Below are 42,342 nucleotides of genomic sequence, written 5' to 3'. Positions count from 1 at the left end.
CAAACCAAGTCATACCTGAGTATTGAAGAACTCTCAGAAAGGATCAACCCGGTAATAAGAGGGTGGATAAACTACTACGGACACTTTCGCAAATTTGAAATGTATACAGTACTGAGTCGGCTAAACAAAGCCTTAGTTCAGTGGGTAAGAAACAAGTACAAGAAAAGAAGAGGTCGTACAAAAGCGGGTAAATGGCTAGAAGCTCTTGCTCGCAGAGAGCCTCATCTATTTGTACACTGGACAATGGGGATATTCTATATGGCTGGATAATGGGAGCCGGATGAATCGAGAGGTTCAAGTCCGGTTCTGAGAGAGCCTGGGGGTGAAATCCCCCTGGGCTACTCACCGGTTGCGGTGTAATATGGAAGAGCAAAACAGACTGGTTGACCGTTGAACGGTTCTCCGAGGAGAACCCGTTGTTCGTTCCAGAGCGAGTATCTGTTCTTCGTTCTTGGGCAATCGACGACGAGGCGCATCAGAGGTAAGAGGAATGAGGCTTGAGGTAAGAAAATCAAGATCTCTTCGCTCTTCCGAGCTCTTGCCTCTGACCTCAGGCTCTTCCCAAGGACGGGTCCATGATCTGGGACGAAGGACTAAGGACGGCTCTTCACAGCGGCCAGCGTTATATTGTAAGTAGCTCTTTCCCCGCGAAGCGGCCCTTGCGTCCACTGATGCTCTTCAGTGCATTACGTCCCACCGAAGGTGGCATCACTTCCCCGGACGTTTCTCCGGGCATCACTTCCTGCGAAGCAGCCTCACTTCCCGACTCAGTCGGTCTTGCGACCAATGATGCTCTTCAGTGCATTACGTCCCACCGAAGGTGGCATCACTTCCCCGGACGTTTCTCCGGGCATCACTTCCTGCGAAGCAGCCTCACTTCCCGACTCAGTCGGTCTTGCGACCAATGATGCTCTTCAGTGCATTGCATCCCACCGAAGGTGGCATCACTTCCGCCGATGCTTTTCGGCGCATCACTTCCCCGGACGTTTCTCCGGGCATCACTTCCTGCGAAGCAGACTGGCTTCTGAAGAGCCGCTGCGCGCTTAAGAACGAGGGCTCGCTGCCGGTGATTGGTCCAATATATAGTTTTACAACAAAGAAGTAATTCTATCTTGCAGAATGTTGTGTGGAAACCCCGGAGTTTGCCGGAATTTCCGAAAATCATCAAACATCGTTATTCATTAGCGGCTTTCCCGCAGCTCTCACTGCGTCAACTAACAATGGCTTTTTGGAAATTCTTCTATGCATCATTCCTGTGAGACTCTCACTATATAATTCCCGTACCGACCCTTCGTAACTGCTTACTCTGTCATCCCGAACTTGTTTCGGGATCTGGGTTTTTGATGGGGCCTTAAATTCCTTATAATAATCTTTCCACAGAAATGAATTGAAATACTGTTCTATATACTGGTCACTTATGCTAAAATATGTTTGTTATAAAGGTCATTAATTGACAGGTGGTTAATATGACAGATCAACAGATGTTTTCCGTCCTTGCAAGATGGAATTACTGGGAAGATCGATCCCTTCCGGACCTTGTTTACAGAAGAGAGGTCGGTGAGATTGAAGAATTTCTTGACAGCAATTTCGTGCAGATCGTAAAAGGGCCTCGAAGATCCGGCAAATCATCTCTTCTTAAGCTTGTGTACAGAAAGCTCCTAGAATCTGTTGATAAACTCTCCTTTCTGTTCTTGAACCTTGAAGATGTCTCTCTCTCGATGGAAGAGAAAACACCTGTCCTTCTTGAAAAACTCTACAGGCTTTACAGGCAGAGAGTCAATCCCGTTGGAAAAACCTACATGTTTGTCGATGAAATCCAGCATATACGAGGCTGGGAGCAATGGATAGAGACTTACAGGGAGTCCGGAGAGGTCAAATTCATTGTTACCGGCTCATCTTCAAAGCTTTCCTCCAAGGAGTTTGGAACGCTGTTGACAGGAAGGCACATAGATCTGACTCTTTTGCCCTTTTCATTCGCGGACTTTGTGCGATCAAAGGGAATTGAAGTCTCCTCGCTTTCAATTGAACTCAAGAGTGATCTCATCAAGAATCTGCTGTTCAGTTATTTGGATTCTGGAGGCTTTCCTGAGATTCTCTTGAGCTTCCCGGAAGAAAACGGGACAAAGATTCTCGAGGCATATTTCGACGACATCATATACAGGGACATCGTAGAGCGTTGGAATATCAGAGACGCTCTGCTTACAAAGAGAATCGCGCTCTATGCTCTGAAGAACAGCGGAAATCTCTTGAGCTATAGAAAAATACAGAAGGCTCTCGAACAGACCTCGGGAAAGACTTCAACCAGCACAATTTCGGAGAACATGTCGCACCTATCGGAAGCATACATATTGTTTGAAGTAGAGCTTCATACGAATTCCGTCAAGAAGGCCCTAATCAACCCAAGAAAAGTATATTCCGTCGACACTGGCCTGAGAAAAGCCGTTGTCAAGCCGCTCACTGATGACTATGGAAGAGATGGAGAGAACATTGTCTTTCTAGAGCTCTTGAGGCGGGGCTATAAGGTGACTTTCTGGAAGACTGACAAAACCGAAGTTGATTTCGTCTCCTCTGGAAGAACTGGCGATCTGGTCATTAATGTCACAATGTCAAATCTTGATGATCCCGCTTTGAGAGAACGTGAACTCCGGGGATTACTCGAATTCGAGGGCGACAGATCCCGCAGGATACTTCTCAACAGCGACATTGAAGACACGCTGAAGATTCACGACAAGACCATTGAGCTGATTCCTCTCTGGAAATGGCTTCTTATTGAGGATTTCCTCCCAAGCAATAATCTACACTATTTCTGACAGGTTTTCGCAAACGCAAAGGGCTTCAACTGAACTCAACGATCTTCTGGGTTTTCAGACAGATTCATTTGGAAAGATGCCTTCTGTCCTCTCAAGCGCTCTCGATCATATCTATGGACTGGTTTATGCTTTGGGACGAAGGTACGAAGGAAGGCTCCTATTTCACCATAACGGTAAGTGCGGTTGTGGAATGATTTTGATCTTCACACCTCTATTCTCTCCGCTCTGGCCTCTTAAGTGATCTTTGACTTCCATTTATCGGAAGTATATCGGAAGTCTAGTATAATTGAACTGTGATGGGAGGAGAGATTCCTATGAAAACCAGATGGGTCCCCAGGTACTCAATTACCGATAAGATAGCGGCCGATCTTATGACCATAGAAAAGATAAGGATTCAATTGGAGAACGCGCAGATTCCTCTCAGCTCTCTTGCGCGAATAAGAGAGAGCGCGAGAATCAGATCAGCGCACTTTTCAACACAGATAGAGGGTAATCGCCTGACTCTTCAGGAAGCGCGCGAGGTGGTCAAGAATCAAAGAATTATCCAAGAAAGAGCAAGAGATTCAAGGGAAGTGAAGAATTATTGGGATGCACTTCTCAAAATCGAGGAGTGGGCTCAAGGACTGAGATCGTTCGATGAATACCTAATAAAGAAAACGCACTCGATTGTCGAGAAGGGTCTCAGAGCAAAGCCGTCTGCTTATCGAACTGAACAAAACGTAATAAGAGACTCCCTCACTAATGCGATCATCTACCTTCCTCCCGAAGCAAAGGACGTTCCAGAACTGATGGGGGGACTCGTTAACTGGGAACATGATGCCCGGAATAAGACACCGGTTCCACTTATCGCGGCGCTCGTTCACTACCAGTTCGTTACTATACATCCCTTCTACGACGGAAACGGAAGAACTGCAAGGCTCTTGTCCACCTTCATTCTTCAAAGGGGAGGCTATGGACTGAACGGAATCTTTTCTGTCGAGGAGTATCATGCTCGCAACCTTCAGCTCTACTACAACTCTCTTATGACACACCCCCATCACAATTATTATGAGGGAAGAGAGAACGCCGATCTTACCGGCTGGATTGGATACTTCGTAGAATTGCTTGCAAAGGTTTTCGAAGCAGCTGGAAAGCAAGTTCTCACTCAAGGAGCGATTCCTGCAGATCCAGTGCTCTTGAGAAGACTTGACCATAGGCAGAAGAATAAACTCTCTATGTTCGCTTCAAAAGATTCCTTGACAGTAAGAGAACTGGCAAACAACCTGGGACTTTCGGACAGGATGGTTAGAAATATAGTAAATAAGTGGGTCCAAGATGGCTTTCTCGAAGTACTCGATCCCTCAAACAAGAATCGAAGATATGGATTATCGGAAATTTATCGGCAGTTTATCGGAAATGAAAGTTGAGGTTGATTCGCGAAATGTGTCAGGGTTAAGAATCAATAAGAGAAGAGATCAATTTCGAAGATGAAACAGCGGTCATCAGAAGGAGAAATTGAAGAGATTGACTTCGATTAATTGTTTTTTTCCATCTCTCTTAACTTTTAATCATTTCCTAGGACGGTTCTTCGCATTGTACAGCGTTTTATACCAAAGCTGCTCTTTCCCCGCGAAGCGGAACTGGCCGCACGAAGTGCGACCGGCCTGCGCAGCAGCCTCACTTCCCGACTCAGTCGGCCTTGCGTCCCTGCACAATCTTCGCCGACATTCCGATTCGGAGGACGGTGGACTGTTGACCTGAGAAGGCCTCCTGGCGAAGGCAGCCTTGCGTCCGCCGAGGGCTTCCTTACAACCAAGAACAAGGCTCTTACCTCTGAAACGACGAACAATCACCTGGTATCTATTCCCTAAGGTTAACTGAATGTAAAAAATGGAGTCTGTCACGAAGGAAGGGATTAAGAACGACCTTTTCTTCCATACTGCCAGCCATTGTTAGTCTTCGTCCAAACCGTCAGTTCCCAGACCCCGTTTGATGAAGTCTTCCATTTCCTGTATATGTTCAGGCATTTTGCAGCCCTTCTTCCAGTCATCCAAGACCCTTTCGAAAAACTCATCTGGAGCATCTTCGGCCCAGTCTTTGAACTGAGATGTTGATTCTTTGCCGAACTGGTTTATTCCTTTCAGGATGCCCATGCAGTAATTCTTCGCCTCGCTGTCCAGTGAAAGGTCGAGATACTTGTTCAGTTCATTTGTGAATGGCTCTAAAGCCTCTTCAAACATTTCCCACGCTCTCTCTGACGGTTCCACGTACCCATACCTCATGCTGCCTGATTGTTCCCAAAGATCCTCAACTTCAATTCCTTCCAACGCATAGTACACTTGAGAAGCAACGTTCTCAACATCTATATCACGCAGGTATTCCAATGCAATTTCTTCAATACGTTTTGCAATGCTCCGATCTTCTTTGGCCAAGGCTTTTAGTATAAGAAGAGCGTCATGTCCGTTGATTTTGTCAAGAACTTTCTTTTTATTAGTTACTGCTCGATATTGCTTCTTGCTCTTATCCACCGTGGTTCCACCTCAACACCCGCGTCGTCATTCTCAGAAGATGCAGCTTAACTTGATTATACCTCTCTGACAGTTAATTCTGATGATTGTGATCTCCAATGGGATTATCATGAGTGCGGAGCGTTCAACTCAGAAAAGGTCGAATGAAATAGATTTGCTAATGTCTGATCGGACAGTTTTGAAAAGGAAATCAACGGACTATAGTGAGGCCAGAATTGAGGAAGAAGGACGAGGCAGGATAAAGAAGGGTATGAAATAAAGAAGTATCGGTTTCGAAACAACCAAACGCTGTCATCCCGGACTTGTTTCGGGATCTGGGTTTTTTTTAGAAACCGTGGTTGGGGGTCAGAGGTTTGGGGCTTGTAAGAGCAAGAGAAACTGGTTGACCGTTGACGGGCGACGTTGTTTTCATCAGAGTCGGGCCGCTCTGCTCGAAGGATGGGTCTGCGGTCACGGAGGACCAGGGAAACCTCAACAACAAGAGTCTATCTCCTGGTATCCTGATCCCTAGGTTGATTGAATGCAGAAAATGGAGTCACGAGGGCAAGGGACAATATGATGAGTGAGTTTTTTGTATTATTGGTTCACAAGCTAAATATTGGATCAGAAGGTTGCATGGCACTGATGCTTTTCGATATGGAGAGTGGAAACATAAGTATATAGTCCGCCGCAAGCTTCTGAACACATCGCTTTCAGTCTCTTGTCAATGCCCACAGCATCCCGCTCTGAAATTGTTAACCTGAAACTGCTCTCGAGAGAACCAGCGAGACTACTCACATTTCTCATATCGAGAAATTATGGAATTTTGCCATATTTGCCCGTATAGTGAGGAAAAACCGTACAATCGTCTTTACACATGAATAAACAGGAAAAATGCCTGCAAATTGTCTACTTTCATGTTTGTTGTTAAAAACCAACTTTCTATATAATGTAATCGATTACATTGAAATCGATTACATCTTTTCCAGGAGTTGCTTATATGAATATAAACATATCCAAAATAGCGAAGATGGCTAAAGTATCTACGGCGACTGTTTCCCGGGTAATAAACAATCCAGAGAAGGTATCTGCTAAAACCCGCGAGAGAGTTGAAAGTGTAATAAGCAAGCTGGGTTACGTGCCAAATCAGCAGGCACGAAGCCTCAGAAGCCAGCAGACGAAGATGATTGCGATTATTGTTCCGCACAGCGCCGATTATCTCTTCACCTATCCGTATTTTTCGATCTTCTTGAGAGAGACCTCGCTCGAATTGAGTCACCTCGGTTACCATCTTATACTGACAACCGACGAACCACATAACTCTGTGATAGATACTTACCGTGTATTCACAGACAAAAGATTGGTGGATGGATTTGTGGTACTCGACTTGAAAAACGAAGACGAAAGAGTGGACTTTCTTAAATTGCGGAACATACCTTTTGTGGCCGTCGGTAGAAACGAAAGAGACAAAGACATTTCATTCGTAGATACCGATAACGAAGGAGGTGCGTATATTGCAGGGAAGTACCTCGCCCGAAAAGGTTGCTCGCAGGTTCTCTTCATAAACGGCCCCGCCGATCAAAGCGTTTCTCTATGGAGGGAACGCGGCTTTCAAAAAGCGGCGCAGGAAATGAATTTCACCTTCCACGTCCGCAATGGAGATTTCGTTGAAAAGAGCGGCTTCGAGATAACGAAAAAACACCTTGGCCAATTCGACGGAATCTTCGCGGCTTCAGACCTCATGGCCATCGGCGCGTTGAAGGCCTTGAAAGAGGCGGGAGTTTCTCTGCCTGTCGTTGGATTTGACGATATTCCCATTTCATCGGACGTTTCACCTTCTCTGACAACGGTTCACCAGCCAATAGACGAGGTGGAAGAAGGGCCGCTATCAATCTTGTCAGACTCATATCCGAAGACCACACAGAAACGACGATTCTTCCGGTCGAGCTAATCGTCAGAGAATCCTCAGAGGTTGGGAAATGAAGGTTTTCAAGAACGGAAACCTTATGGTAGTTACCGATGACAGAGGTATCATCGACTGCGAGAGTGAAAAGGCGGCCGGACTTTATCTGGAGGATACCCGTTTCATATCCAGAATGATTTTAAAGTCCTCGCTCACGCTCAGAAGACTACACACAGATTTTTCATGGGACGGGATTGAAACCCATTATCTGGGGCGTTCAAAGCCGGGAATCCTGCATTATGATATCGCAGTCTCAGAAAGTCTCCGGGCAGAAGGGAACACTCTTCACGCAGAGCTCACGGTGAGGAGCTATTCGCTGGAAGAAGTTCGGATATCTTTTGAATATGATATTAATTGTGTTTTCGAAGATATCTTCTCAGTAAGGGGAGAGAACGACTCGTACAATGAGCTGGAAAGCTCGAGGATTCTTTCCTCTTCATCGAGGAGTTTTCAATATGAGAGCGACCTCGAAAGAGATACCGTTGAGAACTCTCTGTCCGCGCGCTCTCTGGAAATCCGGCCAGGCGAGGGTGCGAGCGTATCCGGGAAATTGAGACTCGGCAAATACGTGAAGAAGGACGTTGTTTTCAAGAAGATGTTGTCTGAAAGACCCGTGAAGGATATTGTGCCTGTCAAAAAGACTTCGCTGCTGGATGAAAGGGAACTGGGAGATCTCAAAATGCTCATGATTCCCACAATCTACGGTGACTTTCCAGGTGCAGGCCTACCCTGGTACGCCACTGTTTTTGGAAGGGATAGCCTTATCTTTGGCCTCCAGACTGTGGATCTCCTTCCCGAAATAACAAAAAACATACTTAAGGTGCATACTTACCTTCAAAGCAAAGAAGAAGACAGCCAGACCGAAGGGCAGCCCGGCAAGATCGTTCATGAAACCCGTCTGAATGAACTATCGCTAACCGGAAAGCTACCTTTCGAAAGATACTACGGATCGATCGATGCGACTCTTCTGTTCATTATGCTCTCCCACAGGTACTACTCGCAGACTAACGACTGGGACTTTATAAGATCTATCGAAAACAGCATCATGGAAGCTGCCGAATGGATTGATACTTACGCTGATCTCGATAACGACGGATACATCGAATTCGCGCCTTCAGGCAGCGGTCTTTCTATTCAGAGCTGGAAAGATTCCGCCGACTCCGTGAGCTTTTCAGACGGCAGGCTGGCAGAGCCTCCACTGGCGCTAGTAGAGGTACAGGGATATCTGTATGATACATTCAAATGTCTTGAAAAACTTATGGCTCTCTTTGAGGACGGAGAAAGGGCAACTCTGTATGCTTTGAAGGCGGCGGCCCTGAAAGAAAACTTCAACCGCGATTTCTGGCTGGAGAGCGAAAACTACTTCGCTACGGCGCTGGATAAAAACAAGAATCCGGTCGATTCAATAACATCTAACCCTGGACACTGCCTAATGACGGGCATAGTGGACGAAGAGAGAGCCGGGGCGCTGGTGAACCGTCTCTTTTCCGAAGAACTATACACAGGATGGGGGATAAGAACGCTCTCCAGCAAAATGAGGCGTTACAATCCCTTCTCGTACCACAACGGAAGCGTCTGGCCACACGACAACTCACTGATTATGCTTGGCTTAATTAAATACGGTTTTTACGAAAAGGCCAGACAGCTGGCAAGGGATCTGTTGAAAGCGAAGGATAAACATCATGACAATCGCCTCCCCGAGCTCTTTAGCGGTCTGTCAGTATCTGAAACATCTGGAAAGTTGATTGAATATCCGACAAGTTGCTCACCTCAACTGTGGTCTATAGGAACTGTTCTCGTAATATCCAAGGCGCTGGACGCCTGAAAAGGAGGGTTTAGTGTGAAAAGATTTTTGCTGGTAAGCGTTGTTTTGGTAGTTGGACTAATGGCATTGGGGGTCACGAACATCAGAATCAGCGGCTGGCCTGGAAACCCTGTTGAAGAGGCCGTCATAATGAAGAACGTCGAAGAATTCAACAACATGCAAACAGATATCGTGGTCGAATGGCAGCCCATACCAGGGGACTTCAGGCAAATGCTTGTCACCCAATACTCTGCTGGCACCGCTCCCGATATCTTCTATGTTGAAGCCTTCTGGTTCGAAGAACTGGCCAAGCAGAATGTGCTCCTTCCGCTAGATCTATATATCAAGAGAGACGTCAATTTCGACATCGACTGGTTCTACCCAAATCTCATCGAAGCCTTCAAGTACGAGGATAGGATCTACGGAATCCCGAAGGACTTTTCGACCCTTGCGCTTGTTTTCAACAAGAAGATATTCGATCAGTACGGCGTCGCCTACCCTACGGACGAAGACACCTGGTTCGATATGCTTGATAAGGCTCTTCAACTCAAGAGAAAAGGCTTTGAAACCCCTCTAGTTCTTGCGGCCGATCTCAACAGGGCACTGCCTTTTGTCTATGGAACAGGCGGAGACATCGTTGACGAGAATCTAAACGTAGCTCTGGGTAAACCGGATGCCAAGTTCGGCCTCAATTTCTATCTCGATCTGGTCAACAAGTATGGAGTCGCTCAGGAGCCGGCAAACCTGGGTGCAGGGTGGATTGGAGAAGCTTACGGAAAGGAAAGTGTGGCTATGGCGATGACCGGCCCCTGGACTATCGGATTCCTCGCTGGCGATTACCCCGAAGTTCTGAAGAACACCGGCATAGTCGAGATGCCGCATCTTATTGAGAAGTCGACGATGGTCTATACGGTCTCGTGGAGCATAAACAGAACTACTCCAAACAAGGATGCAGCCTGGGAAGTCTTAAAGTTCCTTGTGACGAAGGGACAGGAGCGGTTTGTCGCGGAAGCAGGAGTACTGGCCTCCAACATACAGAACGCTGAAAAGGATACCGATCCAACGAAACAGGCATTCTACAGAGGCGCGGAGTATGGTATTCCCTGGATGGTTAAGACACCAAGCGGAATTTTCTCCAGAGCTCACGACCAGCTCAACTCGCTGTTGAAGGATCTCTTCTATCAGAAAGTGAGCCTCTCAGAAGCTCTTGCGCTTATCGAAGAGAATTATCCCGTCTGGGTAGCCGAATAACCTGTCTCTTGCCGGGCGGATCACAATCCGCCCGGATCTCTTTTGGGGTGAAGATATGAAGCTGAATTTCAAAACGAGAGAAGCCATGGTTGGTTATCTCTTCGCAGCGCCTATAATAATCACCATCTTGATCTTCACGATCTACCCTGTATTCGCGGGCCTGTACTACAGCTTCACCAACTACCAGCCCTTGGAAGCCCAAAAATTCAATATGACCTTCGTCCCCGAAGAATCCGTTTCATTTCATCTGGGCGTTTTCCCCGATGAAGAAGGGCTTGTCAAGAATGAGCTACTCTCTCTTTTTGAACCGGTGACTTTCTTGACACTGGATGTTGGGGTGAAACTGAACGCAGAGCAAAAGGAAGCCGTAAGTAGCTTTCTTGAAGTGGACAGGATAGTAGAAGACTTTCTGGCGGGCAGGCTCAGCAGTTCGGTGTCCGTCAAAGACTTCATGAGGAAATACATGGCCTCAAAGAGTGAGCTCTTCGTGAGATATGTACCTGAATTCGTGGGATTCAAGAACTTCAGGGAGATGTTCAAGGACCAGTATTTCTGGATCTCGCTAAAGAACGCCTTTGTCTATTCCATCGTAGTCGTTCCCATCCAGACGTTGCTAGCTATGCTCCTGGCAGTGGCGGCTAACATGAAAATCATGGGGCAGAGATTCTTCAAGACGGTTTTCTTCCTGCCTGCAATTTCCTCTTCCGCGGCTATTTCCATGATCTTCTGGCTTATATACTCCAAGCCCGGTGTCTTGAACAGGCTCCTTTCAACGTTCGGTTTTCAGGCCGTTGACTGGCTCAATGAACCGAATACGGCCCTCGGAGCAATTATGGTCATGAATATATGGACCACCGCCGGTTACTTCATGATAACCTTTCTGGCCGCGCTGCAGAGCATTCCATTATCCATTTACGAGGCCTCTCAGCTCGATGGGGCAAAATTCTGGAAGACCTTCTGGAAGATCACTATGCCCCTTCTCAAGCCTCAGATGCTTTTCGTATCGATAATGGGAATCATCGGTTGTCTGCAGGTTTTTGACCAGATATACTTCCTCATAAAAAACATGCGGAATATAACGATTTCCTATTACATATACAAGAACGCTTTCGAATATCAGAGGATGGGTTATGCTTCGGCGATCGCGATGGTCCTCTTTCTGATAATTTTCGCTATTACCACGCTTCAGCGCAAACTGATTAAGGAAGAATCGTACTTCTAAGGGGGCGATTGCATGAAGAAAAAAATCAAGATTGGTCTGATTGTCGCCTACGCGGTGCTGATTCTCTATGCGGTCGTTTCGCTCTTTCCATTCATCTGGTCGGCCATAGTATCTCTCACTCCTATGAGATACACCGACAACGGTGTGACCAGGGGTACGGATATAATGAAATGGCCCCCCGAGATAAACTTATTCAAGTGGCCTCCAGAGTTTTTTGGAGCCCCCGCTACCGGCGAGAACTACGTACAGGTCTTCAAGATCACGCCCTACGCCAGATGGATACTTAATACGATCATCTATGCCACGCTGGTAACAGTTGGCCACCTTATCTTCGATGCACTCGGAGGTTACGCCTTCGCGAGGTTGCGTTTTCCCCTGAGGGATCTGTGGTTCGCACTCTTTCTGGCCACACTCATGATCCCCGGTCACGTCACCCTGATACCCAATTACAACCTTATGGTGAGGTTCGGATTCGTGAACACTTATTACGGCCTCTTTCTGCCCAAGCTAACCGGTGTCTTCGGGATCTTTCTGATGAGGCAGTTCTTCATGGGTATTCCCAAGGAGATGGAAGAGGCAGCGAGAATCGATGGCGCCTCGATAGTCAAGACTTATTTCAAAGTCGTGCTCCCAATCTCAAGACCGGCCCTTTCGGCACTGGCCATATACATCTTTGTCGGCACATGGAACGACTTTCTCTGGCCGTTGCTCATGACCTCGAGAAAGGAGATGTTTACCCTAACTGTGGGGCTTGATTTCTACCGGACAAGTTACTATACGTACTGGCAGTATATGATGGCAGCTTCCATAATGATGACGATACCCATGATAATCATTTTCCTGATCTTCCAGAGGCAGTTCATAGATACGGGCGTCTCATCCGGAGTGAAAGGCTGATGGATAATTTTAACTACTACGTGGCGGGCAGGAGGGCATATTTTTTTGGCGGAATCGACGGTAACGCAGAAAACATGGGCTGGCACTTGAAGGGAAAGATGGCCGGGTTTTGGCTGGATAACTACAGGCTTTTCTCTTCGTATTCTCTCACGCTCAATGGAAAGAGGGTTTCGCCGACTGGCTTTCAGAACAAAGTCTCCGAACGCGTTGTTCACTATCCCGGCGCCGATCTCAGGATTCTTGCCCACCCTGAACGGCCACTTATCGCCATCAGAATTGAGAGTCGTGCCAGGATCGAGTTCAGCCTCAGAAAAGAACTGGACCTAGTGTGGCTCGAAGACAAACCTTCTGGAAACATCTCTCTGAAAGTGGAGAATCGAGGCCGGGACACGATCGTCTGGCGCGAATGCGAGGGCATGAGTTCTTTCGTAAAAGTGAACGGAGAGGCCGCGGTAGAAGGCGACTGGCTGAAGATCAGCAAAAAGGGCGATCTTGAAACGGTTATTGGTCTGGGCAGACCCGGGAAAGAGGATTACGAACGATACCACCTCGAGCGAGAGGAATACAACCGGCGATATCTTCCAGCATTCCAAGACTCGATACCATTCTGGGCAAGGGCCGGAGCGCTTGAACTCTTCTTCGAGAGAGATGCGGGATGCGGATTTGTAGCTGGACTGGGAGAGTTTCCCTGGTGGTTCGGGGTCGACGGAGTCTATACTTGCCTAGGACTGCTCGACACGCCCATGCTGGAGCTTGTGGGAAAGACGATAGACAATCTCGCGAAATTCGGCAACGGCTTGACCCCTCACGAAGTTACAACCGCGGGCAGGATATACGCTCACGGAAGAATGAACGAGATAATCGCTTTTGCCTATCTGGCCCTGAAGTACGCGATAAAGACCTCTAAAACAGAGCTTTTAGAACTTGTAGACAGCGCCCTTTCACACGTTTCCGGTCACCTTTCGCGAAAGCTGTATCCTCAGGGTGAAGGGATCGTAGAAGTACCCATCAGTGGCGAATTTGCTCTGTTGGATTCCGCCTGCTGGCTATACTCGATGTTGAAAGAGCTACGCGACTCGAGCATGATGAAAGACCTCAAAAACTCTCAATTCGCTGCTGGGCTTCTGGAAAGATACGATCGTGAGTTTCTAAAAGATTGGTACGGCAAAGATGGCTTTTTTTACGATGCCCTCAGCCCAAAAAGGGGGTATTTTGAGGGTCACTTTATACAGATTTACCCACTGTCCATGGGTCTCATCCAGAGAGAAGCCGGGGAGAGGTTGCTGGCAAAAATGGAGAAGATAGGCTACTTCAAAGAGCCGGGGCTGATACACTCGCTCCCTCTAAAAACCTTCGAAGCAGGCGATTATGGAGAGGGAGACAAAAACGATATTGTCTGGTCACTTCCCACTCTCCTTGCCATAGAAGCGGGAATCAGACACGGAAGGCCGGACCTTTCAGAAAAGTTCATAGCATCTCTTGAGAACTCCCTAAAAAGGGAGATGTACGGGGCGTTACCGGAAATACTTCCCGCTGGCGGTTGTACGATCCAGGCCTGGAATGCCTACGCGATACCTTTGATCGAGCACTTATCGATCTCATGAACTCCCCCTTCCCTGCTTGTTGATAGAAATCCAGAAAGAGCCAGTATTCACGTCGGGATTTGAATTCAAGAACACTGTCAAGGCCAAAAGGCAGACCGGGTATAACTGATGTGCCGCCAAGGGACAAATCCCTGGTTGGAACTTGTAGCCGAGTCCTTGAGAAATCTAGTCACAGCCTAACGGAGGGTGAGTATGCCGAGAGTTAGGAAAATGCTTGGTGACTGGATGCGCAGTATATCCAGTCACTCGTGAAATTGATAGAAACGCAGCGTAAATCGACACTTGCGAATTGGGCGGATGATTATTCCGAGAGTTCAGTTCTGCTCGGGGCAAAAACTATCTGGACGACCCGCTTCCCAAAACGTATTGAAAGCCGCTTGGGAGTCGTCACCGGGAAAGATAAAGCAGGCGGAGGCGAAAAAGGAAATTCCCCAGTGCCACGCGGCCGCGGGAGAAGCCCAAAACACTCCAGTTGCCCAAACCGATGAAAGAGCGATTGGTCAGAGCCCATCGACGCTGTACTCGGTGAGTCATTCTTTCGAGCGGGCTCTTATGGACCGTTATCGGCTCCGTACGATATGCATGGAACGGTCCCGCCCGTGATCAAACGGAACGGCTGGTCGAAAAGAATGTGAACGTGTCCTTGACAAGCTACGTAAAGTGTCGATCAAAAACTAACCAAACCCTGCAAAATCAACTGGAAGTGTTGAATAACAGGGATACTACGCCGGATAAATCGTTACTTGAGCGGGGGCGAACCAACGAAGAACCTGGACGCGTAGCGTCAAAACCAAGAACCCTTCTTTCCAAGAAATGTTCCTAACGCTCTTGCAAAACCCTAGACCCCACAATCCTAGACCCGGCTCATACGCTCATCTCGAAGGACGGTGTACCGTTGACGGGCAACGTGGTTTTCATCAGCAACCAGCGGGTTTTTATTCCTAAGCGTACAGCGGCTCCTAGGATAAAGATGCTGAAACAAGTTCAGCAAGACGTTAAGGGTGGGGTGTCGATTAAAGGGTATGGGGTCTCGTGAAGAGAACCGGCAATTGATTCAGGGTTTCAATGAACTGAGGAAGTTATCCGGGCAGCGGGTTTGGGAAGTCCCTCACTTTGTCATCCCGAACTTGTTTCGGGATCTGGGTTTGATCTTATCCAAGGACGGGTTCTTGCTATAAGGATTTCGACCCTAACGAACCAATACATGAAAACCATTTTCACAAGCGAGGATTTCATTTGGATCCTTCGAAAAACATTCTCCGCATAAAACGGCAAAAGCAAATTCATCTTTGTCACTCTATTGCGAGAGAAGAGCACTTACACGAACTTCACTAAAGATAATTCAGATAATGCATACGGAAAGCTACACGGTTTACCTTGAAATAGCGTTAATTATTTGTGAATGTAGAAAGCACTACGCATAGTTCGATGATAATTCCAGATTTCTGAGAAATATCGGCCTGAAGCCGCTTTAATATGTAAATGTTTTCAGGAATATTATGTTTACGGAGCCCGTAAGGGTTAGAAAAGGAGGTTGGGTATATGAAAAAGAGGTTCATTCTACTACTTCTGGCCATCATACTCGTTAGTAGCCTCGCTATTGGTCAAGTTTACGATCGAAAGGAAACTCTGTACGCCGGCGGAGGCCTGTGGAGTCCGCCGAACAACTGGAATCCATTCACCCCATGGGCGATCATGACCGGAACCAACGGTCTCATCTATGAATACTTGTTTATGTTCGATCCTCTGAGCAACGAGATGATCCCCTGGCTTGCAGTGGATGGAGGATGGATAGACGGAAAGACCTACGAGCTGAAGCTTCGAGACGGAGTATACTGGACGGATGGAGAAGAGTTCAATGCCGAAGACGTGAAGTTCACATTCGACATCGCCAGGAAGTATCCCGGAGTCCATTACAGCTCCATGTGGAACTGGATGAAAGAAGTGGAGATTGTAGATAGACTGACCGTACGCGTCCACTTCACCGAACCGCTGTATCAGCAATGGTCCTTCCAGCTCTATCAGTTGCCTATGGTTCCCGAGCACATATGGAAAAACAAGACGGAAGCCGAAATTCTGACTGGAGCGAATGAGGGGCCTATTGGAACGGGTTGCTACACAGCCGAAGGTTACGGGCAGGACAGAATGATCTACCTGAGAAACGAGAACTGGTGGGCTATCGAGCAGCTGGGAATAAAGCCGACGCCCAAGAGAATAGTCTACCTCACCGTTTCGGGAAACAACGTAGCTCTCGGTATGATCTTCAAGGGGGAACTGGATATCAGTAACTTCTTCCTTCCCGGAATCCCCGCCGTCAAATCCGCTTACGGAATCCACACATATTTTGATGGCGCACCTTACATGCTTTCCGACAATACGGCAGTTCTCTTTCTAAACAACAGCAGAAAGCCGATGGATGATGTTAACTTCAGGAAGGCCGTTGCCTGGGCAATAAACGCCGACGACATAGTCACAAGGGTTTTCGAAAACCAGGTAATCAAGTCTAACCCGCTTGGTTTTCTTCCTATCGACGCCTGGATGAAGTATTACGATGAAAAGGTTGTCGAGCAGTATGGATTCAAGTACGATCCGTCTGTCTCCAAGAGGCTCCTTGCCGATGCGGGTTACAAGGACATTAACGGAGACGGATTCGTCGAGGCACCGGACGGTTCCAAGATAGAACTCTCTATCATTGTTCCTTTCGGCTGGACCGACTGGATGGAGTCGATAAAGATAATAGCCAACAACCTGAACGCCGTGGGCATTAATGCAAAGGCAGAGTTCCCCGACTATTCGAGGTATCAGGACGAGCTTTACGGCGGCAACTTTGATATGGCGATAAACAACTTCAACAGCAACCTGTCTAACACAGTATGGAGTTACTACTACTGGCTATTCTGGGATATCAGAGAACAGCAGACTCAGGGCAACTACGGAAAATACAACAATCCCAAGGCCTTTGAGTTGATGGAAGCCTTCGACAGAACGCCCGTCGATGACTACGAGACTGGGCAGAAGATCATGTCGGAACTGGAAGAGCTTTTCTTGAAAGAGATTCCCTACGTTCCCCTCTGGTTCAACGGAATGTGGTTCCAGGCAAGTACCAATGTTTGGACCAACTGGCCGAGCGAACATGGCCCTCACTACTATCCATGTACCTGGAACGGAAAATGGCAGCTCGGTGGTATATTCATGCTGACAGCCCTGGAGGCTAAGTAGCAGAGTATAATCTTCGCCCCCATGGATTTCCGGCCCGTGGGGGCTTTTGGCAGACTGAAATTAAACGGTTTGGCTCATGCGAGATTCAACCTGTCATGTTCGGGCTCCCAGTGTTGTTTTTCGCTGAGTGACAAACAAGAGAGTTCTGGCAAGACGTCCGAATTCCGAAAGATAATAGCGATAATGGTACAGACTGGAGAGATCGAGATGCTGGACTGCCTATGAGTATAAGGTTGCACCCAGGTCTTCATACGCGCAGTCTCTAAACATGATTGACCAACTTTCAGCAATCTATGAAGAAAGAAAAACCTGTCTAATCGCCTCTCTCTGTCAAGCGAGAGCCTGAAGAGCCTCGAAATCTAAATGGGTGATCGGAAGGGATTGAGTATCGCACTTTCAACTGAAGATAACTTTTGGTGGGGCAAGAAGATGAAGCTCTCCATCACGTGGGTAGGGTAAAGGAAGGAGACTCAGACTGTGGGAGCCTATTTCAGAAGAAAGATAATAATCTACCTGCTGACATTTGTATTTGCGGTTACGATAGACTGGATGATACCGCGATTCATGCCCGGCAATCCAATTACGAATCTACTGTCTAGGTTTTCCACCAGATCGGATACAACCGAGGTAATCGCCGGCTACCTTAACGAGATCTACGGGCTGGACAAGTCGCCTCTTCACCAGTATTTCGCTTTTTGGGCGGGCCTTTTCAGAGGCGATCTCGGAGTCAGCATATATGTTACAGGGGCTCCCGTTACGAGGGTAATAGCCAGGGCCCTGCCCTTTGATCTTGCCCTTTTGATTCCCGCAATAATGTTGAGTTATATAGCCGGGAACAAGTTCGGCGCCTTCGCCGCCAGGAAGAAGAAACTTGACGGCATCGTCTTGCCTATATGGTACGTGCTTACGGCCACGCCCTACATGTGGCTCGGTATACTTCTGGCCTGGTTCTTTGGGGTCGCGCTAGACGTTCTCCCCATAGCGGGTGCCTACAGTTTTTCAATGGTTCCCAACTGGAGCTGGACCTTCATCTGGGATTTCCTGAAGCACTGGATACTTCCCTTCAGCTCTCTCTTTCTCGTGCAATTTGGAGGCTGGGCCATCGGAATGCGTAACATGATCATCTACGAACTCGAGGCCGAGTATTCCAGATACCTTGAATCTCTGGGTGCCTCGGGAAGACTGGTCAGACGGTATGCCTATAAGAACGCGGTCCTTCCTCAGATCACGGGACTGGCTCTCCAGCTAGGTGTCATAGTTGCCGGGGCTCTTGCTACCGAAGTCGTCTTTTCATACCCCGGCATCGGACATCTTCTAAAGGAAGCGATAATGAATCAGGATTACTTCCTAATACAGGGCTGTTTTCTGTTCATAATCGTCGGCGTGTTGTTGGCTAACATCATTCTGGATATCGCGTATATACTGATCGATCCGAGAATCAGGCACACGGCAGAAGGAGAGACTGTATGAAGACAAAGAATGAATTTCTATACTTCGCCCTGAGGAACGGACGTTTGAAGGTCGGCTTTTTCATACTGGTGATCTTCATCTTACTGGCGATCTTTGGACCTCTCTTTGCGAAGTACGGACCGCTCGATTATGCGGGGCCAGGTTACCACCCTCCTTCAAAAGAGTTCTGGTTAGGAACTACAACCTTCGGACAGGATGTTTTCTCGCAGACGGTTTACGGGCTGAGGTCAACCTTCCTGGTCGGATTGGTTGCCGGAGGTCTAGCGACAGTTCTGGGAGTCCTAATCGGCTTCGTAGCCGGCTACCATGGAGGCATGATCGACGAGCTGCTCAATATGTTGACCAATGTGGTAACCGTGATACCGACGCTGGCCCTCCTTCTCATTGTTGCGGCTTATCTGCCGTACAGGGGAATACTCGTCCAGAGCATATTTATAGGGCTCACCTCCTGGCCGTGGGCGGCGAGAGCGATAAGGGCCCAGACGTTCACTTTGAGAACGAGGGACTTTGTGGACCTCGCAAGAATCACTGGCATGAAACCCTTGAGGATAATCTTTGGGGAGATCGCTCCAAACATGATGTCCTATCTCTTCATGACGTTCATACTCCAGTTTGGAGGCGCCATTCTCGCGGCCGTTACGCTTGATTTCATCGGGCTCGGCCCGACTCAGGGGATCTCGCTCGGACTCATGATGCAGAATGCGGTTCTTTGGAGCGCAATTCAGCTAGGAATGTGGTGGTGGCTGATACCTCCCGGAGTAGCCATTACGGCTATCGTCGGCGCGCTCTACTTTATGAATACTGGACTGGACGAAGTCTTCAATCCTAAATTGAGGGAGCTGTGACAATGTCTCTAAGCGTGGATGGCCTTAGAGTCTATTACCAGACTCTTAAGGGAGATATAAAGGCACTGGACGGTGTGAGTTTCGACCTTCGTGATGGGGAGATAGCAGGAATTGCCGGAGAATCGGGCTGCGGAAAATCGACTCTCAGCAACTCCCTAATAATGCTTCGCCTTCCGATGAAACTCGTGGAGGGCAGTGCCTCTCTTGACGGAAATCCACTCCCAATCGGCGATCAAAGGAAGATGAACGACTTCAGATACAAGAGAATCTCGATAATCCCTCAGTATGCCATGAATGCCTTGAATCCCACCGTGAAGCTCAAGAGACTCATCTCAGATCTTCTCGCCTGTCACGGTGTGGGTTACGAAAAAACTCTCCCCGAACTCAACAGGAGGTTGGATCTCGTGGGTCTGGATAGTTCGGTCCTGAAGATGTATCCCGTAGAACTGTCGGGCGGAATGAAGCAGAGGGCCGTAATGGTTATCTCGACGCTTCTGAATCCCTCTCTGCTGATAGCCGACGAGATCACATCGGCCCTGGATGTCTCGACTCAGCGAGCAGTGGCTGAGATGATCGTGGAGTTCAGGGACAAGGGCTTCGTCAAAAGCATCATCTTCGTTACCCATGACATCTCCATCCTCTACCAGATAGCCGATTCTATTCTTATAATGTACGCGGGCAAGCTTGTCGAGCGGGCCGCCACGGAAGTGATAATAAAAAGGCCCGTCCATCCCTACACGAAGATGCTTATCTCGTCTCTGCCGGAGGTCGGCGTTCACTACACAGATAAGAGACTGAAAGGGATCCCTGGAAAACCCCCTCAACTCCTCTCGCCTCCGCGGGGCTGCAGATTCAGGGACAGATGCCCGATCGCCTTCGAAAAGTGCGAAGAGGAACCGCCCATGGTTGAAATTGAGCCTTCACACTGGGTGGCCTGCTGGGGAGTGAACTAGATGCTTGAGCTCATTAATCTGACGAAGGTCTTCAAGACGGGAATGTTCTCTTCAGGCAGGCTCAAGGCCGTGAACAATGTCTCATTCAAGATCGAAGAGGGAGAGGTCACCTCGCTCATAGGCGAAAGCGGGAGCGGAAAAAGCACCATAGGAAAGATGATCTTGAGATTGCTGACGATCACTGAAGGGGAAATACGACTTGACGGACGCGATATAAGCGGGCTGAAGAGCGCCGAGCTAAGAGACTACTACAGAAAGGTCCAGGGCGTCTTTCAGGATCCCTTCAGCTCCTATAATCCTATCTTCAAAGTTGACAGAGTCTTCGAGAATCTTAGATCGGTCTTCTTTGCGAAGATGCACTACAGCGACTGGCTGGACAAGGTCCACACGGTCCTGAAACTGGTTGGCCTCGATCCGGATCAGATTCTGGGCAAGTATCCTCATCAGCTGAGCGGCGGACAGCTCCAGAGAATCCTGATATCCAGGGCCCTGCTGCTGGACGTGAACCTTCTAGTTGCCGACGAACTGATTAGCATGCTCGACGCCTCTACAAGAATCGACGTTTTGAACCTGCTCGCAGACCTCAAAAAGAAGGGGCTTTCAATCCTCTTCATAACTCATGACCTGTCTCTCGGCTACTATTTGAGCGAAAGAGCTGTGATACTGTTCAAAGGTCATGTCGTAGAAATGGGAAGAACTGACAAAGTTTTCTTCAACCCCCAGCACCATTACACATGCAAACTTCTCTCTTCAGTACCGAGGCTCGACAAAAAGTGGGAGGATATTGAAAGCGATCACAAAAAGAAAATAGACGGACGGAAGTGTTTCGATCCCATCGTGGACGCGGAACATGAAATGGTGGAAGTTGAAGAGGATCACTATGTTGCCGTACAAAGGAGATGAAGACATGTTTGGCGAAGATTTCCTGTTCGGTGCCTCTCTTTCGGGATTTCAGTTTGAAATGGGTAGGAGCTCCCCCGAGAGCATCGACCGCGGCTCGGACTGGTACGTTTGGGCTCATGATAAATTGAACATCGAAAACGGGATAGTCAGCGGGACGTTTCCCGAAAGCGGGCCGAATTACTGGACAGGTTTCGAGGAGTTCCACAGACTTGCTGCCGGCGCGGGAATGAAGATAATACGAATAGGTCTGGAGTGGTCTAGAATCCTCCCCAAACCGACTTTCGAGAGATGGGCAGATGATTTGGATGACATATGCAACACTGAAGCGATAGAGCATTACAGAGGGATCATCGGGGACATAAGAAACCGAGGAATGAAGGTGATAGTCAATCTCAACCATTTCTCACTCCCCATTTGGCTCCACGAACCGATTAGGGTCAACAGATACTCCGATTTCACCGCCGGGGGCTGGGCCGATCCCCGCGCTGCGGAGGAATTCCGTAAATTTGCCGGTCTCTGCGGAAGGAGACTCGGAGACATCGTCGACATGTGGTCGACCGAGAATGAACCAAACGTCTTGGCTACGCTTGGATACAGAAACAGAGCCTCCGGGTTCCCTCCCTCGATAATCAGGCCCGAACTGGCGCGGGTAGCCCGCGACAATCTAATCAATGCCCATCTACTTGGATACGAGGAACTAAAGAAAGAAACGAGCTCTCCGGTAGGGCTGATCTACGCTTTGAGCTGGATAGACGGGGAGGAAAGGGCGGTCGATTCTGCCCTGAAAGCTCAGTTTGAATTTATCGACCGCATAAAAGATAGTACGGACTTTCTGGGCCTGAATTACTATTCACGGATGGTAGTAGAAAGCGATGAAGAGAGCGACAGCGGATACAGAACCCTGCCGGGATTTGGGCAGGGCTGCAAGCCCACCTCGCTTTCCAGATCGGGCAGACCGACAAGCGATTTCGGCTGGGAGATCTACCCCGAAGGGTTATACAATATACTGAAGACGACTATGAGAAGGTACGACGTTCCAGTCTTCGTAACCGAGAATGGAATCGCCGATGCCACGGACGGACTGAGGCCATACTATCTCATAGGCCACCTGAAAGCAGTGGAAAAGCTTATTGAAGAGGGCTTCAGCGTGAAGGGGTACATGCACTGGTCTCTCGCCGACAACTATGAATGGGCCTCCGGCCTTGGGATGCGTTTTGGACTGGTCAGTGTGGACTTCAAAGATGGAAGCCTCACTCCGAGACCCTCCTACTACCTTTTGAAAGAAATCATAAAGCAAGGCTCGGTTAATGGTTTCAAGAAGATGCTGAAAGAGCCGTACGACATTTTTGACGAAACCCTGCTCATCGAATAGGGGGAAAGGACTGGATGGTGACGATAAAGGATGTCGCTGCCGAAGCCGAGGTTTCGATTGCGACCGTCTCTCGGGTATTGAACGGAAGCGGCTATGTTTCCGAAGATACGAAGCTGCGCGTGTTGAGGGTGATCAATAGACTCAACTACCATCCCATGCCTTCGATTCGAAAGAAGAGCCTATACAGAACCCTGGGCGTCCTCCTGCCCAACACAATGGGAAACCATTACGGCGAAATCTTCATGGGAGTTGAGGATTATGCTCACAAAAACGGTTTCAACGTGATGCTTGCCATGGCCAGAGAAATGGTCAGTCGTGAACAAGAGATTCTGAACGAATACTTTCAGCGAAAGGTAGATGGAGTCATAGTTGCGACTCTTCACAGCGACGAGCACATGCTCAACAGGTTCATAGAGAGTGGGATAGTCGTTGTCGCCGTCGACTCCCCAATAAGAGAAATAAAGGCCGACTCCGTAAACATAGACAACTCCTTTGCCGCATACAACGTTGCAAAATTCCTTTACGAAAAGGGGCACAGACGGGTCCTCTTTCTCCCGGGGCAGGAAGGAGTGCATGCTTCAAAGGAGAGGTTGAAGGGGCTGAGAAAATTCGCTTCGAGGACCTCGGATTTCGATCTGAAAGTCGCGAGGATAGGGGGCTTCGAACCTCACCACGGGCATGAGGCGATCCGTGATTACCTTCGGGATTTCGGTATCGACTTCACGGCGATCTTTGCCGTCAACGACCACGTGGCAATGGGGGCAATGCAGGAGCTTCACAAAAACGGTGTTCGTGTCCCAGACGACGTATCCGTGATCGGGTTCGACGATTCCGTTCACGCGCCCTATACGATCCCCGCATTAACCACCGTCTCGCAACCGAGAATCGAAATGGGAAGCGCCGCGGCCCAGCTGCTTATAGAGAGATTGAGGCTCACCCAGAAGAGAGTATTCAGGAATATAGTTCTGCCCACGGCCCTCGTCGAAAGGGACTCGGTTAAAGTCATATAGGAGAGAGGAAGGAGAGGACCTCTTTGTCAATCACAATGCTCGGCCATAAACTCAAAAATCTCCCCTGGGAAGAGAGACCCAAAGATTATCTCGAACCGGTCTGGAGATACTCGAAAAACCCCATAATCACACGGGAAACGGTGAGAGACGCAAACAGCATCTTCAACAGCGCCGTCGTAGCCTACAAGGATGAATTCAGGGGAGTATTCCGTATAGATACGAAAGAGCTTGTCATGGAGCTTCACTCGGGAAGAAGCGAAGACGGATTCTCGTGGAACATAGATCAGGAGAAAATCGAATTTAATGCCGAAGACCCGGAAATCGGCCGATTCGTTTACGGATACGATCCCAGAGTCGTCTTCCTGGAAGACAGATATTACATAACCTGGTGCAACGGTTATCACGGGCCTACCATAGGCGTTGGCTACACTTACGATTTTGAGAGATTTTATCAGTTTGAGAACGCATTCCTTCCCTTCAACAGAAACGGGGTCCTCTTCCCGAGAAAGATCAAAGGAAAGTTTGCAATGTTGAGCCGGCCGAGCGACAACGGCCACACTCCCTTCGGAGACATCTTCTACAGCGAGAGCCCCGACATGATTCACTGGGGCTGCCACAGGCATGTAATGTCACCCGTGTCTGGCTGGCAATCGACCAAAGTGGGGGCCGGACCTATTCCGATAGAGACCTCGGAAGGTTGGCTGCTAATCTATCACGGAGTATGGACATCCTGCAACGGCTTCGTGTACAGCGCCGGAGTGGTTCTCCTCGATCTGGAGAGGCCCTGGAAAGTAATCAAAAGGTCGAAACACTACATACTCAACCCGAGAATGCCTTACGAAAACATTGGCGACGTCCCCAACGTCACCTTCCCCTGCGCAAGCCTTCAGGACCCCGAAACGGGCAGAATCGCCATATACTACGGGGCGGCCGACACCGTTACCGCCCTCGCCTTCACAACCGCAGAGATCCTGTACGACTTCCTACAAGATCACTCATATTGAGACTGCCCTTATGTATAAGACTGCGCCAGGAGATTAGTATCTGTGCCGGTCCTTTCGGTTGTCTCTTACGCGCTTGTCAGTTGAAGTTCTGATAATAGCCAATACTGCAAGCAAAATGAAAGTCACTATGTTGCCACTGCTTGCAGTGACTGGCCTCAGCTTGAAGCTGAGACTGGCACCACGAAGTGGTACCGGCGGCGATGATTCTCGCCTCTTGACTGGCCTGCGCAGCAGACTGGCTTTTCTATCTCTCGCCTTCTTGTGAGCACAGCAACGTCTCGATATACCCTTTCTCGATTGATCTAAACAAAGAACGATTCCAAGTCCTGTCCTGTCAGCAAGAATATCCTTGATTTCTCAACTTTTCCAGTTCAAGCGAAAGCCAAACTTTCGTTTCTCCTTTAGGAGAAAGAATATCTTTTGTTCTGTCTTCTCTTGTTTATATTAATGTGCACGTGCATCTTTTGCGCGGAAGTCTTGCTCAGTGCTGTTTAAATGCTGAATAAAAACTATAACCAGACCCCGGTTCGACGGGGTTTACTTTTCACGCTTGCCCAATGCAATGTCTTAGGTTTACGCAGAAGCATGAATGGATCTGAAAGATTGTTGGGTTATGCAATACTTAATTATGTTGTAATGTATATAGTATGACTTACCGAATACCGTTTGTGATAGTATATATTTGAAAGGCCACCGGGAGGTGATGCATGATGAGAGAACTGGCTTCAACGGGTTTGTACTTGTCTGATCATGTTTTGAGGCGGATGAATCAAAGAGGTATCAATAAAGAGGATCTGATCTATGCTCTAATGAACGGGGCAAAGAAGCATATTAGTAACGCAGTGCACGTATTTGTCGGTAAGAAACATGTCGATAGAGAACATGGTTCTCTAAACGGATTAAGACTTGTGGTCGTAGGGAATGTGGTAATAACCGCTTATAAGAACAAGACTGCCAGATGGAACTGGTCGTAGGAGTGTCAGCATGCTGGACATTAAAGAATTCGAGAAGAACCTTTGGAGTCTCATTTCTCTACTAAGAGACAGAACGGGCAGCGAGAGAGCAGTGAGGAGTGTATTTGGCTTCATTTGGTTGAAAATGCTGGCAAGAAAAACGCGGCTCAAAGATGGCCCGATTCCAGTAACCGCCAGTCCTTCGTCAAGAAGATACTGTCTGCTTCGAGAGGAAACAGAGTATCTTTCGGAAAAATACCCCCACATTCCTTTCAATGAGATTCTGGGTTCTGCAGAATCGATTTGCCAGAACGAAAGCATATTCGTAGATACTGCCCTGGAATATCTTGAGGGCGTTATTAATTCGGTCGAGAAGGCGGAAATTAGAAAGACAGCTTACTCCATATACGATCTCATGACGAAGACATTTGAAGAGACTAACAGACATGGGCTTGCCTTGCTGCCTCAATTGTTCATAGACATAATGGTTGGCGTTCTTGAATATGATCCGCAAATGGTGGTATACGATCCCGCTTTTGGCTACGGCAGACCCTTCAGGTATCTATCTGAAAGGTCTGGCAACAGGCCGGTGAGAATAGCCGGGCAGGAGATAGATAGGGAAATATGTATCCTCACTAGAGTCATTATGGAAGTACTGGATGTTTGTTCAGAAGGTCTGGCTTGCGGAGACACTCTTGGAAGTCCTATACATACTAAAGGTTATTCAGTCAAACAGTTTGACAGGGTTGTTTGCGAGCCGCCAATGGGAATGAGACTGGGAAGGGAAGATCTTGAAAGCGATAGTTATATGAGATTCATCTACGGTATCCCCAGGACAGGCGAATGGGCTTTCATTGAGCACGGAATCAGCTCATTGAAGAAGAACGGAAAACTTGTCGCCTCTATACAAAACGGCGCCCTCATAAGGGAACTCGCCGACGGAATCATAAGGCAGAACCTTGTCAAGCATGACCTCGTCGAAGCAGTCATCCAACTTCCCTCGTTACCGTCAAACCTTTCTGTGCCTGCAAGCAGCATTCTCATATTAAACAGGGACAAACAGGAGTCGCGAAAAGGATCGGTTCTCATGATCTCTATTTCGGGTACGGCTCTTGACAAAGAACTATCTGGATCATCACTGGTAGAACTCGCACTTGATACATACAGCAAGTGGGAGGACATAGACGGCTTATCGCGAATAGTGTCGTTCTCCGAGATGGAAACGCACGGGTTTTCTCTTCTGCCATCAGCCTATATTATGCAGATACCCTCATCCAAAGAAGAAGCGAAACTTGTCAAAGCTATCTCAAAGCTTCCGGGCGTAAGAATTGGGGAAATCGCCGAGGTTTCCTCGGGCACTGATAAGAGGAGATTGAAGACCACTACGGAGAAAGGCAGTGCCTTTAAGGTTCATGTGCTCAAGATTTCCGACATTGAGGGAAACGGGGAGTTGAATCTTGAAAAGGCGGAGACAATATACATCGAAGATAGGGACGAGGTCGAAAGAATTCAGCTTTATCCGGGCGATATAGTTCTATCGGCGAAGGGCACCGTAGATAAAGTGGCGATGGTTAGGGAGTATGATGAAGGGATAATTGTAGCGATAGGGGCGAATCTAATCCGCATAAGAGTTGATCAGGGGAGATACCCGGCCCGGGCGCTTTATGAACTGCTAAGGAGCGAATATGGCAGGTCCCTGCTAACCCAGATTTCCACAGGGACGGTGATAAGAGGTCTGAGTGTACGAAATGTTGAGAACATCAAAATCCCGATAGTGGATGAAAAGAGGTTTCTGAAGTACAGAAAGGCGGCGGAAAAACTCAGAAAGAAGATTAGCGATCTTGAGGCAGAGATAGCTAAACTTACGGAAGCCGAAAGGGAACAGTTCAGCAATTTGTTTCTGCCTGAAGAAGGAGTGTCTCAAAATCGCAAAAGAGACGGAAATTGAATTGAACGGAACAGATTCTACGCGATTTGCCGAGTGCATACTACAGGCTATCGCACTGTCCGCTGACCTCTTTTCAAATTTTTCTTTTTCTTTAAACGGAAGTAGCCCGGTACGATACCGGCGAGACCCCTCGATGGTTCCCGGCAGATAATGAGCTGTCTAACTAAAACTAAACTGAGTTGAGAGAAAGACAGGAATCCGTGCTTGTAAGCAACATCGGAAAAGGAGAAGAGAATCGACACGGATAGTAACCATCCTGGACATCCTGTAAATCAGCAATCAACTTCAAGGGAAGAGATTTAAGGAGATGATAACATGAGCTGGAACTGGCATGAAGAACTGGAAGAAATAGTTAGGTCGGCGGTTGAGAGAAAGCTTAATCACCTCGCGCTCGAAAGACAGTGGGAGAACTCGGCCAGTATTAATGGGCTGGTCTATACAGAGTCTGTAACACGTCGTGAGATACTTCTTTGCAGAAAGAAACTCGAAGAATTCAAGAAATCAGGGATGTCTTTCGAACAGGCTAAAGAGAAACTGGTCGCAGAATTTTCGGAAAGACTTTTGAGAGTTCTCCTGGAGATTAAGCGGATGGAAACGGAGAGATTAATCCCCTACACGATAATCTCTGTCTCGGACCTTACAGACGATCTTAGCACTGCACATTATGTCTGTCTCTCGAAAGAGACCTCCAACACCGAGCCTCTTACATCATCCACAAGGGAAGAGCTGAGAAAACTGGCAGTGAAGTTCCCTGAACTTTTCTCCATGGGAGAAGACATAGTGTTTCCCAGAGAATACGACATGACATTCATTGTAGGGTTCGTTAACCACTTCTACGGAAGGGCAAGCTAAAAGTCAGAAAAATCGTGCGATTCTTTTCCCAAAAATAACTGAAACAGACTTCTCTGGTCAATTTCATATCAATTTATGTGTTCAGACTACTATTGGCACCTGCTATCAGGGGAAATCACCAATAATGCAACGGAATAAGTATTATAACTGCATTGGTATCTGGAGTTGTTCGTAAAATTGGTTGATCCTGTTTTCTTCGGAAGTTTCTGTGCAAAGCAGTACTGGAGGAACCAGATTCGATATTATGAAGAAATTTAGGTTAAAATGCGAATACTGTAGTGCTTGGTTTGCGTCAATGACTTTGGATTGCATTAACAATTTCTTTTGTTGGCCAGTTCATGTCAGCTATGAAACCAGGTAAGAAGCAAAGGAATGCAAGAAACAGCATAATAGCTTCGAACTTACAGGACGTCATAACCAGCTTCGATGGCTTCATGAGAATTCTTGAAACGTGATGGGTCTTATCCGGGACTTTGGAAAACGGCGATGAAGGTGCTGGTGAAGTAATTGCTATTTGCAGATAGCGATTGAGAAACGTAATGTTTATGAGCGACAAGGACACAAAAAGAACCAAGTGTTTTTCACCTTCTTTTTTGGCCCGGCTTCAGAGCCGGGTCTTTTTTAAACAATCGAAAGCGCTTAATTTTGTTTTCAATGTAAACTCCTTTATAATTTTGTTTGGATCCGATCGTTTTTTGGGGAAGCTTGAAACGAGAGAAGGAGGATCGAAATGAGAAGAACTGACTTCTTTCTCTTATTTGTTTTGTCCACACTGGTGTTTGGACTTGAACCAATTACTCTTCGAATGGGCGATACTTCAGCCACTTACTACAGGGAGGTGAGTTTTTCTATCCTTATGTGCCAGTGCAATTCTTACTTGTAGATCCTTTCAGAAGCTCTTGTTTTTCGACACTTTCGTGTCTTTGTAACCGCATAATCCGTTGCATCCTTTCAAAAGGCCTTAATACATTCTTGGATTTTGATTTATTTGTTACAAGCGATATAATGAACATAAATCAAGCCTTATGAAGTCTTTGCCAGAACAATTATGAATCGCTTAAATAGGGCATTACGTTGTTACCTTAACACTAATTGTCAAATGAATATTGCCTACACAAGATGAATTGAGGTGATGGTTTTGCGATTGCTCGCAGCATTTGAAACCCCGGGCTTCGTTTTTCTAGACTGCCCAAGTGAATTCATGTCACTTATTCAAAAAACCAATATAAGAGGCCGCTTTATGGAGGTTTCACTTTGAGAATAAAAGTCTCACTTAAAAGCGAAAAACCTATCTCTCTTCCAATTAGCTACTCACACCCACTTCAGTCGGCAATATACAAGATACTCTCAGACGTAATCCCGGAAAGCCACGACTTTGGCCTAACCGTGAATAAAAGAACCCTAAGACCATTCACTTTCTCTCGACTCTTTGGTCACAAACAAAGCATTAATGAAGGCTCAATCTCGCTAACTTCTCCGATTTGCTTGCACTTCTCATCGCCACTAGAAGACTATGTCCAAGCCTTTGCAAACGGTCTTATGAAGAACGGGGGGATTAAACTTCTCGGTGCAACCCTTGATCTTAGATCGATAGAAGTAGAACCAACACTTCCGGAAACGAAATACATAGCGGCCAAAACAATATCACCAATAACTGTCTATTCGACTCTCATGACAGCAGACGGGAGAAAGAAAACATATTTCTACAATCCGGCAGAGAAAGATTTCGCAATTCAGATTCAGGAAAACCTCAACAGAAAGGCAAGTGCATTGGGTAATTCCGTCAGAGCAAGAGAATCCTTCTCCTTCAAACTTGCCTCAAGACCTGTTCAACGAATTGTCAAGTACAAGGATTTCACTCAAATTGCCTGGGACTTCCGCTTTGAGCTCAACGCAGATCCGGAGCTTATATCGATAGCTTACTACTGGGGACTAGGTTCAAAGAATGCACAGGGATTTGGAATGATAGAAATCAGTGAAAGGAGGTGATCAGAATTGATCAAGAGTTTCTTCGAAATTGGAATTTGCCATGAAGATGAGTTCGATGAAACCCAGCAATTGACGGAGGATCTCGGCAAAAAATACACCAGAATCGTAACGATAAATCTGGAAACAAAAAACGACAAACTACTCTATTCCGGCTGTAGCTTAGGATACAAAACAGATGCCAATTACCTCTACAGAAAGACCCCTCCTGCAAAACCGGATCCATACTCTTTGACTCTCAAACCTTCAAAAAAAGGCCCCGTAGGTTTGATTGACAGATTCGTAAAGTTCTGTGAGATGCATCCCGGTACACTTGCGAATGGCATCAAAGATATTCTTTCAGAAAACAAAGAGAAGATCGTCAGCGATATTGAGGAACAGGCTGAGCAGATTACCGAGAAGAATGAATTCTATTTCTTGACTGTTTTGATCGATGGACGATCTGTGGGAGCGTTCAAGGAGTTCAGAACTGCATTTCTAAATGAAGTCCAGAGGCTTCCGAACTCCCGAAGGGGCGTTTGCTTTTTGTGCGGGAAAGAAACCGAAGTTGGTGCCAGAGTTAGCAATATCTTCAAGTTTGCCACAATTGACCAGCCTGGTTTTGCACATATGATGAGCAACAAGAGTCACGATGTTACTATGCCTCTCTGCCAGGACTGTTTCTCCAAACTTGCCCTGGGTAAAAGGATTGCCGATGACAAATTAACTCTCAACTTCTATGATTCACAAGTTTACGTTCTTCCAAGATTCGCGGGTAACAAAATAGGCAAGAGCCAGCAGTTCACCGAAAATAGCCTTTCAGCACTTAAGAACCTTACAGATTCGTTCAGAGGAGAAGATGGCAAATACGGGAAATTCGAAGCAAGGCTCATCAAGAAGCTCAGCAAAGGAGATGCATATTCGACCCTGAATTTCGTTTTCTTTGTCAAGGCAAGAAGAAAGGATGAGGTAAAAGTTTACCTGAACATTGAAGACGTTCCTCCTTCCAGGTTGAAGGCCATAGCAAAAACAGCAGATGATATCGAGGCCGAGCTTAAACCTTTGGATTCTCCCAGAATCAGATTTGAAATACTATGGAAGATTTTCAAGGGTTATGCTCAGTTAAAGAAGGAACATTCTGAAAATCCCGTACCGCCGTCTGATTTTCTGAAATCCATGATGGCCATATTTAAGAGCACCAAGGCAGACTTAAATGTTTTCAAGAAGTCTTCGATGCGGTACTTTTACTCTCTTAAGATGAATTCGAAAGAAAGTGAACAAAAGAGTGTATTCTTCGATCGCAATTCGATAGTTGCAATGGGTTATTTTCTGGACAGACTGAATAATCCTTTAGAAGGAGGGGTCTTAGGTTTGAAAAAGCCAAAGGAGGAATTACTGGAAGGGTATTTTGAGCGGTATCCCGGTTTCTTTGCAAATGATGATTTGAAGCTCACCTTTGTAATCGGAATGATCCACGCGCTTGTAGTGGATATTCAGAAAGACCAGGGATACAATGGTACAGCCGATCAGAGGATCAAGGGTTACAGGATGAAGCCGGACGATTTCAAAGAACATCTCACCTATCTAAGAGATAAGTACAAGCACTATTCGAAGAAGATGGCGAACGGCTCACATATTGGATTTGTCGAGAAGCTCTTTGAACTCGCAGGAAGATACCAACTGAATGCTGGCATGAATTGGAGGTCGTCGTTAACAGACTTGAATTATGCATTCTTGTGTGGAGAAGCTTCAAGGAATCTGTTGATGAGTTCACCTGAAAAAGAAGTTGCCGGGGAAGCAACTGTGGAAGAGGAGGAATGAGCATGGCGGACTTGGTTAAGAACCGACACGAAATAGTCTTTATCTATGACGTGAAGGACGGCAATCCTAACGGAGATCCTATGGACGAGAACAAACCGAGGATGGATGAGACTACCGGGCTAAACGTAGTCTCGGATGTACGACTTAAAAGAACGATAAGAGATTATTTTCGGAGTGCCAAATCAGATGTTTTCATTAATGGAGAAGCTATAACTGCCACAAAGAGAGCTACGAATATTCTTGGTGAGGATCCAACGAAGATGAATCCTGAAAAGATTTCAATTGTTAGTAATACCCTCCTAGAAAAATTCATAGATTTAAGGCTTTTTGGAGGAACATTGGCTTTCAAATCAGGAAAAAGAGATGGGGACTCATCAGATAATGATAATAAGAAAAAGAAAAAGGAAAAAGGCATAAAAAGCATTACTTATACAGGACCTGTTCAGTTCAGATTTGGCAAATCCCTTCATAAAGTGGATCCAGTTTTTATACAAGGAACAGCTGCTTTTACGAAAGATGAAGAGAGCGGGCAACGCAGTTTCAGCGAGAAGTGGCAGCTTCCGTATTCCTGCATTGCTTACTACGGAATAATCAATCAGAACACAGCAAAAGAAACCCTCCTTACTGACGCCGATGTCGATTTTCTGTTTGAAGCCATGTGGGACGGCACCAAAGATCTAATTACCCGATCCAAGATGGAGCAGCTTCCACGACTCCTAATAGATGTTGTCTATGAAGATGAGAAGAACTTCCATATTGGAGAGCTTGATAAGGCTATTGAGCTGAAGTCGGAGCTTGAGGAGGAGAGGATCCGCGGCGTCAAAGATTTCGTTCTTGAGATTTCCGAACTTAAGGGACTTCTCGGCAAATACGGAAACTCCATACAGAAAGTTCGATACAGAATAGACCCTAGACTGAAGCTCACCCTCAATGGCGAACCATTCGAGATAGAAGGTTTACTGGAGGGCAAGACTGAAAAACTGGAAAAGTGAGGTGAGGACTCATGAAAGTCCTCGTCTTCGACATAGCCAGTGACTACGCCCATTTCAGAAAGCCATATACCACGACATCTGCGCTGACTTATTCTGTTCCGCCCCGCACGGCGATTGTCGGGCTGTTGGGGAACATTATCGGTGTTCAAAGCGGAGGCTTCGGCAAAAGCGAGCAGTCAAGCTATTTTGAGGCCAAGGGTTTGAAGACTGGCGTCAGGGTTTTAAGGTCCGTAAGAAAGACCACCTTCAATCTGAAATACCTCCACACTAAGAGCGGAGGCAGTATTCTTGTTCCAGTCGAATGCGTTATCTCTCCCAAATATCGGATCTATGTCACAGGAAACACTGAACTCCTATCCGTTGTGAAAGGAAAACTCGAGAACCATGAGACACACTTTACTCCTTACCTTGGCATTTCTGAATTCATTGCCTCAATAGATTACATCGGAGAGTATGAGGCAAATGATGTGAATGGTGAGGTGTTGGTCGATTCCATAGTCTATCTGTTCGATGAGGGAGAAATCAGATTCGAGAGCGGGTTAAATCTCTTCCGTGAGACACATGCCATTTCCATGGACAACGACAGAAGAGTCCAGAGTTACTCGGAAATTGCCTATGAAGAAGACAGCAAACGAATTCTTTTGTTAAAGAGCCCTTCTCAGTCTGTAATCGTGAAACTGAACGGAGCTGAAGACGAGGTGATAATGCTTGTTTGAAGTTTATTCCCATCCGGCAAGAGAAGGTGAATCGCCCAGACCATTGATGGATCATCTCGATGGTGTCTATCACCTGATGATCTCCGAAATCGAAACCGCGAGTCTATATATGGACTTTGAAAATCTGCTCGGGGTCGATGAAAAGACCCTGGGCTTTCTGGTTAAAGCCATCGCATACTTCCACGATCTTGGAAAGGCTACTCCGGAATTTCAAAACAAGATAATGAAACGCAGATTCAAGAGAGACAGATCAAACCATGCCGCTCTCGGGGCTTTTGCAATAGGAAAGTACTTGACGCTGAACGCTCCGAACGAAATTCAGCATCTAATCCCTATAGTCGTTAGCCTTTTGAAGCGGCACCATGGTCAGGCTGAAAACCCTGGATTCGGTTGTGACCTCGACAACGATTCAGAACTCATAGAATGGCAGCTCCTCAATCTGAATGAAGGGTTTCTCGACAAACTTCGTCTGAAAATCGATGTCCCACCACTTGACAAAGATGAATTAAGTGATCTAGTTTATGATTGGCAGAACTATTACGAAGATTTCTTCCTGGACGATAGAAAAGATATCCGACCTTATGTATTGTATATGTACCTCTCATCCCTTCTGCGCTGGTCAGATGAAACCGATGCGGCCTTCAGGAATAAGCCAATGCCTGAGAGGGGCAATCTCCCCGAAACACTTGTGGAAGACTACAGGAAAGCGAAAGGCTTTGACATGCCGGGGACTGATCCCATGAACCTTCTTAGGAGCAAATTCTACGACCTTGCGACATCAAATATCGACTTCGAAGTTGGTGCACTTAAAGGACCTACCGGTATCGGGAAAACATTGACCCTTCTCTCACTGGCCATAAAATTGCGAAAAAACCTAACGAAAGAAGGCTATATTCCAAGGATTATATACTGCCTTCCTTTCCTTAGCATAATAGATCAGACTTACGATGTCGCGCGAAAGCTCTTCGTTGAAACGGGTAGGACCGAACCGACTCCAAATCAGTTATTACAGCAGCATCATCTTTCGGAGATAGATTTTGGCACGGACAACGAAGATGAGAACTACGAGAAGTATGAGGCAGACCTCCTGATAAACTCGTGGAACAGCGAGCTAACTATTACCACATTTGTGAGCTTCTTCCATTCGATTTTCACAAGAAAGAGGACCCCAAAATTCTTCAGGATTCCGGGTTCCATAGTTGTGTTGGATGAGATTCAGGCAATTCCCACAAGATACTGGGACCTTACCGGGAAAGTGATGCAGCTACTCGCCAAATATGGTGGTACAAGATTCATATTCTCTACCGCAACCATGCCATCGTGTTTCGGCCTTAGCGCCGAATCTCTTTTCAGTGAAGATATTCCGCTCAACAGATTTGAACTGGAACGTATCGACGAGATGTCCTTTGAAGAATTCACAAGTAACCTGCTGCCGGATACTGTGGAAGAAGCGGTCTCGTCTGAGAAATCTTTGATGATTGTTATGAATACAATAGCTTCGGCTGAAGCTACTTTCAAGAAAATTCTTGAGTTGTATGAAACAGAAGCTGAAAAACTCTACTATCTGTCTACGAAAGTTCCGCCAGAAGTTCGAAGGCAGAGAATACAAAGTATAAAAAACGAAGGCGGCTCTTGCATACTGGTTACAACCCAGCTTGTCGAAGCAGGTGTCGACCTGGATTTCGACTACTGCATCCGCGACATGGGTCCCCTTGACAGTATCGTTCAGGTCGCCGGAAGAGTCAACAGATCTAATAAAAAAGAAGCAGGTAAAATTAAACTGATCGAACTTACGGATTTCAACAATCACCGTGCACCGAGCAAGATCTATGACTCAGTTTTGTTATCCGCTACCAAAAAAGCTATGAATAATACCCTATACAATGAATCGGAACTCTATTCCCTCGTTGAAGACTACTTTCGAGCCATTGAAAAATCAGGCATTGAAATAAAGTCAAAGGAGATTCTTGAAAGCATATACAAGTTGGAATTTGCCAAAATCGCTGATTTCAAGCTGATCGATGAGAGCGGTAGGACTTTCCCCGTCTTTCTTGAAATTGATGAGAATGCAGAGGCCGCGTGGCGAGATTACACAGACGTCCTTCAAAGGCCCACCACGGCGGAAGATAAATTCAAGCTTCTGGCGGAAAAGAAAAGCATCGTAAGAAAACTCGCACCTTACATAATCAACTATCGCGTAAAACATGATGAGAGTGAAGCAGATCTTCCACCAGTAGTAAGCGGGTTTTGCTACGTTCAGAAAGACGAGCTAGAACGCTATTACGACGAATCGACGGGATTCCACTTGGCCGGGTGTGACATTTATTGATAGATATTACCGGTTACCTTGTGCTTTCATATTCCTACTGTGCCAGGGAAGCATGGTTAGTAGCCCACAGAATATTTCCCGAAAGCGAAGATATGAACCTTGCACTTGGTAGGCTCATCCATGAAACATCTTACGAAAACAGAGGAGAAAAAGATATCTCTATAGACAACATAAAAATCGACATGGTCGAAGAGAAAAAGGGAAAAACCATCGTCAGCGAGATAAAGAAGTCCAAGTACTCTCTTGAAGGTGCCAGAGATCAGCTGCTATTCTACCTTCTGAGGCTAAAAGAAATGGGAGTTCAGGCAGAGGGACAGCTGCTGGTGCCGAAAGAGAAAAAGAAGATAACGATTACTCTGACTGATGAAGAAGAAGACAGAATAAAGAAGTTATGCGAAGAAGTACAGAAACTCGTAGAAGGCCCGATTCCGGAGATCGAGCGGACTCAGAACAAGTGCAAAAACTGTGCTTACTACACTTATTGTTGGGTGTGATGACATGAAGCGAATGCTGTACCTTTTTACTTCGGGAAAGCTTGTGAGAATGAACAATACCCTGGTCTTTGAAAAAGAAGACGGAAAAAAGGTTCATCTTCCCGTCGAACAGACGGATTCAATCTGCGCTTTCGGAGAAATAGATCTTAACAAGAGAGTCTTGGAATTTCTTACTCAAAAGCAGATTCCTCTTCATTTTTTCAACCGGTATGATTATTATTCTGGAACCTACTATCCGAGAGAACATCTGAATTCAGGTTTCCTTATACTGCAGCAGGCCAATTTTTATAACGACGGGAAGAAACGCATGGACCTTGCAAAGAGGTTTGTGAGAGGGTCAATGCAAAACATGCTGAGTGTTTTGACTTACTACAACAGACGCGGAAAGGATCTCGAAAGAGAAATAGAAGGTTTAAACGCACTGAAAGAACGCCTTGAAGATACTGGGACCATAGATGAAGCGATGGCAATAGAGGGGAACTTCAGGGACCTATACTACAAGTGTTTTGATTCTATAATAGATAACTCTAGCTTTGAGTTCGTTTCAAGAACGAGACAGCCGCCTCTCAACAGACTCAATGCTCTGATAAGTTTCGGGAACACAATGCTCTATACAACCGTTCTGGGAGAGATTTATCGTACTCACCTCGATCCGAGGATCGGATACCTTCACACAACGAATTTCCGTAGCTTCTCTCTGAACCTAGATGTCGCCGAGGTCTTCAAGCCGATTCTTGTAGACCGTTTGATATTCTCCCTGATAAACAAGAAGCAGATTCAGGCCAAACACTTTGCGAAGCACCTTGAAGGCATTTATATGAACGATGCGGGAAAAGAGACTTTCGTGAAGGAATACGACGAGAAGTTGAAGACAACTATCAAACACCCCGGACTGAAAAGAAATGTCTCGTATCGCTATCTCATCCGTCTGGAGATGTACAAGATAGAAAAGCACATAACAGGAGAGAAAGAGTATGGCCCGTGGAAAGGCTGAAAGATGTACGTGCTTCTAGTTTATGATATCGGCGAAAAACGCGTAAATAAAGTGCTGAAAATATGCAGGCAGTACCTGGACTGGGTTCAGAATTCCGTATTTGAGGGAGAGCTAACAAAGGCAGGCCTCGAAACACTCAAGAAACGACTGGGGAAAATCATGAACAAAGAAGAGGATTCGGTGAGAATCTACAAACTAAGGTCAGAAGACTACTTGACTCTCGAAATACTCGGAATAGATAAGAAACAAGTAGCTGATGACGGAATCCTTTAGCTCCGTCGACCCCTGATGAATTGAAAACACCAGGGGATCGACAGAAGCGGTCTAATTTAGCTCTTCGTTTCTTTATGCATTTCGTGAGAGAACGGTCTTTGAAAAACAGGCAAGAACCAATGTTGCCTCAAAACGCTGAAAATCCTATATAATCTATATAGTAATGGGCTTTCAGACTACCTATGAGGAATTGAAACAACCTCCCGACTCGCAAGTGAAGAACTCCGAGACCTGCTTTCAGACTACCTATGAGGAATTGAAACGCTTGCTCCTTCTTTCTATTTCGGAATCGAGAACGGGCTTTCAGACTACCTATGAGGAATTGAAACAATGCCCCATATGTCGTGCCCACAACGATCACGATGCTTTCAGACTACCTATGAGGAATTGAAACGTAGAGCCTTCGCACTCACATTCAATCTCTTCGGCCGCTTTCAGACTACCTATGAGGAATTGAAACACAAGAACGTCACGAAGCTGGTTATCGAGGGGAAGCGCTTTCAGACTACCTATGAGGAATTGAAACAAGATAGAATTTTGAACAGTCGTCGCAAACAGTTAGCTTTCAGACTACCTATGAGGAATTGAAACAGTTTCTGGAGGTGGCCACATGAGCTTTCAGGTCAAAGCTTTCAGACTACCTATGAGGAATTGAAACTGAGTATCCGCCCATTGCATGGTTACCCAGCCGATGCTTTCAGACTACCTATGAGGAATTGAAACAGCAGGTCTTTCAGACGTACCCACAGGCTACTATGGCTTTCAGACTACCTATGAGGAATTGAAACTAGTCGCCCACGGCTTCTTGAGAGAGTAAATAGGATGGCTTTCAGACTACCTATGAGGAATTGAAACGACATACAAAAGTACTACCCGAGCATACCCCACAGCGCTTTCAGACTACCTATGAGGAATTGAAACTAGAGTATCCTGAAGCCATTCAAGATAGACAGAGGCGGGCTTTCAGACTACCTATGAGGAATTGAAACAAGGTTTCTCTGATTCGGTTGAGAAAAACGGATCCATGCTTTCAGACTACCTATGAGGAATTGAAACTTCCTTAGGTTTTTTTTCTTCCAATTCGGCAATTCTGCTTTCAGACTACCTATGAGGAATTGAAACAGCTTTGAGACTGTGATCGTGCCTTCCGTTGAAGTTGAGCTTTCAGACTACCTATGAGGAATTGAAACTGGACTTGGTCTCATGAATGACTCTTGCGCATAGCTTGCTTTCAGACTACCTATGAGGAATTGAAACTCTCGAATCGGTTTGAAGAGATTTGCCACAGTCACGGCTTTCAGACTACCTATGAGGAATTGAAACTTCTGGACCTTCATCTGACTCTTCACAATAATCTCGGCTTTCAGACTACCTATGAGGAATTGAAACGCGGGCAAAAAATCCAGTTCTTTAATGTCACTCGCGCTTTCAGACTACCTATGAGGAATTGAAACCTGTTGGTATTCGACATTCAAAACAGGCAATCAAGCTTTCAGACTACCTATGAGGAATTGAAACTTTCTTTACAGCAGGACATAAGCGAATACTAACGAAAGCTTTCAGACTACCTATGAGGAATTGAAACACGTCACCGAACGCCTTCTTTGTATTCTCTCCAAAGCTTTCAGACTACCTATGAGGAATTGAAACACGAACAGTATCGCGGAGTCATCGAGGGCCTGAAGAATGCTTTCAGACTACCTATGAGGAATTGAAACTAGGAGTATTGCTGCATCTCAGCAAGCAAGTTTGAGCGCTTTCAGACTACCTATGAGGAATTGAAACATCTGTTTCCATGCCATCTTTGCGAGCTTCTCCGGAGCTTTCAGACTACCTATGAGGAATTGAAACTTACGTTTTGGCTCTCAGAGCCAAACAGCACTTACGAGCTTTCAGACTACCTATGAGGAATTGAAACCGGTATTTCATCTCATCACCACATTCCCATTTCATCGCTTTCAGACTACCTATGAGGAATTGAAACTCAACAACTCTTTCTCGATGAACCCTGTCAGCAAACGGCTTTCAGACTACCTATGAGGAATTGAAACGTGTCATATCCGGAGCTTCTAATATCCGCTGAACTCCCGCTTTCAGACTACCTATGAGGAATTGAAACCGATCTCCAGCCACTGCTCAGTCTTGATGGCCGGATGGGCTTTCAGACTACCTATGAGGAATTGAAACAGAGGAGCGAATGGGATAAACTGAAACGCATAGCGAGCTTTCAGACTACCTATGAGGAATTGAAACAAGGATCAGGACGAAAACTACTATCTGATATATGCGCTTTCAGACTACCTATGAGGAATTGAAACATGACATCATCTGAATAATTGTGCATATACCACGTGCCGCTTTCAGACTACCTATGAGGAATTGAAACCTCATGGATATGGAGGCGGGCGCACGAAAGGTGCAAAAGGCTTTCAGACTACCTATGAGGAATTGAAACCTCACTAAAATGGATGACGTTCAAAAAGACGTTGACGCGGCTTTCAGACTACCTATGAGGAATTGAAACTATAATTGCTTTTCCAATAATCTCAACTATTTGCGGCTTTCAGACTACCTATGAGGAATTGAAACACCGAATCAGGGTGTACGCTACGGTTACTATGGCAATGCTTTCAGACTACCTATGAGGAATTGAAACATATACTTTTGCTGATCTCTTCTTACTCTATTCAGGGCTTTCAGACTACCTATGAGGAATTGAAACTTGAATAAGATCGAGAGGATTGCAAGGGTTTGCTGCTTTCAGACTACCTATGAGGAATTGAAACAAAGCACCGTTATAACCATGCAGCTCGCACGTGTCTGCGCTTTCAGACTACCTATGAGGAATTGAAACTTAGCTCTCTTTTCCTCTATTTCTGCGCGCAGTTGGCTTTCAGACTACCTATGAGGAATTGAAACTTGCAACACCTGAGAACATTGGTATGAGGCCTGAAACTGGCTTTCAGACTACCTATGAGGAATTGAAACTTTGAAAGACTGTTTATCTCGATTCCTGTGGATTGGAGCTTTCAGACTACCTATGAGGAATTGAAACTAATCTCGTACCTTCGGAAGCTTCTCACCAACGACCTGGCTTTCAGACTACCTATGAGGAATTGAAACATTCGACCGTCTCCTTAACACCCTTCTTCGACCAGAGCTTTCAGACTACCTATGAGGAATTGAAACCAGCCAATCCGCTTCTGTCTTTCAGCAAACCTACAGCTTTCAGACTACCTATGAGGAATTGAAACAACAGACTTACGAGTTAGTAGAGGAGGGATGAGAAAGCTTTCAGACTACCTATGAGGAATTGAAACTTTTTATACATTCACGAGGAAATATCTGAATAATGATGGCTTTCAGACTACCTATGAGGAATTGAAACTTAGTGATGGCTCGCCTGTATATCTCATCTATCACGTAGCTTTCAGACTACCTATGAGGAATTGAAACCACTTCCAGGAGCGGACAGAATGTTGATAGCAACTGCTTTCAGACTACCTATGAGGAATTGAAACAGTAGCAGAAGCGGCCGTTGTAACTCCTATTTCATGCTTTCAGACTACCTATGAGGAATTGAAACTATTCTGTCATCAGCACTATCATTCGGGTAACGAGAGCTTTCAGACTACCTATGAGGAATTGAAACAAATTAAAGATGCAACGGCTAATCAAGAAAATTGGAGCTTTCAGACTACCTATGAGGAATTGAAACTAACCGCAGGGCTCTTGAGAGCATTCGCTATTGTTTGCTTTCAGACTACCTATGAGGAATTGAAACCATATCTTATCGACATCTACGACATCGCTTCCTAGTTGCTTTCAGACTACCTATGAGGAATTGAAACCGTGGATAGACGAGTGAGAGGAGTGGGAAAATGCTAGCTTTCAGACTACCTATGAGGAATTGAAACTTTTCAGAACCTATGAGATCTTTTTCGAGATCCATGCTTTCAGACTACCTATGAGGAATTGAAACACCTTGATTCCAGAAGCGCGCTTCTCTATGTCGAGGCTTTCAGACTACCTATGAGGAATTGAAACAGCTTATGAAGGCTCAGACCGAGGCTAGAATTGCCGGCTTTCAGACTACCTATGAGGAATTGAAACAGAAAGAAATCGAAAAGGAGGTAATAGAAAATGATATTGCTTTCAGAATACCTAAGAGGAATTGAAACAAGTAATTACT

General features: G+C 46.4%; 31 protein-coding genes and 1 CRISPR repeat array. Of the genes, 30 read left to right on the top strand and 1 reads right to left on the bottom strand.

Features of this window, described 5'->3' with window-relative positions; genetic code table 11:
- The 3 genes from RJ60_RS11640 to RJ60_RS11625 all read left to right on the top strand — a co-directional run.
- Positions 1 to 270, top strand: a 270-nt coding sequence (locus tag RJ60_RS11640) for a group II intron maturase-specific domain-containing protein (RefSeq protein ID WP_308410916.1), incomplete at its 5' end; no start/stop codon positions are given.
- 1,196 nt (positions 271 to 1,466) lie between these two features.
- The gene (locus RJ60_RS11635; protein ID WP_103134788.1) at positions 1,467 to 2,810 is read left to right on the top strand and encodes an ATP-binding protein; all 1,344 of its coding nucleotides are present in this window, start codon (positions 1,467 to 1,469) and stop codon (positions 2,808 to 2,810) included.
- 314 nt (positions 2,811 to 3,124) lie between these two features.
- Positions 3,125 to 4,216 carry a Fic family protein gene (locus RJ60_RS11625; RefSeq protein WP_103134786.1) on the top strand — a complete coding sequence of 364 codons (1,092 nt, stop codon included), beginning with the start codon at positions 3,125 to 3,127 and terminating at the stop codon, positions 4,214 to 4,216.
- 525 nt (positions 4,217 to 4,741) lie between these two features.
- Here the strand turns inward: RJ60_RS11625 and RJ60_RS11615 are convergent.
- Complete coding sequence (locus RJ60_RS11615; protein ID WP_103134784.1) at positions 4,742 to 5,317, bottom strand: hypothetical protein; 576 nt, start codon at positions 5,315 to 5,317, stop codon at positions 4,742 to 4,744.
- Between the two features lie 979 nt (positions 5,318 to 6,296).
- Between RJ60_RS11615 and RJ60_RS11610 the strand changes: the two genes are divergently transcribed.
- From RJ60_RS11610 to cas2, 27 genes are all read left to right on the top strand, one after another.
- A complete protein-coding gene (locus RJ60_RS11610; protein WP_258006294.1) occupies positions 6,297 to 7,247 on the top strand; it encodes a LacI family DNA-binding transcriptional regulator in 951 nt (316 codons plus the stop codon).
- A gap of 28 nt (positions 7,248 to 7,275) precedes the next feature.
- Positions 7,276 to 9,084, top strand: a complete 1,809-nt coding sequence (locus RJ60_RS11605; protein WP_103134783.1) for an amylo-alpha-1,6-glucosidase — start codon at positions 7,276 to 7,278, stop codon at positions 9,082 to 9,084.
- Between the two features lie 15 nt (positions 9,085 to 9,099).
- On the top strand, positions 9,100 to 10,314 hold the full coding sequence (locus tag RJ60_RS11600) for an extracellular solute-binding protein (RefSeq protein WP_103134782.1): 1,215 nt from the start codon (positions 9,100 to 9,102) through the stop codon (positions 10,312 to 10,314).
- 55 nt (positions 10,315 to 10,369) lie between these two features.
- The gene (locus RJ60_RS11595; RefSeq protein ID WP_103134781.1) at positions 10,370 to 11,536 is read left to right on the top strand and encodes a carbohydrate ABC transporter permease; all 1,167 of its coding nucleotides are present in this window, start codon (positions 10,370 to 10,372) and stop codon (positions 11,534 to 11,536) included.
- A 12-nt stretch (positions 11,537 to 11,548) separates the two neighbouring features.
- Positions 11,549 to 12,433: a carbohydrate ABC transporter permease gene (locus tag RJ60_RS11590; protein ID WP_103134780.1), complete on the top strand. Its 885-nt coding sequence runs from the start codon at positions 11,549 to 11,551 to the stop codon at positions 12,431 to 12,433.
- Positions 12,433 to 14,037, top strand: coding sequence for a glycogen debranching protein (locus RJ60_RS11585; RefSeq protein WP_103134779.1), 1,605 nt, complete (start codon positions 12,433 to 12,435; stop codon positions 14,035 to 14,037). The genes RJ60_RS11590 and RJ60_RS11585 overlap by 1 nt, the downstream gene beginning before the upstream one ends.
- Before the next feature lie 297 nt (positions 14,038 to 14,334).
- A complete protein-coding gene (locus RJ60_RS16560) occupies positions 14,335 to 14,640 on the top strand; it encodes a putative immunity protein (RefSeq protein ID WP_374704115.1) in 306 nt (101 codons plus the stop codon).
- 939 nt (positions 14,641 to 15,579) lie between these two features.
- Entirely contained in the window at positions 15,580 to 17,256 is a 1,677-nt protein-coding gene (locus RJ60_RS11580) for an ABC transporter substrate-binding protein (protein ID WP_103134778.1), read from the top strand.
- Positions 17,257 to 17,733: 477 nt separating this feature from the next.
- The gene (locus tag RJ60_RS11570) at positions 17,734 to 18,726 is read left to right on the top strand and encodes an ABC transporter permease (protein WP_103134776.1); all 993 of its coding nucleotides are present in this window, start codon (positions 17,734 to 17,736) and stop codon (positions 18,724 to 18,726) included.
- A complete protein-coding gene (locus RJ60_RS11565) occupies positions 18,723 to 19,571 on the top strand; it encodes an ABC transporter permease (protein WP_103134775.1) in 849 nt (282 codons plus the stop codon). Before RJ60_RS11570 ends, RJ60_RS11565 begins: the two co-directional genes overlap by 4 nt.
- Before the next feature lie 2 nt (positions 19,572 to 19,573).
- Positions 19,574 to 20,524 carry an ABC transporter ATP-binding protein gene (locus RJ60_RS11560; protein WP_103134774.1) on the top strand — a complete coding sequence of 317 codons (951 nt, stop codon included), beginning with the start codon at positions 19,574 to 19,576 and terminating at the stop codon, positions 20,522 to 20,524.
- On the top strand, positions 20,525 to 21,427 hold the full coding sequence (locus tag RJ60_RS11555; RefSeq protein ID WP_103134773.1) for an ABC transporter ATP-binding protein: 903 nt from the start codon (positions 20,525 to 20,527) through the stop codon (positions 21,425 to 21,427).
- Positions 21,405 to 22,799: a glycoside hydrolase family 1 protein gene (locus RJ60_RS11550; RefSeq protein WP_103134772.1), complete on the top strand. Its 1,395-nt coding sequence runs from the start codon at positions 21,405 to 21,407 to the stop codon at positions 22,797 to 22,799. The genes RJ60_RS11555 and RJ60_RS11550 overlap by 23 nt, the downstream gene beginning before the upstream one ends.
- Before the next feature lie 14 nt (positions 22,800 to 22,813).
- A complete protein-coding gene (locus RJ60_RS11545; RefSeq protein ID WP_103134771.1) occupies positions 22,814 to 23,809 on the top strand; it encodes a LacI family DNA-binding transcriptional regulator in 996 nt (331 codons plus the stop codon).
- 35 nt (positions 23,810 to 23,844) lie between these two features.
- A complete protein-coding gene (locus RJ60_RS11540; protein WP_180979942.1) occupies positions 23,845 to 24,813 on the top strand; it encodes a glycoside hydrolase family 130 protein in 969 nt (322 codons plus the stop codon).
- Positions 24,814 to 25,520: 707 nt separating this feature from the next.
- Positions 25,521 to 25,787 carry a DUF4258 domain-containing protein gene (locus RJ60_RS11530; RefSeq protein ID WP_103134768.1) on the top strand — a complete coding sequence of 89 codons (267 nt, stop codon included), beginning with the start codon at positions 25,521 to 25,523 and terminating at the stop codon, positions 25,785 to 25,787.
- A gap of 10 nt (positions 25,788 to 25,797) precedes the next feature.
- The gene (locus tag RJ60_RS11525; RefSeq protein ID WP_103134767.1) at positions 25,798 to 27,714 is read left to right on the top strand and encodes an N-6 DNA methylase; all 1,917 of its coding nucleotides are present in this window, start codon (positions 25,798 to 25,800) and stop codon (positions 27,712 to 27,714) included.
- Between the two features lie 315 nt (positions 27,715 to 28,029).
- Positions 28,030 to 28,566: a hypothetical protein gene (locus RJ60_RS11520; RefSeq protein WP_103134766.1), complete on the top strand. Its 537-nt coding sequence runs from the start codon at positions 28,030 to 28,032 to the stop codon at positions 28,564 to 28,566.
- Positions 28,567 to 29,296: 730 nt separating this feature from the next.
- Positions 29,297 to 29,449: a hypothetical protein gene (locus RJ60_RS15615; RefSeq protein ID WP_180979941.1), complete on the top strand. Its 153-nt coding sequence runs from the start codon at positions 29,297 to 29,299 to the stop codon at positions 29,447 to 29,449.
- A 371-nt stretch (positions 29,450 to 29,820) separates the two neighbouring features.
- A complete protein-coding gene (cas6, locus tag RJ60_RS11510; RefSeq protein ID WP_180979940.1) occupies positions 29,821 to 30,555 on the top strand; it encodes a CRISPR-associated endoribonuclease Cas6 in 735 nt (244 codons plus the stop codon).
- Between the two features lie 6 nt (positions 30,556 to 30,561).
- Positions 30,562 to 32,352 carry a TM1802 family CRISPR-associated protein gene (locus RJ60_RS11505; protein WP_103134763.1) on the top strand — a complete coding sequence of 597 codons (1,791 nt, stop codon included), beginning with the start codon at positions 30,562 to 30,564 and terminating at the stop codon, positions 32,350 to 32,352.
- A 2-nt stretch (positions 32,353 to 32,354) separates the two neighbouring features.
- The gene (cas7b, locus tag RJ60_RS11500; RefSeq protein WP_103134762.1) at positions 32,355 to 33,344 is read left to right on the top strand and encodes a type I-B CRISPR-associated protein Cas7/Csh2; all 990 of its coding nucleotides are present in this window, start codon (positions 32,355 to 32,357) and stop codon (positions 33,342 to 33,344) included.
- A gap of 11 nt (positions 33,345 to 33,355) precedes the next feature.
- Positions 33,356 to 34,060, top strand: a complete 705-nt coding sequence (gene cas5b, locus RJ60_RS11495; protein WP_103134761.1) for a type I-B CRISPR-associated protein Cas5b — start codon at positions 33,356 to 33,358, stop codon at positions 34,058 to 34,060.
- Positions 34,053 to 36,389: a CRISPR-associated helicase/endonuclease Cas3 gene (locus RJ60_RS11490; RefSeq protein ID WP_103134760.1), complete on the top strand. Its 2,337-nt coding sequence runs from the start codon at positions 34,053 to 34,055 to the stop codon at positions 36,387 to 36,389. The genes cas5b and RJ60_RS11490 overlap by 8 nt, the downstream gene beginning before the upstream one ends.
- Complete coding sequence (gene cas4 / locus RJ60_RS11485) at positions 36,386 to 36,883, top strand: CRISPR-associated protein Cas4 (RefSeq protein ID WP_103134759.1); 498 nt, start codon at positions 36,386 to 36,388, stop codon at positions 36,881 to 36,883. Before RJ60_RS11490 ends, cas4 begins: the two co-directional genes overlap by 4 nt.
- Before the next feature lie 4 nt (positions 36,884 to 36,887).
- The gene (cas1b, locus tag RJ60_RS11480) at positions 36,888 to 37,877 is read left to right on the top strand and encodes a type I-B CRISPR-associated endonuclease Cas1b (RefSeq protein ID WP_103134758.1); all 990 of its coding nucleotides are present in this window, start codon (positions 36,888 to 36,890) and stop codon (positions 37,875 to 37,877) included.
- A gap of 3 nt (positions 37,878 to 37,880) precedes the next feature.
- Positions 37,881 to 38,150 (top strand): CRISPR-associated endonuclease Cas2, encoded by a 270-nt coding sequence (gene cas2 / locus RJ60_RS11475; protein WP_103134757.1) that lies wholly within the window; start codon positions 37,881 to 37,883, stop codon positions 38,148 to 38,150.
- Between the two features lie 167 nt (positions 38,151 to 38,317).
- Positions 38,318 to 42,331: direct repeats of the CRISPR family, unit length 30 nt; unit sequence GCTTTCAGACTACCTATGAGGAATTGAAAC.
- Positions 42,332 to 42,342 lie beyond the last annotated feature (11 nt).

The organism is Mesotoga sp. B105.6.4 (assembly GCF_002896535.1).
Classification (GTDB): domain Bacteria; phylum Thermotogota; class Thermotogae; order Petrotogales; family Kosmotogaceae; genus Mesotoga.
This window is presented reverse-complemented; position numbering and strand designations above follow the sequence as displayed.

What these genes read in the sequence shown, in the direction of transcription:
- cas1b (WP_103134758.1), top strand. Translation starts at nt 36,888, where the DNA reads ATGAAGCGAATGCTGTACCTTTTTACTTCGGGAAAGCTTGTGAGAATG.
- RJ60_RS11580 (WP_103134778.1), top strand. Translation starts at nt 15,580, where the DNA reads ATGAAAAAGAGGTTCATTCTACTACTTCTGGCCATCATACTCGTTAGT.
- RJ60_RS11605 (WP_103134783.1), top strand. Translation starts at nt 7,276, where the DNA reads ATGAAGGTTTTCAAGAACGGAAACCTTATGGTAGTTACCGATGACAGA.
- RJ60_RS11595 (WP_103134781.1), top strand. Translation starts at nt 10,370, where the DNA reads ATGAAGCTGAATTTCAAAACGAGAGAAGCCATGGTTGGTTATCTCTTC.
- RJ60_RS11555 (WP_103134773.1), top strand. Translation starts at nt 20,525, where the DNA reads ATGCTTGAGCTCATTAATCTGACGAAGGTCTTCAAGACGGGAATGTTC.
- RJ60_RS11625 (WP_103134786.1), top strand. Translation starts at nt 3,125, where the DNA reads ATGAAAACCAGATGGGTCCCCAGGTACTCAATTACCGATAAGATAGCG.
- RJ60_RS16560 (WP_374704115.1), top strand. Translation starts at nt 14,335, where the DNA reads ATGATTATTCCGAGAGTTCAGTTCTGCTCGGGGCAAAAACTATCTGGA.
- RJ60_RS11565 (WP_103134775.1), top strand. Translation starts at nt 18,723, where the DNA reads ATGAAGACAAAGAATGAATTTCTATACTTCGCCCTGAGGAACGGACGT.
- RJ60_RS11585 (WP_103134779.1), top strand. Translation starts at nt 12,433, where the DNA reads ATGGATAATTTTAACTACTACGTGGCGGGCAGGAGGGCATATTTTTTT.
- RJ60_RS11540 (WP_180979942.1), top strand. Translation starts at nt 23,845, where the DNA reads ATGCTCGGCCATAAACTCAAAAATCTCCCCTGGGAAGAGAGACCCAAA.
- RJ60_RS11610 (WP_258006294.1), top strand. Translation starts at nt 6,297, where the DNA reads ATGAATATAAACATATCCAAAATAGCGAAGATGGCTAAAGTATCTACG.
- RJ60_RS11560 (WP_103134774.1), top strand. Translation starts at nt 19,574, where the DNA reads ATGTCTCTAAGCGTGGATGGCCTTAGAGTCTATTACCAGACTCTTAAG.
- RJ60_RS15615 (WP_180979941.1), top strand. Translation starts at nt 29,297, where the DNA reads ATGAGAAGAACTGACTTCTTTCTCTTATTTGTTTTGTCCACACTGGTG.
- RJ60_RS11525 (WP_103134767.1), top strand. Translation starts at nt 25,798, where the DNA reads ATGCTGGACATTAAAGAATTCGAGAAGAACCTTTGGAGTCTCATTTCT.
- RJ60_RS11635 (WP_103134788.1), top strand. Translation starts at nt 1,467, where the DNA reads ATGACAGATCAACAGATGTTTTCCGTCCTTGCAAGATGGAATTACTGG.
- RJ60_RS11520 (WP_103134766.1), top strand. Translation starts at nt 28,030, where the DNA reads ATGAGCTGGAACTGGCATGAAGAACTGGAAGAAATAGTTAGGTCGGCG.
- cas2 (WP_103134757.1), top strand. Translation starts at nt 37,881, where the DNA reads ATGTACGTGCTTCTAGTTTATGATATCGGCGAAAAACGCGTAAATAAA.
- cas5b (WP_103134761.1), top strand. Translation starts at nt 33,356, where the DNA reads ATGAAAGTCCTCGTCTTCGACATAGCCAGTGACTACGCCCATTTCAGA.
- RJ60_RS11550 (WP_103134772.1), top strand. Translation starts at nt 21,405, where the DNA reads ATGTTGCCGTACAAAGGAGATGAAGACATGTTTGGCGAAGATTTCCTG.
- cas7b (WP_103134762.1), top strand. Translation starts at nt 32,355, where the DNA reads ATGGCGGACTTGGTTAAGAACCGACACGAAATAGTCTTTATCTATGAC.
- RJ60_RS11545 (WP_103134771.1), top strand. Translation starts at nt 22,814, where the DNA reads ATGGTGACGATAAAGGATGTCGCTGCCGAAGCCGAGGTTTCGATTGCG.
- RJ60_RS11590 (WP_103134780.1), top strand. Translation starts at nt 11,549, where the DNA reads ATGAAGAAAAAAATCAAGATTGGTCTGATTGTCGCCTACGCGGTGCTG.
- RJ60_RS11530 (WP_103134768.1), top strand. Translation starts at nt 25,521, where the DNA reads ATGATGAGAGAACTGGCTTCAACGGGTTTGTACTTGTCTGATCATGTT.